The organism is Massilia sp. UYP34, assembly GCF_056279385.1.
In genome coordinates this window covers 1-57,453 of the sequence record NZ_JBWBRF010000022.1, presented here as the reverse complement: position 1 = coordinate 57,453, position 57,453 = coordinate 1, and the positions used below count along the sequence as shown (strand labels likewise).

General features: G+C 45.6%; 62 protein-coding genes (1 of these 62 only partly in view). 46 read left to right on the top strand and 16 right to left on the bottom strand.

The genetic code is table 11. The features are described 5' to 3' along the window. The 6 genes from ACZ9AQ_RS21575 to ACZ9AQ_RS21550 form a co-directional block, all read left to right on the top strand. Positions 1–512: the 3' end of a fimbria/pilus outer membrane usher protein gene (locus ACZ9AQ_RS21575; protein WP_429206724.1), read on the top strand. It extends 1,684 nt beyond the left edge of the window; only the last 512 of its 2,196 coding nucleotides appear in the window; its start codon lies beyond the left edge, outside the window; its stop codon occupies positions 510–512. Between the two features lie 12 nt (positions 513–524). Next, on the top strand, positions 525–1,340 hold the full coding sequence (locus tag ACZ9AQ_RS21570; protein ID WP_429206723.1) for a hypothetical protein: 816 nt from the start codon (positions 525–527) through the stop codon (positions 1,338–1,340). A gap of 101 nt (positions 1,341–1,441) precedes the next feature. After that, positions 1,442–1,912 carry a hypothetical protein gene (locus ACZ9AQ_RS21565; protein ID WP_429206722.1) on the top strand — a complete coding sequence of 157 codons (471 nt, stop codon included), beginning with the start codon at positions 1,442–1,444 and terminating at the stop codon, positions 1,910–1,912. Positions 1,913–2,034: 122 nt separating this feature from the next. After that, a complete protein-coding gene (locus ACZ9AQ_RS21560) occupies positions 2,035–2,424 on the top strand; it encodes a hypothetical protein (protein ID WP_429206721.1) in 390 nt (129 codons plus the stop codon). A gap of 446 nt (positions 2,425–2,870) precedes the next feature. Then, positions 2,871–3,893 (top strand): hypothetical protein, encoded by a 1,023-nt coding sequence (locus ACZ9AQ_RS21555; RefSeq protein ID WP_429206719.1) that lies wholly within the window; start codon positions 2,871–2,873, stop codon positions 3,891–3,893. Positions 3,894–4,002: 109 nt separating this feature from the next. Next, positions 4,003–4,893 carry a GIY-YIG nuclease family protein gene (locus tag ACZ9AQ_RS21550; protein ID WP_429206718.1) on the top strand — a complete coding sequence of 297 codons (891 nt, stop codon included), beginning with the start codon at positions 4,003–4,005 and terminating at the stop codon, positions 4,891–4,893. Positions 4,894–4,956: 63 nt separating this feature from the next. On the opposite strand, the gene ACZ9AQ_RS21545 is transcribed toward ACZ9AQ_RS21550, so the two are convergent. Next, entirely contained in the window at positions 4,957–5,613 is a 657-nt protein-coding gene (locus ACZ9AQ_RS21545; protein ID WP_429206717.1) for a hypothetical protein, read from the bottom strand. A gap of 143 nt (positions 5,614–5,756) precedes the next feature. Between ACZ9AQ_RS21545 and ACZ9AQ_RS21540 the strand changes: the two genes are divergently transcribed. From ACZ9AQ_RS21540 to ACZ9AQ_RS21455, 18 genes are all read left to right on the top strand, one after another. Beyond that, positions 5,757–7,526, top strand: a complete 1,770-nt coding sequence (locus ACZ9AQ_RS21540; protein WP_429206716.1) for a hypothetical protein — start codon at positions 5,757–5,759, stop codon at positions 7,524–7,526. A 124-nt stretch (positions 7,527–7,650) separates the two neighbouring features. Beyond that, entirely contained in the window at positions 7,651–7,944 is a 294-nt protein-coding gene (locus tag ACZ9AQ_RS21535) for a hypothetical protein (RefSeq protein WP_429206715.1), read from the top strand. A 51-nt stretch (positions 7,945–7,995) separates the two neighbouring features. Continuing rightward, positions 7,996–8,358 (top strand): hypothetical protein, encoded by a 363-nt coding sequence (locus ACZ9AQ_RS21530; RefSeq protein WP_429206714.1) that lies wholly within the window; start codon positions 7,996–7,998, stop codon positions 8,356–8,358. Positions 8,359–8,382: 24 nt separating this feature from the next. Beyond that, the gene (locus ACZ9AQ_RS21525) at positions 8,383–8,796 is read left to right on the top strand and encodes a hypothetical protein (protein WP_429206713.1); all 414 of its coding nucleotides are present in this window, start codon (positions 8,383–8,385) and stop codon (positions 8,794–8,796) included. A gap of 16 nt (positions 8,797–8,812) precedes the next feature. Beyond that, positions 8,813–9,238, top strand: a complete 426-nt coding sequence (locus ACZ9AQ_RS21520; RefSeq protein ID WP_429206712.1) for a hypothetical protein — start codon at positions 8,813–8,815, stop codon at positions 9,236–9,238. A 56-nt stretch (positions 9,239–9,294) separates the two neighbouring features. Further along, entirely contained in the window at positions 9,295–10,878 is a 1,584-nt protein-coding gene (locus ACZ9AQ_RS21515) for an AAA family ATPase (RefSeq protein ID WP_429206711.1), read from the top strand. A 251-nt stretch (positions 10,879–11,129) separates the two neighbouring features. Then, positions 11,130–12,029, top strand: coding sequence for a hypothetical protein (locus tag ACZ9AQ_RS21510; RefSeq protein WP_429206710.1), 900 nt, complete (start codon positions 11,130–11,132; stop codon positions 12,027–12,029). After that, a complete protein-coding gene (locus ACZ9AQ_RS21505; protein WP_429206709.1) occupies positions 12,026–12,418 on the top strand; it encodes a hypothetical protein in 393 nt (130 codons plus the stop codon). Before ACZ9AQ_RS21510 ends, ACZ9AQ_RS21505 begins: the two co-directional genes overlap by 4 nt. 123 nt (positions 12,419–12,541) lie before the next feature. Next, positions 12,542–12,781: a hypothetical protein gene (locus tag ACZ9AQ_RS21500; RefSeq protein ID WP_429206708.1), complete on the top strand. Its 240-nt coding sequence runs from the start codon at positions 12,542–12,544 to the stop codon at positions 12,779–12,781. A 56-nt stretch (positions 12,782–12,837) separates the two neighbouring features. Then, a complete protein-coding gene (locus tag ACZ9AQ_RS21495) occupies positions 12,838–13,080 on the top strand; it encodes a hypothetical protein (protein ID WP_429206707.1) in 243 nt (80 codons plus the stop codon). A 152-nt stretch (positions 13,081–13,232) separates the two neighbouring features. Next, complete coding sequence (locus ACZ9AQ_RS21490) at positions 13,233–13,547, top strand: hypothetical protein (RefSeq protein WP_429206706.1); 315 nt, start codon at positions 13,233–13,235, stop codon at positions 13,545–13,547. A gap of 73 nt (positions 13,548–13,620) precedes the next feature. Then, on the top strand, positions 13,621–13,809 hold the full coding sequence (locus ACZ9AQ_RS21485) for a hypothetical protein (RefSeq protein WP_429206705.1): 189 nt from the start codon (positions 13,621–13,623) through the stop codon (positions 13,807–13,809). Between the two features lie 133 nt (positions 13,810–13,942). Continuing rightward, positions 13,943–14,476, top strand: coding sequence for a 3'-5' exonuclease (locus ACZ9AQ_RS21480; protein WP_429206704.1), 534 nt, complete (start codon positions 13,943–13,945; stop codon positions 14,474–14,476). Positions 14,477–14,541: 65 nt separating this feature from the next. Next, entirely contained in the window at positions 14,542–15,036 is a 495-nt protein-coding gene (locus ACZ9AQ_RS21475; protein ID WP_429206703.1) for a hypothetical protein, read from the top strand. 57 nt (positions 15,037–15,093) lie between these two features. Continuing rightward, positions 15,094–16,104: a hypothetical protein gene (locus ACZ9AQ_RS21470; protein ID WP_429206702.1), complete on the top strand. Its 1,011-nt coding sequence runs from the start codon at positions 15,094–15,096 to the stop codon at positions 16,102–16,104. A 91-nt stretch (positions 16,105–16,195) separates the two neighbouring features. Beyond that, positions 16,196–16,957: an HNH endonuclease gene (locus ACZ9AQ_RS21465; RefSeq protein WP_429206701.1), complete on the top strand. Its 762-nt coding sequence runs from the start codon at positions 16,196–16,198 to the stop codon at positions 16,955–16,957. A 116-nt stretch (positions 16,958–17,073) separates the two neighbouring features. Then, positions 17,074–17,289, top strand: coding sequence for a hypothetical protein (locus tag ACZ9AQ_RS21460; RefSeq protein ID WP_429206700.1), 216 nt, complete (start codon positions 17,074–17,076; stop codon positions 17,287–17,289). A gap of 150 nt (positions 17,290–17,439) precedes the next feature. Further along, positions 17,440–17,808, top strand: coding sequence for a hypothetical protein (locus ACZ9AQ_RS21455; RefSeq protein ID WP_429206699.1), 369 nt, complete (start codon positions 17,440–17,442; stop codon positions 17,806–17,808). 42 nt (positions 17,809–17,850) lie between these two features. Here ACZ9AQ_RS21455 and ACZ9AQ_RS21450 read toward each other — a convergent pair whose 3' ends face one another. After that, complete coding sequence (locus tag ACZ9AQ_RS21450; protein ID WP_429206698.1) at positions 17,851–18,528, bottom strand: DUF5677 domain-containing protein; 678 nt, start codon at positions 18,526–18,528, stop codon at positions 17,851–17,853. A 131-nt stretch (positions 18,529–18,659) separates the two neighbouring features. On the opposite strand from ACZ9AQ_RS21450, the gene ACZ9AQ_RS21445 reads away from it, so the two are divergent. Next, positions 18,660–18,836 carry a DUF3606 domain-containing protein gene (locus ACZ9AQ_RS21445; protein WP_429206697.1) on the top strand — a complete coding sequence of 59 codons (177 nt, stop codon included), beginning with the start codon at positions 18,660–18,662 and terminating at the stop codon, positions 18,834–18,836. Positions 18,837–19,241: 405 nt separating this feature from the next. On the opposite strand, the gene ACZ9AQ_RS21440 is transcribed toward ACZ9AQ_RS21445, so the two are convergent. The 7 genes from ACZ9AQ_RS21440 to ACZ9AQ_RS21410 form a co-directional block, all read right to left on the bottom strand. Continuing rightward, the gene (locus ACZ9AQ_RS21440) at positions 19,242–19,682 is read right to left on the bottom strand and encodes a chemotaxis protein CheW (RefSeq protein ID WP_429206696.1); all 441 of its coding nucleotides are present in this window, start codon (positions 19,680–19,682) and stop codon (positions 19,242–19,244) included. 68 nt (positions 19,683–19,750) lie between these two features. Further along, positions 19,751–21,019 (bottom strand): HD-GYP domain-containing protein, encoded by a 1,269-nt coding sequence (locus ACZ9AQ_RS21435; RefSeq protein WP_429206695.1) that lies wholly within the window; start codon positions 21,017–21,019, stop codon positions 19,751–19,753. Next, positions 20,988–22,781: a methyl-accepting chemotaxis protein gene (locus tag ACZ9AQ_RS21430; protein ID WP_429206694.1), complete on the bottom strand. Its 1,794-nt coding sequence runs from the start codon at positions 22,779–22,781 to the stop codon at positions 20,988–20,990. Before ACZ9AQ_RS21430 ends, ACZ9AQ_RS21435 begins: the two co-directional genes overlap by 32 nt. Positions 22,782–22,844: 63 nt before the next feature. Then, positions 22,845–25,226, bottom strand: a complete 2,382-nt coding sequence (locus tag ACZ9AQ_RS21425) for a hybrid sensor histidine kinase/response regulator (protein WP_429206693.1) — start codon at positions 25,224–25,226, stop codon at positions 22,845–22,847. 50 nt (positions 25,227–25,276) lie between these two features. Further along, entirely contained in the window at positions 25,277–25,966 is a 690-nt protein-coding gene (locus ACZ9AQ_RS21420) for a PAS domain-containing protein (protein WP_429206692.1), read from the bottom strand. 179 nt (positions 25,967–26,145) lie between these two features. After that, complete coding sequence (locus tag ACZ9AQ_RS21415) at positions 26,146–26,478, bottom strand: response regulator (RefSeq protein ID WP_429206691.1); 333 nt, start codon at positions 26,476–26,478, stop codon at positions 26,146–26,148. A gap of 431 nt (positions 26,479–26,909) precedes the next feature. After that, positions 26,910–30,155: a PAS domain-containing hybrid sensor histidine kinase/response regulator gene (locus ACZ9AQ_RS21410; protein WP_429206690.1), complete on the bottom strand. Its 3,246-nt coding sequence runs from the start codon at positions 30,153–30,155 to the stop codon at positions 26,910–26,912. A 209-nt stretch (positions 30,156–30,364) separates the two neighbouring features. Between ACZ9AQ_RS21410 and ACZ9AQ_RS21405 the strand changes: the two genes are divergently transcribed. Then, positions 30,365–30,859, top strand: coding sequence for a GNAT family N-acetyltransferase (locus ACZ9AQ_RS21405; RefSeq protein WP_429206733.1), 495 nt, complete (start codon positions 30,365–30,367; stop codon positions 30,857–30,859). Between the two features lie 454 nt (positions 30,860–31,313). Here the strand turns inward: ACZ9AQ_RS21405 and ACZ9AQ_RS21400 are convergent, their stop codons facing one another. From ACZ9AQ_RS21400 to ACZ9AQ_RS21385, 4 genes are all read right to left on the bottom strand, one after another. After that, positions 31,314–32,054 carry a GAF domain-containing protein gene (locus ACZ9AQ_RS21400; RefSeq protein WP_429206689.1) on the bottom strand — a complete coding sequence of 247 codons (741 nt, stop codon included), beginning with the start codon at positions 32,052–32,054 and terminating at the stop codon, positions 31,314–31,316. Positions 32,055–32,249: 195 nt separating this feature from the next. Next, positions 32,250–32,717: a chemotaxis protein CheW gene (locus tag ACZ9AQ_RS21395; protein WP_429206688.1), complete on the bottom strand. Its 468-nt coding sequence runs from the start codon at positions 32,715–32,717 to the stop codon at positions 32,250–32,252. A 45-nt stretch (positions 32,718–32,762) separates the two neighbouring features. Then, positions 32,763–34,382 carry a methyl-accepting chemotaxis protein gene (locus ACZ9AQ_RS21390; protein ID WP_429206687.1) on the bottom strand — a complete coding sequence of 540 codons (1,620 nt, stop codon included), beginning with the start codon at positions 34,380–34,382 and terminating at the stop codon, positions 32,763–32,765. Positions 34,383–35,387: 1,005 nt separating this feature from the next. Continuing rightward, positions 35,388–38,069 (bottom strand): UvrD-helicase domain-containing protein, encoded by a 2,682-nt coding sequence (locus tag ACZ9AQ_RS21385; RefSeq protein ID WP_429206686.1) that lies wholly within the window; start codon positions 38,067–38,069, stop codon positions 35,388–35,390. 480 nt (positions 38,070–38,549) lie between these two features. Between ACZ9AQ_RS21385 and kaiC the strand changes: the two genes are divergently transcribed. The 11 genes from kaiC (at position 38,550) to ACZ9AQ_RS21330 (ending at position 47,184) form a co-directional block, all read left to right on the top strand. Beyond that, positions 38,550–40,217 (top strand): circadian clock protein KaiC, encoded by a 1,668-nt coding sequence (kaiC, locus tag ACZ9AQ_RS21380; protein WP_429206685.1) that lies wholly within the window; start codon positions 38,550–38,552, stop codon positions 40,215–40,217. A gap of 9 nt (positions 40,218–40,226) precedes the next feature. Next, complete coding sequence (locus ACZ9AQ_RS21375) at positions 40,227–40,559, top strand: circadian clock KaiB family protein (protein ID WP_429206684.1); 333 nt, start codon at positions 40,227–40,229, stop codon at positions 40,557–40,559. Then, positions 40,556–40,888: a circadian clock KaiB family protein gene (locus ACZ9AQ_RS21370; RefSeq protein WP_429206683.1), complete on the top strand. Its 333-nt coding sequence runs from the start codon at positions 40,556–40,558 to the stop codon at positions 40,886–40,888. Before ACZ9AQ_RS21375 ends, ACZ9AQ_RS21370 begins: the two co-directional genes overlap by 4 nt. 4 nt (positions 40,889–40,892) lie before the next feature. Next, the gene (locus tag ACZ9AQ_RS21365) at positions 40,893–42,581 is read left to right on the top strand and encodes a response regulator (RefSeq protein WP_429206682.1); all 1,689 of its coding nucleotides are present in this window, start codon (positions 40,893–40,895) and stop codon (positions 42,579–42,581) included. Between the two features lie 171 nt (positions 42,582–42,752). Then, positions 42,753–43,298 carry a hypothetical protein gene (locus ACZ9AQ_RS21360; RefSeq protein WP_429206681.1) on the top strand — a complete coding sequence of 182 codons (546 nt, stop codon included), beginning with the start codon at positions 42,753–42,755 and terminating at the stop codon, positions 43,296–43,298. Positions 43,299–43,879: 581 nt separating this feature from the next. Further along, the gene (locus ACZ9AQ_RS21355; RefSeq protein ID WP_429206732.1) at positions 43,880–44,194 is read left to right on the top strand and encodes an EAL domain-containing protein; all 315 of its coding nucleotides are present in this window, start codon (positions 43,880–43,882) and stop codon (positions 44,192–44,194) included. A 102-nt stretch (positions 44,195–44,296) separates the two neighbouring features. Beyond that, positions 44,297–44,452 carry a DUF4113 domain-containing protein gene (locus tag ACZ9AQ_RS21350; RefSeq protein ID WP_429206680.1) on the top strand — a complete coding sequence of 52 codons (156 nt, stop codon included), beginning with the start codon at positions 44,297–44,299 and terminating at the stop codon, positions 44,450–44,452. 20 nt (positions 44,453–44,472) lie between these two features. Continuing rightward, positions 44,473–44,664 carry a hypothetical protein gene (locus tag ACZ9AQ_RS21345; RefSeq protein ID WP_429206679.1) on the top strand — a complete coding sequence of 64 codons (192 nt, stop codon included), beginning with the start codon at positions 44,473–44,475 and terminating at the stop codon, positions 44,662–44,664. 1,233 nt (positions 44,665–45,897) lie between these two features. Beyond that, a complete protein-coding gene (locus ACZ9AQ_RS21340; protein ID WP_429206677.1) occupies positions 45,898–46,080 on the top strand; it encodes a hypothetical protein in 183 nt (60 codons plus the stop codon). A gap of 90 nt (positions 46,081–46,170) precedes the next feature. Next, positions 46,171–46,332: a hypothetical protein gene (locus tag ACZ9AQ_RS21335; protein ID WP_429206676.1), complete on the top strand. Its 162-nt coding sequence runs from the start codon at positions 46,171–46,173 to the stop codon at positions 46,330–46,332. A 42-nt stretch (positions 46,333–46,374) separates the two neighbouring features. Beyond that, positions 46,375–47,184 carry a hypothetical protein gene (locus ACZ9AQ_RS21330; RefSeq protein ID WP_429206675.1) on the top strand — a complete coding sequence of 270 codons (810 nt, stop codon included), beginning with the start codon at positions 46,375–46,377 and terminating at the stop codon, positions 47,182–47,184. Between the two features lie 50 nt (positions 47,185–47,234). Here ACZ9AQ_RS21330 and ACZ9AQ_RS21325 read toward each other — a convergent pair whose 3' ends face one another. The 3 genes from ACZ9AQ_RS21325 to ACZ9AQ_RS21315 are packed head-to-tail and all read right to left on the bottom strand — an operon-like array spanning position 47,235 to position 48,536. Then, complete coding sequence (locus ACZ9AQ_RS21325; RefSeq protein ID WP_429206674.1) at positions 47,235–47,510, bottom strand: hypothetical protein; 276 nt, start codon at positions 47,508–47,510, stop codon at positions 47,235–47,237. Positions 47,511–47,521: 11 nt separating this feature from the next. Continuing rightward, the gene (locus ACZ9AQ_RS21320; protein ID WP_429206673.1) at positions 47,522–48,259 is read right to left on the bottom strand and encodes a hypothetical protein; all 738 of its coding nucleotides are present in this window, start codon (positions 48,257–48,259) and stop codon (positions 47,522–47,524) included. Beyond that, positions 48,252–48,536, bottom strand: a complete 285-nt coding sequence (locus tag ACZ9AQ_RS21315; RefSeq protein WP_429206672.1) for a hypothetical protein — start codon at positions 48,534–48,536, stop codon at positions 48,252–48,254. The genes ACZ9AQ_RS21320 and ACZ9AQ_RS21315 overlap by 8 nt, the downstream gene beginning before the upstream one ends. Positions 48,537–48,902: 366 nt before the next feature. On the opposite strand from ACZ9AQ_RS21315, the gene ACZ9AQ_RS21310 reads away from it, so the two are divergent. From ACZ9AQ_RS21310 to ACZ9AQ_RS21270, 9 genes are all read left to right on the top strand, one after another. After that, positions 48,903–49,511 carry a hypothetical protein gene (locus ACZ9AQ_RS21310; protein ID WP_429206671.1) on the top strand — a complete coding sequence of 203 codons (609 nt, stop codon included), beginning with the start codon at positions 48,903–48,905 and terminating at the stop codon, positions 49,509–49,511. A gap of 2 nt (positions 49,512–49,513) precedes the next feature. Further along, positions 49,514–49,819, top strand: a complete 306-nt coding sequence (locus ACZ9AQ_RS21305) for a hypothetical protein (protein ID WP_429206670.1) — start codon at positions 49,514–49,516, stop codon at positions 49,817–49,819. Further along, on the top strand, positions 49,819–50,088 hold the full coding sequence (locus ACZ9AQ_RS21300; RefSeq protein WP_429206669.1) for a hypothetical protein: 270 nt from the start codon (positions 49,819–49,821) through the stop codon (positions 50,086–50,088). The genes ACZ9AQ_RS21305 and ACZ9AQ_RS21300 overlap by 1 nt, the downstream gene beginning before the upstream one ends. Before the next feature lie 15 nt (positions 50,089–50,103). Beyond that, a complete protein-coding gene (locus ACZ9AQ_RS21295; RefSeq protein ID WP_429206668.1) occupies positions 50,104–53,616 on the top strand; it encodes an AAA family ATPase in 3,513 nt (1,170 codons plus the stop codon). Between the two features lie 100 nt (positions 53,617–53,716). Next, positions 53,717–54,691 carry a hypothetical protein gene (locus tag ACZ9AQ_RS21290; protein WP_429206667.1) on the top strand — a complete coding sequence of 325 codons (975 nt, stop codon included), beginning with the start codon at positions 53,717–53,719 and terminating at the stop codon, positions 54,689–54,691. A 135-nt stretch (positions 54,692–54,826) separates the two neighbouring features. Beyond that, complete coding sequence (locus ACZ9AQ_RS21285) at positions 54,827–55,147, top strand: hypothetical protein (RefSeq protein ID WP_429206666.1); 321 nt, start codon at positions 54,827–54,829, stop codon at positions 55,145–55,147. 34 nt (positions 55,148–55,181) lie between these two features. Continuing rightward, positions 55,182–55,544, top strand: a complete 363-nt coding sequence (locus ACZ9AQ_RS21280) for a hypothetical protein (RefSeq protein ID WP_429206665.1) — start codon at positions 55,182–55,184, stop codon at positions 55,542–55,544. A 34-nt stretch (positions 55,545–55,578) separates the two neighbouring features. Beyond that, positions 55,579–56,016 carry a hypothetical protein gene (locus tag ACZ9AQ_RS21275; protein ID WP_429206664.1) on the top strand — a complete coding sequence of 146 codons (438 nt, stop codon included), beginning with the start codon at positions 55,579–55,581 and terminating at the stop codon, positions 56,014–56,016. A 4-nt stretch (positions 56,017–56,020) separates the two neighbouring features. Next, positions 56,021–57,415 (top strand): type IV secretion system DNA-binding domain-containing protein, encoded by a 1,395-nt coding sequence (locus ACZ9AQ_RS21270; RefSeq protein WP_429206663.1) that lies wholly within the window; start codon positions 56,021–56,023, stop codon positions 57,413–57,415. Positions 57,416–57,453 lie beyond the last annotated feature (38 nt).

The following is a 57,453-nucleotide window of genomic DNA, read 5'->3' as shown; positions in this document are numbered from 1 at the left end:
GAGTGGAAGGCTCACTTGTATTTGACAAGGGAATTCATGCGAGCCGTCAGATCTTCCAAGGCTACACAGTCGTAGAGACTGGCACACCGGGTCTTCCTGTTGCCTTGAACAACATGAGAGTTGCGACCACAGGAAGCGACGGCATAGCGATTGTGCCAAACACGAGCACGACTACAGACAACCTTGTGAGTCTACCTGCGGATCTACTACCCGTTGAAATTCAGGTTGACGACTCTGTAGCGAAGGTCTCATCCCAAAAATTCTTCAAGTCCAGTGTTGTCTTCAAGGTCAAGAAGAGTCCAGTTGTCTTGCAGCCAGAAGTGGCAACCAAGGGCTTGAAGGAAGTTGAGATTGACGGCAAGAAGTTTGCAGTCATCCCCCAAGGCATCTTCTTTGACGACTATGAGCCTGGTAGAGCCTACGAGCTTCAGATCAAGACTTGCAAGATGAGATTTACCGTGAAGCACGATCCTTCACTAAACGAACAGATACCGCTTCATTGCGAAAAATAAAAAGGAAAATCTATGAAGACACTACTTACCGTATTACTTTTTTTTGTGACCATCAATGCTTGGGCTGTTGGTTCAAAAAACAACATTGGCTTCACACAATCAAGGTTCTACGACAGTCCAACATTTAGCTACCCAAACCCTTACAGTAGTGCAATTGGTATTAGCTTCACTCTTCCATCAGCGAACCCGACAAGTAAGCTCTTTATTAGAGAAGACATCATAGTAGCGAACGAAGATCCTAACCAGCTTGTACGGCTTTACGTTGACTCTGCCCTAACAATCCCATTGGCTTCTCAACCGATTGATGTCTCCAGCTTCGGTGACGAGCAAACTCGCACTGTTGAAGTCTATGCAAAATACTACAGCACGAGCGGAAATGCAGTCAGTCGCGCAGGTTCGTACAGCTTTCAAATTCCAATCTACGTGACCGACGCAACAGAAGAGTACGCGGCAACTATCGAGTTCTACCCTACCGTTGAAGGATCATGTGGCTTCTCTCAAGCGAGCTACAACGTGAGCACCAATGTTGGAATGAGTCAGGTTGCCAAGACTTCTACCAATGTCATCTATAACTGTTCTCCTGGACTTACACCGTCAATGACTTCAGACAGTGCAAGCTTCACTTCCGCTGAAGATAACGATATGACTATGCAGATTTTTAGCGACAACAGCTACAGCCGAAACATAGCAAACGAACCCTTGGAGCTACAAGCAGACGGCACAAACAAAAGCCAAACTTTGTACTTGCAACACTTTGAGAATGGAAGCCCGATTATTAGTAAAGCTGGAACATACAACTTTGCATCTGCAATCATCATCAACTTCTAAACAAAAATATTAATTATCAGCCGTTGACTTTACGAATTGTTTTTGTATTATTAGATAGAGTATGCGGTAAAGCATATGACAACCACAACAAAAGGAAAACTATGAATTTCAAAAAATTAAAAATCGCAGCTTTAGTTTCAAGCTTAGCTCTGTGCTCTTCATTCGCACAAGCAGGAACTGCTTATTCCACTATCAATGCAACAATGAATGTAGCAGGTACATGTTCATTCAATCAGCCAACCTACACATTGACTGTAAATGCAACAACTGGACAGAAGCCAACTGGCAATGTCCAAGTCTTTGTTCAATGCTCTACAGGACTAACAGCAACTCTTCAGCAAGGCTATGCTAGAGCTTACTCAGGTAGCGGACAAGTTGGAGAAATCGAAGCCGTAGCATACAGAGATTCAGGTAACACTCAACCTCTTAGCGGTAGCTCAATAAGTTTGACAGCAGACAACAACATGAATCCTTACACTATCTATTACATGTTCAGAGATTACCAATCCGAGGGGCCAATACAGAAGACAGGAACATTTGAAATTTCAATGCCAATGCAAGTTAATTTCTAATTACCTAGTGAAATATAAGAAGCTCGCCATGTGCGAGCTTTTATTTTATCTAAACAATGTAGAAACCTTGACTTTCTATATATTTTCAATATAACTAGATATATATACAAAGGAAAATAATCATGACAAAGATAGAAAACAAAAAAGAAAAGAATTGGACAATGATCGGTTGCGCAGGATTAGCAATCTGTGTAGTTGCCTACTCTTTAGCTTCCATGAAAGTTGCGGATATAACTGAAGACTACAGAAACGAACAAATCGCTCAATATGCTGAGATTAATTCTAAGCTACAAAAAAATGAATGTGACAGACCAATTGCAGCGTACTTAAACGAACTTAAACGAAGTGGAATTTCCGCAGACTTCAGAAACGAAATTGACATGGTAGATACAGCAACACGTGAACGTTGCTTAAAGGCTCAAACCACTATCAGTGAAAACAAGGACAAAATGAAGAATGCGGTTCATCTTAAGCCGTCATTCTCATACATCACACAACATTTTTTTGGATAACAAAACTATGGACTCATTACTATCAATTCTACTAAGCCGTTGGGTTCTAGCTGGAAGCGCTTTAGCATTCATGGCACCAGTCGTTCAACCTTTTGCAAAGCTAAGCATTCCTGAGAATGTTTCAGTCGTAGCATACATGACAAAGGACACTTCATTTAGAAGTGCAATGGCTGAGAGCCGTGAAGAGTCCAACAAGCTATTTATAAAGGCAAAAACGCATGCAGGTTCTGCACTTACAAAAACATTAAACAGTATTTAAAGGAGGCTATTACGAAACTACAACTTAAATTTAAAGAAAACGAACATGGGAAGTGGCAATACGAAGTCAAAGAGAATGGAAAACGAGTTCTAATATCGGGCAAGTTCGACAATCTCTCAGCAGCAAGACAAACTTACTTTAGACATCATAGTAGAAAGCCAGTTGAAAATGAAATTGAATACGTACCGTGCATCAAAAACAAACCAACTTATCAACTCTATCAAGGAAAAATATGATAAAACAAAAACAGATCTACACAGCAGTTGCAGCATTATTTTTAGCTAGTTCAGCATACGCACAGCAAATCAATATCGGCACAAGCCCAACAGATTTGCCAGTTGCTGGTGGCACAAGCACTATCGCTATCGGTGACTCAACCACAGTAGCTACAACACACCCTATTCCAGCTTCCATCGTTGGCACTTCAGGTGCAATCGCTATCGGTATGGATAAGACTAACGGAGCAGTAACAAAAGCTTCAAACGGCGGCGTAGCAATCGGCTTAGGCACAAAGGCAACAGGCATGCAAAGCTCAGTGGCAGTCGGAACTTATGCAGATGCCACAGGAAATTATGCAATAGCTATCGGTTCAAATGCTGAGGCTGGTGGATACTTAGGTACAGCTATCGGCCCTGGTGCGAAGGCCAACTTCTCAGAGAGCGTCGCACTAGGTGGATCATCTACCGCAGGCAGAGATAGAGAAGTGAGCGTGGGCGCACCTGGCTTCACCCGCTATGTGTCCAATGTCACAGCAGGAACAAAGGCGACTGACGCAACCAACCTTGCTCAAGTTCGTGGTATCGCATACGAGACTTTAGATTCAGCGAACCTTTACACTGACGAGAGCCTTGCAAACTACGATGTCCAGCAGAAGGCATATGTGAGCAGCGCAGTAGCGAGCGGAGTACAGCAAGCGAACGGCTACACGGATACACAGTTCGGCAGAGCAAAGAGCTACACAGACAGCAAATTTGAGCAGTCCAAGAGCCTAGCTTATGCAGGCGCCGCAATGGGAATGGCATCTTCAGCTTTGGTCTTTGACCCTACCAAGTCCAGACAGATAGCGGTAGGAGCAGCAACCGTTCATGGCAAGTCTTCAATCGCAGCAGGGGTAGCTTGGAAGGCAGGAAGAAGCTTGATCAACGTGAGAGCAGCCACAGGAAACAACGGCATGTCTGGTGTAGCTGGTGGAGCTTCCTGGTCCTGGTAACACCTCACCTGGTAGCACAATTGAGAGCCCCTTCATGGGGCTTTTTGCTTGCCCTTCAGCATTGAAGAACGAAGTACAATCGGTTGAATGATCATTGTCAGGAACGAACATGCATAGGCTTTATGAAATTGGATTTCAAAGAGCAGGACGATGGTTGCTCAAGGGTGACGACTTGGCTTTGGAGCTACTTAGTCTCATGGATCGTCAGAACGTCCTTTATGCCTTTGTCAGTGGGAAGACCGTCAAGTATGTAGGCAAGACGACACAGACCCTACAGCGTCGCATGTTTGGCTACCAGAAGCCCAACCAAGACCAGCGAACCAACTGGCGCAACCGCCTGGCGATTGTGGATCTTCTCAAGAGGGGCGAACCTGTAGAAATTCTTGCCCTGGCAGACAATGGCCTACTGCGCTACGGAAGCTTTCACCTGAACCTTGCAGCAGGACTGGAAGACAGCATCATCCAGACCTTGAAGCCCGAATGGAATGGTGGCCGCACGAGTACCGTGATCGAGACCCCGAGTGAGGCGAACCCACCAGACAGCAGCCTTGAAGCCAAGCTTGAGGCGCAAGTACAGGAAGTCGTCCAACATGCGAGCGAGCCAGTGCAGAGCGTAGAGAAGCCCTTCCCTACGATTGAGACCCGTGCGAAAGTAAGTCCGACGACGATGGCCAGCGAACCTAAGCCTGTGCTAAAGGAGCTTAGTGCGGCGCCGCACTTCATCCTGACCTTGCAGGACACCTATCACCGCAGGGGCTTTTTCAACGTGCCTGTCAACTGTGACAAGTACTTTGGCCGCGACGAACAGAGCATCACGATCTATTGTGGCCGCGAGAAGCTTGAGGTAATTGGAAAAATCAACAGGACTGCGAACACGAATGGAACCCCAAGGATCATGGGAGCAGTCCCACTGCGGGAGTGGTTCCAGAAGCGCCGTGTCATGAGCCCTCTCAAAATATCAATCGTTGACCCTACGACGATTCACATACACGAGAACTAGCCCTACCTGGTAGCGAGCCACACAAGCCCCTTCATGGGGCTTTTTACATTTCAAAACTCAACCTTAGATCTTCATCGCTTCTTCGTAGAGGTCAAAAATCTTGGGTACCAAGTTGTTGCTCACTCTCATCATCAATGCATTGACATCGTGTTCAACTTTTGACGATTCTTGAACCTCATCGAAGTCACGCATTAGCAAGAAAATCACCCCGTTCCTCCACAAGAATTCAATGATGTACCTGTGCTTTGACAGGTTCATTATTTTCTTCAGTGTCTGGAAATCCTCGTCTTTCTCAAAATCTCTCATCTTCTCAAGAAGCTGACCCGTAGAAGGCACGGCCTCAACCCCCTTCATGAAGTCTTTGCTCCATGCGCAATCCTGGTCGCGTAGAGGTTTGCCACCCTTCTGTAACGTATCCAAAATTGACGACTTCAAAGCAAAGGGAAACTGATCACAAATGATATGGATGTTGTGAAGGAAGCCCATGATATTAGCTTCGCATTTTACCCTATCACTGAAGCCGTTCTCATCCTTGTTAATCGACCAGCCGAGATACTTCTTACGCTGAGAAGTCGCCAAATACTGATTCCAGAAATATCCAGAATAAGTTTCTGCCCTGTTTAAAGAATTGACTACCAGACGAAGCTTTTGACTATGAATCTCCGAATGCTTCACCTTGTCCAATAACGGCCTCAAATCTAGACTTTGTTCTTCACTCACCGGCTACTCCCTCATATGTGATTGCCTGAATTCTAGCATGCCTAAATATGAAAGCATGAAGATATCCAATTCTCTCCAACACCTTGCTCAGCCGTTGACTCTTGAAGATTTTTCACTATGGTAAGTACACCACAGGAGTAATTATGAATAATAAAAACAAGACAGGACTTACAAGAAGCGAAAACGGAACCCGCTACTTTGCAATGAAGAAGGAAGCTGAAAAGAGTATTGACACATTGTTCAACCGAGAAAAGGAAGATCAGAGTGCGCTTGTGAAACGACATCTCAGACTTGGAACAGTTCGCATATCAATCTACAACAAGGTAACAAAGCAGGAAGTTGACGAGGTAGACATCACTACACCTTTCATTATCAACGCAAAGGTGTATGACTCAACAACCGGAAAATTTGTCCCCAACAATCATGTAGCAAGGTATATCCGCAACACCATGCCTACAAGCGACCAGACGCATTTAGACAAGCTTAAAGAACTTTGTGATTTATCAGGACTACATAATGAATACAAATTTTTTGAGACTCAATTTCTTCAATATAGAGACAACTCAACAGATTGGCATAGTGAATCCGAATGGAATTTAATCAGCAGAGGCGCACAACATAAGGAGATTAAACAAACATTCTTCAGCAAGATGGAAGCGAGATACGAAGCTTTGACCAGAACGAAGTTCAAGCTTAATGCCCACGTATTGTGTTACCTATCTATTTTTGAAGTCTATTCAAATGGGCAAAGAAAATACTGCACAGACGACTATAGATTGACTTCTGAACATATTCTTAACCAGGCTCTTAATTACTCTGGAACCTACCCTAAATTGTTCATCCGTTCAGTCGTCAAGCAGTCAGCATTAAAGAGAATTTTTGGGAAACAAGCTAAGTGGTCTGGATATACCGTAGACCTTTCTCAAACGTCGATCAACCAATACGAAGACGACGACTACAAAGAAGAAGATTTAAACGAATTACTTAACTACACCATCCTTCCTCGTATCCACACAGACTATTCCTGGTTGAACTCAATCCACCTTGAAAGCATTCCTTGCGCACTTTGGGTAGAACTCTTCAAGCTAAACAATGGCATTCCACCATTCCTCGTGCCTGACGATACCATTGATGACTTCACCGATGAGCAATTGAAGGAGATCGTCAAACACGCGCCAAGAATAATTCTTGCGTGGAACAAGCCCGAACTCTTCAACTTAGATGTAAAGCTACCGATTACTGAGGTGTATCCAGTTCTTTCACTTAAGCAGAAGTGCGACCAGCTTACACTAGTACACCTCGGCTTTGAAAACCGTCACCTTATTCCTGAGTCATTGACCTGTATTTCTTCGTTGGAAAAAGCAGTTGAATCCAGCACAGCGAATCTTTCCGAGATCTACCATTTATTAAGTGAAGAGCTTAGGATTAAACACTGGAAAGGATTCGCATGTCCCTATAATCTAGCCTTCATTCCTGACCACCGTTTAGTTGCGGCAGACTTTGAACATTTAGTCGTAAAAACGCTCTTTGAGTATGCCGTTTGGACTGATACAGAAATTCCTAAGTTGCGATTTGAGGAATTGCATCCGATTCTACGAAGAGATCCTGAGAAATTATTTAACACTATCGTTCACTTGTGCGAAATAGGATTTGACCCACAGCAGACCGTTGAGCCTCACTTCTACTGGAAAGACAGAATCGAGCAGATAGTTTTAGAAGAGTACGAAGACTTTAGAAATAAGTTAAGTTCTGAGGTACAAAATGCTATTGCTGATTGCGGTATGGTAGAAGGTTGCGTAATTAACATCAACCCTAAGCTTGCAGCAGAATTTAGAAAAATTCTCCACTACCATAAACTTCAAGCAAAGATTCCTCTAAAGACTGACATACCCAAGAAGAAGAACAAGATCTAACAACAAGCCCCTTCATGGGGCTTTTTCTTTATCTGATATCCACTTTATTAAAAACAATGACTTAACCTTGTTTTTACATTTTGTTTTGCTATAGTAATCTTATAACAACAAGAAAAGGTAAATCATGAAAACTCAAAAGGAATTGGCGATGGAAAAGTTTGGAGACTCTGAATACACAAGAAGGAAAATCTCAGAGAAGGATTTAGAAAGAGCTTGGATACTTATCACTGATGGAACCGACCCTGACTTGAAATATTGCTGCGACTGGAACTACAAAAATAGGGAGTATACATTTTATAAAGGCGACTTCAATTGCCCTAATTACCAAGTTTGCTTCAAGAAGAAAGGTGAAGCGTACTGGTTCTTGTTGAATACCTATGGATCAGCACATTCGACGAAAGAATTATCACCCGTTTAAAACGCCTGGACTAGCCCACCTTACGGGCTACACTTTTTATAAGGAAAATATATGCGCGAAATTAAAAACGATGTAGCAACCACCAGCCCTAAGAGCTTTGACCCCTGGAAGATCACAGCAATCATATGTGTCTTGCTTTCAGCTTACCTAATCATTTCACCACGCACGCCGGCCCCAAATTCACATCCCTCCAACTCTGTTGAAGTAGCTAAAGCTCACAGTCCAGACGAAGCGACCATGCAGGAAGCTAAGGCGACATACAAGCCCAAGAGCATTCGTGAGAACTTGGCACGAGCGAAAGAAATAGCTAAGGGCTTCAAAGAGCAACCTGGTGAAGAGCATATGGATCGCATGAAGCGTTTTAATGATTACGTTTTAGAAGAAACCAAGGAAGATGTAAAGGTTAAAAAATAATAACAGCAACCCACGGAGACAATTATGACAAAGAATGAAAAGGCAACAAATATCGGATACACACAACCTATTGCTACTGGCAAGACATTAACCTTACTTATGCCTGACCACAGCACACTCAATGATGAGGAGATAGACGACATCAAAGAATTCTTCAATCTCATTATGCGAAAAATGGATAGGCAGAGAGAGCGAAACAAGCCAGCAGAATGTGTTTTTAAGACTGTTTTCGATCCTAATATTTTGAATTCTGTAGAGACTGATACCCCAGAACAAGCACAGCTTAAAGAAAATCTTATGCACTTGTTCTACCAATACGAATATCAAAAAAAACATCTAGGACAAGAGCACATGCCATTTGCGAGTGACGAATATCAGCAGGTTATAACCGTAGATAACAGCGGCAGTCGTGGTGAGCAAGATGGACATACTAAGTAAAAGAAACGGAGAGTATATGGATAATGAAGAATGGGAAAAGAATGCAGCAAAATTGTTTGTAGCAAACTACGCAAAAAATATTTCAGAAAGACAGAAAAATGGTGGTAGCTATACAGCTAATGGAGCATCGCAATCTGAAGAAATTCTAGACAATTCGTTGACTAAAGACTTTTTGATTATCCTATTTCAAATTTCCGCAATTGTTTCTTCTTGCTTTTTCTTGACTCTAGAACAATCCGCTACGGCAACACTCATGATACTAGCTTCACTTCTTATTATGGCTTTCTTTAAGGTCAAGATTGAAAGCAAGGCTGTTTTAAACCTAATGGGATTACTGATCTTGCATGCTGTAGTTTTGTCTGTGGTTGGATGCGTACAAAGTAGTTCGGGAATGAATAAACCTGATACAAGGCAAGAATCAATGCAGTCAGCAGGAGTGTAATGAAAAGGATTTGCTCACCTCACGAGCACATAACAATAAAAATAACGGAGCACCACATGAATAATAATAAGAACAGATTTGCAGAGGATTGGGAAGATGGTTGGACAGGCACACACAAAGACATAGAAGAACTTCTTGGTATTTCTGATAAAGACGACTACGAGCCAACTATAGAGGAAACGAAATCAGAAGACGACGAATACCTATCCGAGATTCGTTCACTCTATCAAGATGATCACGGCTTATCCTATGCAGTCGTCTATGCCCAGCTTTTTCTTATTGAGCAGGAAGAAGCGATTGCTCCAGCAAGTGACAATTGGAGGTTTTCTTTCAATGCCCTTATATCTTCAGATACCATAATAAAGTTCTACAAAACAAGACGTGATTCACCAGAGTTTGTTAGAGCAAGAATCCGCGCTGTACTAGACTCAATCGGCTGGAACGAAACTGAATTCAAGCAGAGCGAAGAAGTTCTATACAAATATCTTTCGCTAGAATTGGCTTGCAGAAGATTCATTGCTAGTCTTCACAGCAAAAAGCTACTTGCCAGATTCGTTGAGGAATGCAAAGCAAACTATGACAATCTATCAAAACTTACCAAAGACCTAGACAGGGACACGATAGCAAAAGGGATCACAGCCGACATTTTCACAGGGGTAGTTGAAGAGAAATACGTTGAGTCACCACTTGGCGCCGCTAACAGAACACAAACAATCCAATGGGTAGCGAGCGAAATTCAAGACTGCGCGAAAGGTAAGGACAACAGCAGGTTCCTTGACAGGCTCTACAGCAACCGCTTCAAGGAGCGTCTTGAGGTTGACGAGGAAATCTATGCCCACTTGGAAGACCGCTTCCCTCACTTCTCGGAAGTCATCAGCTACTACAAGGCTCAGTTCAGGTTGAACTTGCTCACTGGCCGCGACTACATCCCACCTGTCCTTCTACTTGGCGCACCTGGTATCGGCAAGACCATTTTTGCCAAGGAGTTAGCCCATGCTCTACAGACCGGCTACACCTTCATTGACATGGCCTCCGCATCGGCAAGCTGGACACTTTCAGGACTAAGCTCTTCCTGGAACGGAGCCAAGGCTGGCAAGCTCGCGACCACCATGTTAGACAGCCCTACCGCCTCACCAGTCGTCGTCCTGGACGAGGTTGAGAAGTCAGGATCTAGCGCCCACGGCCAAGACTCAAGAACACCTCTTTACCAGCTACTTGAAGAAAACACGGCCAAAGCCTTCACAGACGAGTTTGTGGACTTTCCGGTCGATCTCTCAAGGATTATCTACATAGCGTGTGCGAACAGCACTGAGGGGCTTACAGAGCCGTTGCTAACCCGTTTCAAAATCATGGAGATTCGTGACCCTTCCGACCTTGAGCACGACATGATTGTGGACAGCATCTACCAGACACAGCTTGCAGGATCTAAAGCCTTTCCTTCCACCCTACCTGGTGAGATCAAAACTCTACTAAGGGGTATGTCATTGCGTGAAGCCAAGGTAATGATCAGTGACGCTATCGCCACTGCCCTACTTGAATTGACATTGAAAGAAGTGAAGGATCGAAGAATACTTTCAATCACGCTTCACCCTCACCACTTCAAGAAGAAGGCAGTTCAGAAGAAAAAAATAGGGTTCTAACTCGCAAATAAGAAACGCCCATGCGGGCTTTTTTTCTTACCTCATCAAAACCAAAACCTACTTTGAAGGCTTTCTCCCTCTTCGTCCTTTAGGACATCTAAACTTCGTGACAATAAAATTTCAACAAGTAAAAAAGCACGACGCCCTACGGGGCTTATTCCTTATTTATAAATATTGCAAAAAACCTTGCTTTAACCTTGCTTTTATCTTTTTTTCTATTATATTAATTCTACAACAAGAGAAAGAAAAATATGCAACTATCAAAACCTTTTGATTACATTAGCGACTATGCCCTAACAAATCGTTCAAAGCGTGAATTCGTCACTGACAAGAAAACAGGTTGTGTCTATCACGTGGCTTATCGATCAAAGAACCATGAAAAAAGAGTTCCTGGTAAAAGCCATCAGCCAAACACCGAGTACATGCGCTTAGAGATCGATCCCAACCTTTCCCCTAATTTCAGCATTGAAGAACTTGACCTAGTTTCAGGCCGAAGTATCACCTGCAACCTCACCGGCTTAGAACAGCCAAGCCGAGGCACTACGAAGCTAATCATGTCTGTCTTCTATATAGACGAGACTCAAAGCCTTCAGGAGAGCGTCAGGACCTTCTACATGGATAGTATCGGCGGCACTATCACAAAGCGCCTGGATCTTGCTTTAGACACCTTCAGGAAGGAAGCCAAGGCGACCATAGACGAGATCAACGGCAAGGGCTTCAGCAACAAGCGAACTGAGAAGGCGAGCTATTACGCTAGCTACTTTGCTTTGAGAGGTAAAAGCTTGGACTCCCGCAGGGACAAATGGGCACCAAAAATTTTGCATGACGTTTGGAGTAATTACGATGCGACGAGCTTGAACATCATGCTTTACCTCTTCTCAATGTTGAAGGGAGATTTCTTGGACACAGGCGGCAAGTTCATGTACGTCAGCGACCACTTTATTGAAGTGAGGCGCTACAACTGGCATCCGACGAAGCACCTCTACACAGAGCAGGAAATGGCTGAGCTTGATGCAGTAATGGAATACTACAGATTGAACAGAGAATACATACAAAACCTAGTGAACGATTGCAGTAAAGGTTCATACTTCGATCAGGATAAATTCAAAGCAAATGTAAAAATATCATTCTGTGAAGAGGTAGCTCAATGACCCGCGATGAGTACAAGGAAGGCTTTACACACTTTGCTGAGACAATGATTCGTATGTGGAAGAAAGGAGGCGATAGGGATAATCAAATTCTTCTTGCAATGACTCATGAGAACTTCCCTGAATATTTTGAGACCTACAAGCACATGTTCATCATGGGCTTCTCTACCCTGGACAACTTCTTGATTGCCCTACTTCGCAACTACATCATGGTTGAGATTGCATGTATCTCTCACGACGCTCCTAACGACAGGCGACATGAAGTAAGCGACATCTTCAATGAAATAATCACGGAGAACTTAGAGAAGTACAAGGGAATTCTCATGACACTACATGCTCCAACATATCGACAGATTGAAGAGCTACATAATAAACAGCTACGGTTCAACTAAGCTCCTTCGGGGGCTTTTTTTACGACAGAGAAGATATCGACTTTAAAATAAACCTTGCTTTAACCTTGTGTTTTAATTTCCTTTTGTTATCGTAATTTTATAACAACAAGAAAAGGAAGATATATGAGAACAGCAATTGCATACGTATCATTCACAAACGACGCAGAATTCTTTGAGCTAAGTCTTGAAGGATCATTGGAGCATCCATTTGACGATGGTTCAGCTTATATTAAAGCGAAGCTCGTTCGCATGGAGAAGGAATTTAAAGATGGTGAAGAGCCAAGCTTCATATATGTAGGTGACAAGACAGTTCACTTATCTAAGGCGCACATCGTCAGTATGGAGATTTGGCAAGAATCATAATAGGACTGGCCCACCTTGCGGGCTACAACAAAAACATCCCAACCTAAGGAGAATATATGACAATTCAAAGAATGACACAGAAACACAGCTTAGCCGAGCATGTACACTTTCAGGCTTACCTTTTCTTAGCAATCAACAATGCGGTTGAACGGCTGAACCAATCATTGCCCGATCCGATAGAAAATTTAGAACACAATATTGCGACCTGCAACCACCTTCAAGCACTGACCAATGCCCTGGTTGAGTCAAGCGAGTATGTGAAGAGCATCATCGAATCAATCACGAGCGAATCTGACTAATTCTCTTACAGTCACACAAATAGATTACCCCTCTTAAGGGGTATTCTTTCGCCTCAAGATAATGATATCCACTTGCAAAAACCTTGCTTTAACCTTGTGTTTTATTTTTCTTTTGTTATAGTAATTTTATAACGAGTAAAAAGGAATCAATCATGTACAAAAACTCCATTGCTGAAATACATTTTAATCATACAAAAAACGCAATCAATAATCTTGAGAGTGCTTTAGCAAGCATTGAACACTACAAGCAACAAATTTCATTAAGTCTTGCAATACTTAGAGATTTCAAAGTTGGCGATTCTGTTACAGATGTGCTTTCTGCAAAAGACTCCGAATTTCTTTATCATGCCAACTCGATAGGCAACGATTTCACTGAAGATGAAGAAGATAACGGAAATATTACACTTTCAACACTAGATCCGTTAGAAGACTTGGTTAATGAGTATAACAAAGCTGAATCCAACTGATATTGACAGCGACGATAAAGGCTTTACCCACCTTACGGGCTACACAACAACATCCCAACCAAAGGAGATCATTATGGAAGTTAAAAATAAAGAACAAAAAGTGAGCAATGTCGCGCATTCAAAGTACCACTTTGAAAATTTTGAAGACGCAATTAAGTCGCCTAAGTATACTTTCAAGATTCCTGACTGCGATGAGAATGGGGAAATTGACATGCATTTTGAATTAATTGAGGACGACACAGACAAGAATGAGAAAGATTAATCATAAGCCCCTGGAGGGCTTTTTTTTCGCCTCAACACAATGATATCCACTTTCACAAATAACCTTGCTCTAACCTTGTGTTTTGATTTCATTTTGTTATAGTAACTTTATAACAACAAGAAAAGGAATGTGCATGGAATCATTCATACTTTTAGATACAGAAACCACAGGGTTAGACGACACAGCAGAGATAGTGGAAATATCTATCATCGATCACTTGGGACATGTCTTACTTGACACCCTGGTTAAACCTACTAAGCCTATCCCCTCTTCCGCTACTGCCATTCATGGAATCACTGATGACATGGTAGCCAATGCACCAAGCTACGCCGACATACACAGCAAAGTTTTAGCTCTACTTGAGCAAGGCACCTGCTACATCTATAACAGCAGCTACGACACAAGAGTCATTAGGCAAACCGCAGCACTTCATGGACTGTCTTTTGACTCTTCAAAATATTCGTTCTGGTGCGTAATGGAGGACTATGCCCACGAGTTCAATCAAGGCTACTGGGAGAAGCTAGTCTATGCCTACAGTCATGCCCTGGATGTGACTAAGAACGAGCGAATCAGTTTGAAGGCTCATAGATCACTTGCAGACTGCTACATGACCCTTGAAGTAGTACATCTATTACAGAGTCACACCGAAACGTCTCCAAAGAGATAGGAAAATAATTTTTTGGACTTGCCCACCTTACGGGCCTCAACAATAAAAACAATAAAGAGGAACTTATGGAATATAGAAAAATTAGTGATTACGACACCAACATGTCAGGGTCGGAAGGCAACAGATATGAGTTGATAGGGTGCGAGATTTTGGCGCCAATAGATCAGGATGATCTTGCTAGTCTGATTTTAGAGCATCACGGCTACGATACCTTTGAAAGCTATCAAAGCAACGACTATGGCAGAGAATTTGAGTCCGAATACAATTCTTGGCCTGAAGTCTACAACGCAATTTTACAGGGAGACGCCGTGGATACGACTCAGCATATCCATGATGAAATTTTCTTGGCTCTTCATGCGAAAGGCGTAATTTCAAATTGTTGGGTATCTGATCTTAGATATTACCAATCAAAGTATGGCGACTATTACATAAGCAATGAGGCTCCGGTACGCCTGGTTGACGATGGAAAAAAATCGTATACAAAAAACGACCTGATACAAGAGCTTATGCGACAGGGAAAAATAGTAAAAATGGCAGAGAATTTTTACACAAAAACCTGAGTCATATAGGACTTGCCCACCTTACGGGCCTCAACAATAAAAACAATAAGGAATACCATGAACAACACGTTTAACACAGAGAACATCAAGAATGAGATAACAAGATGGGCGACAGTTAAGACACCTGCTCTCTATGACCACTTCTCTACTTACTTAGGAATACCAAGCAAGGAGATCAGGAAGCTTTTCATCGAAAGCCAAGAAATACAGGATCACATCAACCAGTATTTCCAGGAAGAAAAAATTCAGGAAAAGCTTGAGCGCGAGGAAAACCTTAAGAAGGACCTAGCCACCCTAGAAGCCCTTTTTAAAACAGCGGTCGAGAAAAAAAAGATTTTCCTCGTTAAGGCATTAGTGAAATCCACAGGGATTCCACGTTGCAATATTAAGACCTTTTCTAAGGAAAATTCTGAATTATGGGAGATGGTAGTTGGCCCTACAGCAATAGCCGAGCGAAAACGTATAAAGACCGAGAGAAAAGCCGCTATTGAAGCACGGCATGCCGAAAATAGACGCTTGAAGGCACTACGCAAAGCCGAACTGGATGCACTTGTAAAAGCTAGGAAGGAACAGAAGGAAGCAAAGGCAGCTTATCTACTTGTTGTGGCTGAACGAAAAGCACAGCTTGAAGAGCTTCAAGCACAAAAGAAAGCCGAACGAGAGATCATCCGTTTAGAGAAAATTCAGCAGCGTTATGAGACTTTTGGATCATACATTGGCAACGAGCTAAGATATGAGAAAGGTCGTTTAGTAAAGAAACTGGAGTTTTTCATATCGAACCTTGATTTGGTCAAGATTGGTTTTACTGGACATATAAACTTCATATTTGGCGATGACAATTGTTGCGGCATTTATGTTCAACACGAGGCTGATCACCTTGGAACGTTCCCTACCCGTATCAACAAAGACTTCCACAAATTTGAAATTACCTGGAACAAGCGAATTTGCGATGAGCCAGCCGAGCATACAAGGGCACCACTTCACCTTCATCTTGTAGAGACACCTCACAATAACGGTTTCTACTTTAAGATACCCGAGCGATTCTTCTTAGGCTACATACCTGATTGATTGAAGCCCCGAAAGGGGTTTTTCTTTCTCTAGCGCCGTTGACATTCATCTTAATTTTGCTATGTTTATTCAAACAACATAGAAGAGAAGAATGAATAGAAATACACTATATAAAAATATTGAACTAGGAATAGCAACTAACGGACTTGTTAAACCTAAAGCAAATTTAAAAGTATGCAAAGGACACCTTGCGAATTTCTTGAGCTTTGCTTGTTACAAGAAGAAGATGCTCAAAACAAAGGTGAAAACCTACTTTGCTGATTATGGTTATCCAGAAGAGTTCCTTCATGACTCACCGTCCGCTAATTGCCAGCAGTGCAGAGACAAATTAAATTTGCAAAGAAGTAGACGAAGGCAAAATGTTGAGAAATCAATTCGTCTACTTCAACAAACAAACAAAATTTTGAGTGAGGTTGAGAACGGAACCTTCAGGCGGCATGGCGGTAACAAGCTTGAAATCCGTTGGAAGCAACTAGCCGCAACATACATTAGAAGAGTTGGATTGCCAGCAGACACTCCGTTCATGGAGCGAATGAGGGCTTATTGTGATTACCGCGAGCAGAGAGTTGATGATAATTTTTATGGCTCAAGCAAATGGGTAAATCTTAGAACCCTCATCATCAGTGCCTACGGTTGCACATGCATGAAGTGTAAGCGCCCTGGTCTAGTCGGCTCCGAACTACACTGCGATCATATCCTTCCACGTTCCCTCTTCCCCGAACATGAGCTTGATGCAGACAACATGCAGATTCTTTGCCGTTCATGTAATAGCTCAAAATCTAACAGAAGACTTGTAGACTACAGACCTTCGGATTGGTGCTCAATATTAGAAAAGGTTCTTGTGGAAAAATAGTATCTTTTCTCATTCTTCATTATATAGATATCCATCTTAATAAAAACCTTGCTTTAACCTTGCTATTATGAAACCATGATGCTAATATAATATTATATAAACAAATGGAGATAATTATGATGACATATACACAGACATTAGAAAAGATAACTACAGACGAAAGATTTGCGAGCTTTCAGAACTTTGACCCTGAACTTCTTTACACTCTTGAGTATTTTAATGAAATTCCTGAAGATGTTATAAAGTATTGTTTTAAGTGGAGTGAAGATCAGACCGAGCCATACTTTGAAGATGTTCGTACCTATGTGGAAATCATGTCGTTGATACAATAAATAAAATGTAGTGCAAAGAGAAGCCCTTGAGGGCTTTTTCCTTTTGTACTCTCTCTTTCAGATATCCAATTACTTGAAAACCTTGTCTTGCCCTTGCATTCCTTAAGATAACTGTTATGATGATTTTATAACAGCCCTACAGGAGAAATCATGAACCAACAAGAATTTTTAGCAGCAGTGCCAGCACCGCAAGAGGACGAAAAAACAGTAATGATTGAAGGTGAACCCTATCACATCGTCAGCTTTGAAGACGAAGCTAATAGAGACAGCTTCATCAGCGACATAAAAGAGAAGATGGGATTGATTGCACGTCCTGTTGACAAAGAAATTACGCAGGACTATCAATTTTTTGCAGCAGTTCCAGCACCAGAAGAAACCGAAGACACAAGAGATATTGACGGCTCACCGTTTTATGTCTTTGGCTTTCATAATGAAGACGACATGCACAACTTCATTGAAGATGTGAAAGAGAAGCAGGACGTGGAAGCTCATATACTTGAACGAGTCGCCTCACATTGATTGTCACCTACTGAACTGGCTTGAAGACACCGGCCAGTTTTTTTACCCTCCGATACCCAACACTTCGCGCAGCGCTTCATTGTCTGTTCGCACCCGGCCGAGCAACCACTTCACACCCACATGGCCCACAGCCCGACTCATGGCGCCAATGCCTTGCAGGTCAACGATCAACACGGCTTCTGGATCTTCTTCGTCACCAAGCATGTCGTGCCCATGCGTCGCTAATGACATGAACCTGTAGAACACCTGGTAGAGGTCATCCACTCCGGCTTCAGTCGCCAGTTCAATGACCTTCTTCTGTTTAGGCAGCTTCTTGAACCTGTCCTTCTGCAAAAACTCGGCAGTTGCATCGCCTCCGCTTTCACGGTCTCGGATCTTCAGGTTGCCGTTTTGCATGTTGATTCTCGCCGCCTTGGTGAACTCGGCCAACCCCGCCTGGCTCTGGTGAATCGCGTTCTCTTCTGACACACACACCCACAGAATGAGAATTAGGCTCTCAACCATAGTGCGACCGATCACACCTACGGCTACCTGGTTGTTCTGCGCACCAAGAGCCGACGCACCGCGGACCAGCTCAGCACAGCGACCCGCAATCTTCCTGACCTCTACATCTCGAGCGCACGCTTCGCCCTTCCCTTCCCAACTTGCGACCACGGCCAGCCGCTTCGCATGCTCTGCCAGTCCATCGGCATAGTCTTGAACAGTCGCTATTTTTGTCATGGTCGTGTGCTTTTACTTAGGTTGCGATGAAGACAAGGATACCCGAGGGCTACCCTGGCAGGACAGTGACTCATCGAACTGAACCCTACACCGGAACGGGCTACTTTGAGCTTTTACACAAGGGAGGCACTATGTCTGACGACCTGAACAATCGCGGCCAGCAGGACCGCATCCGTATCAATGTCAATGAAGAGCATGAGGTTCGCTACTGGACCCAAGAGCTTGGAGTCACCCGCGAAGAACTTGAGCAAGCTGTCAAGACTGTTGGCGTCATGGTAGACGACGTGCGCAAACACCTGGAAACGTAACCTTCCAACACTTGTTCGCAAAAAGCAGCGACTGGAGCTTTTTAATATTTTAGAAAATATTTCTTCAATGAGTAGACACCTCGAACTCAACGCAGAAGCTAAAATCTCTGCAAAGCGGTTCGCAGCACCTGTTTACAGCCATGTTATAACAGAAACTTTGGCGAGCCAGAAATATGACTGCGGAACAGTTTATTGTAGCGGTTCCAGCACCCTGTATGAGTATGGATGCAGAGCTCATTGAAGGAGCACCCTACTATATTTTCACATTTAACACAGAAGATGAGCGAAGATGCTTTATGGATGACGTTAAATTCGAAACTGGGCTCAGCGCTGTGATGGTGACGCAAAAGCTTTTGAGATATAACATCGTATATACTTGATTCAGGTAGAATCTGTTTTCGCTGGCTATTTAAGTAAATGCTCCTTTATGATGGGCCCCATCATTAAATCGAGATCTACGACGAATATGCGCACCCCATCGCGCCATACACATTGTTTCATCCATGCGAAAGCATGGTATTTCAACTCAAAAGTGTTCTGATTCTCTGAGTAGGAAAATTGCAATTTGTCTCCGCATTCATCAACTAAAAGTACAAAGTTCCTGGTGAGGACTGTTGCAACAATTGCAGTTGCCCCTTCGAATGATTCGTTTGACGCAATTGCACGACAATCAACGACGGGAATGATTTGATTACGGTATGTCATCAGCAATCCTCGATTACAAGGGATTACTAAATGGTTATTTTCAATCTTAAGTATTTCCTTGATTTTGCTTTTTTCTATCGCGATAGCTCTGCCGAATGCAGAGAGCCTTAGTAACGAAACAGGCGAAAAAATTTTGGTCATGGCGGGCCATCTTTTGAATAAAAGCAACGCGTTCGACTTTACTGAATTATCACCCAGTGGTCGTCGAATCACATAAAGCGCTTAACGTCAATACCCCATGCTTCGGGCTTTTCAAAAGAAACGATCTTATCGCCCCCCCCAAACCCCACCGGACGCGAAAGATCTACGGTAGCTGGCGGCATGTACGCTCGAGTTTTAGAATTGAAAAAAACACGTACTTTTGGGGTTAGCAGATTGCTTTCATGGGACTCAATAACTATGCCTAATCGCCCCGACTCCAATAGCACTAATGTTCTAACTGGATAGATTCCCACGCAACGCATGAACTCCTGCGTCAGAATTGGATTGAAGTGAAACTCGCTCCATTGATAGATCTTACGGAGCGCTTCTGCTGCACAAATTCCCTTGTGATACGACCGATCCGACGTAATCGCGTCGTACACATCAACTATCGCAGCCATTTGCGCAAGCTCTGAGATGTCGTCTTCTCTTTGCTTGCACGGATATCCTGTTCCATCACGTCGCTCATGATGGTGCAAGGTAATGTCTAGAACAATCTCGCCGATGTCCGGCGAATTTTTTAAAATGTGATATCCGTCGCGCGGATGGCATTTAACGATCTCGAATTCCTCATCGGTGAGTCGTCCTCCTTTATTCAAAATATTGTCAGGCACTAAAGCTTTCCCAGTGTCGTGAAGAAGCCCTCCAATTCCAGCCTGGACAATCACATCATCTGCCAAGCCACGCGATCGGCAAAAGGCTACCATTAGAGTGCAAACGCTTACGGAGTGGAGAAAAGTGTAGTTGTCTTTATTCTTTATTCGTAGCAGCCCTAACAGGGCTCCTTGATTGCGAAAAACCGAATCAGTAATACGCTGTACTGCGAATTCTACGTTATCAATTTCGATTGCGCGACCGAGACGAGCATCCTTCATGACTGTACGAACTACCTCAATGGCCTGACGTTTTACGTGCACGGCTCGCCCTTGCTCGTCCGTTAGAGAACATTGAGATGGACGTAGCTGCTGATTTTCCTCAGCAACTCTCTGTAATTGTGTCTCCGTCTTCGCCAAAGTGACAGCTAACGGAGGTGCATACGATACGTCAATACCACGTTCGCAATCGATAACAACACCTCGGATTCCGGCTCTTCGTATTTTTTTAATTTCCTCATCACTGCGAATAACAAAACGACTGCGAATAAATGGATGTTCCATCCATCCGCAGTCCAAATCATGGATAGCCATGCCAAGTTTAAGCTCACTGGCATCAATCGTTTTCAACATTTCAACACCGAATAAATATCTATTGCGACAGAGCGAGACGATACGGCTCACGAGATTGCTGGCTTGAAATTTTCCCAGACCTATGAGATCTTGTACTGGCGCTAACAAGCTTAAAAGAATCGACCAGTTCCGCGAGATGCTCAGCTTGGTCACGCAACTCTGCGGTCCCATTCGCCGCCTCTTCGACAACTCCTGCATTCTTCTGAGTGTCTGCATCCATTGCCGAAACCGCTACGAACATTTGCGCTAAACTGGCACTTTGTTCACGACTCGCAACCGCGATAGCCGACATTAGCTCCGCAGCTTTTTCAACTCCAGAAACGATACGTGTCATCGTCCCGCCTGCGTGGTCAGCGAGAGCCGTTCCCGCTTCGACACGGGCGACAGAGTCTTTAATTAGAGCGCTAATCTCTTTGGCAGCCGCAGCGGAGCGCTGTGCCAGCGCGCGTACCTCGGAAGCAACCACAGCAAATCCACGCCCTTGCTCGCCAGCGCGCGCTGCTTCTACTGCTGCATTCAAAGCAAGAATGTTAGTCTGGAAGGCAATCCCATCGATCACTGCAATAATGTCGACAATCCGCTGCGAGCTTTCCCGAATGGTTGCCATTGTCTGAACAACTTGAGCAACATCAGCGCCGCCTTCTACCGCTGTCGTTTTCGCTGAACTGATCAGCGCATTAACTTCGCTCGCTAGATCGGCGTTGTTCTGAACGGTGCTGGTCAGCTCTTCCATCGAAGATGTCGTCTCTTCTAGAGTACTCGCTTGAGTTTCGATTCGTGCTGATAGCGCAGCGGAGCCCCCTGCTATTGAATCTGATTCGTCCCGCACGACTTCCGTCGACTCCTTGATTTGTCCAACAAGAAGTTTCACATTTGTTTGCAAAACACGGAGACCCTGCATTAAATCTGCAAGTTCATTAGCGCCACGTGCGTTAATCCGACCACTTAGATCGCCAGCACTCATGGTTTCGATATCGTACTTCGCCCGCGTAAGCGGATCAATAAGCGTATTAAGCAACACAGCGCGGTAGCCGAAAAGAAAGAGCAATCCTGTCGCTGCAAATCCTAAGCGAATTGTCGAATTCAAAAAAGGGCCTGGTAATGCAAGAACTACTAGCAGGCAGCTGAGAAAGAGCGTCGATGATAAAATCTTTGCCCGATAAGACATTCTTTGCCAAAACAAAAGCTTCTTGAGCGGAATTGCGCTCACGACAGCGCCTTCTTTTATCAAAAGTCCGCTGTTCCCAGATCGTATAGCTTTGTATGCAGCCTCTGCGTTTGAGACTTGATCACGGGTCGGCTTCACCCTTACCGAAGTGTAACCAACAATTTTCCCGTCTTGAATTAGCGGGGCCGCGTTCGCTTCGACCCAGTAATGGTCTCCATTCTTGCATCGGTTTTTTACAAGACCGGTCCAAGCCTTACCCGCCTGGATAGTCTCCCAAAAATCTTTAAACGCCTCTGATGGCATGTCTGGATGCCGAACAATGCTCTGCGGCGAACCGATCAGTTCATCTTCAGAGAATCCACTAATCTCAATGAAATCTCTGTTGACATACGTGATATTTCCACGCAGATCTGTTTTAGACACGACAGTCTGATTGTCCTTTAAAACGTATTCTTTACCACTAACTGGACCATTTTCTCTCATCTTCTCCTCCGAAATTTGACGTCGCTGATGACGACGAAACATTTCCAGGAGTAAATGTATCATGATTTGAGGAATTTGAGCACGGTTTTCGTGTTTCGCAACAGATGTTACGAATATGCAACGAAAATCTTGAAGAAGTGGCGGACCGCACGTGATGTTCAAGGACAACGACAGAACTGTCTAACTGGACCAGTGCGCTCAGAGAAGCAGAGGCCTTTCGACCAGCTACGTCGGGTCTTGTTCATGTCGTATGTGCGGCATAATGGCGAGATACAGTGCTTCAAGATTTACAGGTTTAAGGAGGTGGTCATTGAACCCTGCAGCATGACTGCGGTCCCGATCTCCTGGTTGTCCGTAGCCGGACAGGGCAATGAGCACCGCATTGTTAGTAGTCGAGGTGGAACGGAGAAGCTGAGCCACCTCCCAGCCGTTGAGCTTTGGCAGCCCGAGATCGAGCAGTACCACGCTTGGATGAAACTGGAGGGCGGCCGTAATTGCTGCCTCTCCATCGTAAGCACGCGCTACAGAATGTCCATCAGCCTCAAGAAGCATGCCTAATGTGTTTAGACCGTCAACATTGTCATCGACGATCAAAAATTTTGTCGGCGCGAGTCTCTTGCTTGTGCTGTCTAAGGTATCGACATTGTTGCGATCTTGCGCTCCTCTTGGAAGACGTACGCTGAAACATGCTCCGCGTCCAAAATCACGGTTTCGGGCCAAGACCTCACCTCCGTGGAGCTCAACAAGCCGCTTTACCAAGGACAATCCAAGTCCGAGCCCACCACGGGACCGGTCGAGCGTTGCCGTTGCCTGTGAAAATAAATCAAAGATGCAAGGCAACAGACCTGGATCGATCCCAGGTCCATTGTCAGCAACGCTAATCTCCACCCATTGGTCATCGTTTGTGGAGATGCGGGATTCTACATTTATGCAACCGCCAACTTGCGTGTACTTAACTGCATTCTGCAAGAGGTTCGTCACGATTTGTATAATTCGGGCTGGATCAGCTACCAGCTCAATATCAGGTGGCAAGCTGTGTTTAATTGTCTGACCTCGCTCTTTAGCGAGTGGAAAAACAGATTCCAGGGCGGGATAAATCGCTGAGGATAGAACGACCTTTTCTTTGCGAAGTTCAATTTGGCCATGGACAACACGCGATACCTCCAAGAGATCGTCAACTAATCGTGCCATGTGCTTGGCTTGGCGCCGAATAATCTGAACCGAATGAGTTCTTTTCTCCTTGTCCTCTCCAGTTAGCTCGAGAAGTGCAACAGCGTTGGCGATCGGAGCTAAAGGATTCCGGAGTTCGTGGCCGAGCATAGCTAGGAATTCGTTGCGCCGTCGGTCGGCATCGTGCAAAACATGCTCGGATTCCTTGCGCTCAGTGATATCTACATTAACACCGGTCACTCTTTCTGCCTTTCCATCTCTACCGTAACTGACACGACCACGCCCCAGCAACCATCTCGCATTCCCATCATCCAGCACGATCCTCATCTCAGCCTCGTAGTCAGTGCCTTCACTCAGACAACGGGCTAAAGAACGTTCTACGATAGCGGTATCTTCGGGATGCACCTTCGCCATGAAACTAGCGATGTTGGATTTCCCATCAAGCGCAGGAGGAAGGCCCAACAGCTCAAACATTTGTCGACTCCAAGTAGCTTCGCCTGTAGCAACCGACCACTCCCAGACACCCATACGACTCGCTGCAAGTGCCATTTCAAGGCGGAGCTGTGTACTGCAAAGCTCCTCGGTGCGTTGTTGCAGTGCTTCCTCTGCAGCTTTGCGTTCAGTGATGTTCACCGACGAGCCAATTAGACCTATTACTTCACTGCTCTCGTTGTACAGCGGTGCCTTTGTCGATAGCCACATAGTACGGCGGCCATCTGGGAAGCTAACTTCTTCCTCGACGACTTCTGCACGACCGCTATCCATTATCCGTCGATCAGTAGCCATAATTACAGTAGCTTGTTCAGAATTTTCCAAAAATTCTACATCCGTCTTGCCTAGAATCATCTCCAAAGGCTTACCAACAAGCTCTGACACACCTTGATTACCCACCGTCATGCGGCCGTTGTAGTCTTTGGCATAAACGACTCCGGGAACGGCCTCAATGAATGAACGAAGCAGATGCATTGCGCGATCTCTTTCGATCTCGACGGCGCGCCGCTGCTCGATGTCGAGCAATACACCAGGGAATCGCAACGGTAGCCCAGACTCCGAATGGTCAACGCGCCCGTTCGCCTGTATCCACCGATAGATACCGTCCCGACCGCGCACACGGTATTCATGACTATATGGGCCGCCGCAACGGATCGCTTTAGCGATGGCGGCATGCAGTTCAGAGAGGTCCTCAGGATGTACGGTCGCGATTACTTGCTCGAGGCTCAGGCCGGATCTTCCTAATTCAACATCAATCCCAAAATATTCAGCGAACGTCTCATCAACGGCGAACCGATCACTAATCAAATCCCAGTCCCAAGTTCCTGCGATTGCACCGGCTGCCAACGCTAGCTGAACACGTTCAGCCGCCGCCTGCGACTCCTCATAAATTTTCGTCAACGCCATTTGCGCTTGACGTTGTTCTGTTACATCAAGCTCGGCCACGACTCCTGCGATTATATGACCGTTAGCATCGAGCACAGGCGCAGCATTATTCAGATAAAACGTCGCGGTCCATTATTGAAGGGTTGACACTCGACCAGTTCGCCGTGCACGATTTCGCGCTTGAATAACGCGCGCGACATTGCCCATTCATCTGGCGCAATACGCTTACCGGTGTTTGGCCAGTACCCCTCCCATTCCCCATATTGTTCCCAGCTAGTGGTTTGGGGTGGTACGCCCCAAATCTTTCTATTCGCGGCGTTGTCACGTAATACGCGGCCATCAGGATCTGCAATAACTAATCCAACAGGCAACGAATCGATCACTGCGGACAGTGTAGCCTCGCTTTTGCGAAGCTGCGCTTCGAGTTCGCGTGACGCAGTAACGTCAGTGACGACATGCACAAATGCCGAGGATTCCCCCTCAGTATCTGAAACAAGAGTGGTCTTGATACACGTCGTAACTGGACTTCCACAGCGCTTGACTTGCCGAACGTCTCCAATCCACTCGCCGTTGCACCGAAGCTCTCTCTCAAGCTCTCGCAACGGTATAGGTAGTACAGTGCTGAGCATATCATCAGCGTTGCGACCAACTACTTCGCTCGCAGTCCATCCATAAAGATGGGCGCAGCCTTCCGACCAATACAAAATGGTGCCGTCAAAGCTACACACAAACGTGGTAGTAAGTTCAAGCACAATTGAAGGGTCAAAGTGGTAATGTTCAGTTTTAGAAAACGTTAGCATGCAGGTAGGAAGATCAGTGAATCACGCTATGCCATTGCCAGATAGCGATAAAATGTGAGGAAAAGTGGATAAATTACTTTCGCTATGGGAGACGTTGAGCAATTGGTCATCAACAGTACCTTGATAAGCAGACACGCAAGGCCAGTGGCGACACTCGCTTTCTACAAACCTTCAACAGATCATGTATGTCCCGACGTTTTACCAGCCGATCGTTGCGCATTTGAAAGCAATTCGATAAGCGAATCGATTGCAAGCGGTTTGACTACGTGATAGTCAAACCTGGCTTTAGTCAATAAATAGAAATCAGATGGTTGACCGTATCCTGACAACGCCACAAATATTGTGTTACCTGATTGTGTCAAACTTTTATTATTTTCAGAAGGGTCAGAACTGGGTATAGTTTTTTTCAACATAGGACCGAGCTTGTATCTAACGATCGCTGCGGTAGCAACACCCATCAGTGAGAACACGTAAGTCGACAGATCTGCTTCAAAAGTGTAATTTTTTCCCATGCTGTTCCCAGAGATAGCGCATCCGAGCCGAGTGTTATTAAAAATAGTTCTCCAGTTCAATCAAGCTGAGACAGCCAGTCGCGACCACGAGGCGTTATTTGCCAAGAATCGGACTCGCGGAGCTGAATCATAAACTGATGCTTTAGTAGCCAAGCGATGACAGGATCAGAGGCGTTAGGATTACTACCACGTTGCAAAGCCTTAAGAAAACCCTCGCATTGGCATTGAAACATGAATTGCTTGCCTTTTTCTGTGAGTATAATTTTATCCTCCCAGATTTTGACAAGCCCTCTATCGATTAGATTCTTGTTCTCGCCGCTCAAGTAGCGAGCTGCTGTGCCAGCTCCCCGGTTTATCTGGCTCAACGACCTAAATATATGAGATTTACGTTCCATCGTGTCAAAACTTATAAAAACATGGCCTCTTATCGCTCATCTGGGCGGACGTGTGATTTTTTGCAAATTGAGTAATGAAGCTACATCAGTTAACCAAGCATTCAATTCAGAAGTGTCCAGCGGCTTTACGAAATGGGCGTCGAAACCTGCCTCTGCTGTAGCCTGACGTTCCTGTAATTGCCCGTATCCTGTAACAGCAGCGATTTGAATCTGCTGAAAAGGATGGATTTTACGGATACGCGCTGCAAGCTCTTTGCCGTCAATATCTGGAAGTCCAATGTCTAACAAGCAGACATCTGGATTAATTTCTCTAATACGTTCCAATGCCGTACTACCACGATATTCTGAGTATGCATCGTGTCCCAGAACGTTCAGATACATTGCGAGAGTCTGGGCAGCGTCCTCGTTGTCGTCAACAACTAAAATTCTTAGCGAAATTGTACCACGCTCAATAGTATCGTCACTCAACTGCATAGCGTTGATTTTGTCATTTGATTTAACGCGCGGCAAAGTAACTGTTAATTCCGAGCCATGTCCTGGGCCTTCGCTAAAGGCCGCAATTGATCCACCGTGCAGCTGTACCAAACTCCGAACCAACGCTAGGCCAATTCCTAATCCGCCTTGGGCCCTATCAGGCGTGCGCTGCCCCTGTGCAAACAAATCAAATGCATGCACCAATAGATCCGCAGACATCCCTATTCCATTATCCCTAACTGAAATCTGGATTTGCTTATCGCTAGGGATTAGCGAGATTCCTATTTCACCTCCCGGCAACGTATATTTTGCAGCATTGTTAAGGAGATTCGATACCACTTGGACAAGACGTTTTCGATCACCAAGAACAAAGTAGTCATCATCTGGCATTGTGGTCTTTAGCTGGTGAGAACGAGCGTCGATTAATGGCTTAGCTTGCTCAACTGCCTCGGCCAACACGGTTTTGACAGAAATTTCCTCATTATGAAGCGTGATCAAACCTCGGGTAACTCGCGAGACATCCAGCAGATCGTCAATTAAGCTTGTCATGTGAGACGCTTGCCGTGAAATTACACTACTGATCTGTTTAAGACGATTCGAATCTGGCTGAGTTACTGTGAGGAGGTTCGCTGCTGTTGTGATTGGCGCAAGCGGATTTCGAAGCTCGTGTGCGAGCATTGCCAAGAACTCGTCTTTGCGCCTATCCATTTGACGTAAAGATTCAGCAGCGTCGCGCTGTTCCGTCACGTCCGTATTGGTGCCTAACCAGCGGGTAATTGCGCCGTCTGCGTTATATATTGGTACCGCTCGCGACAAGAACCATCGGTAGGTCCCGTCGTGCCTTTTCATTGGAAATGTGTCCTCCCAAACCTTACCTGCACGAATATGCTCGCTATATTTCTTTTTAACTGCATCAACATATTCAGGGTGATGGATATTTTTGGACCCGAATTCTTCCATTACATTAGCGGCTGTCCCAGTGTAATCGTACCAGCGGTTGTTATACCAAAAAATCACGCCGTTTACATCCGCCATCCAGGCAAGCTGCGGGATGTTTTCGGCCAACGCTCTGAAGCGTTCTTCTTTCTCTTGTAAAGTTACTTGTGCGAGCTTTTGATCATGGATATCAGTGCACGTGCCCATCCATCGGACTATCTTACCTTCTTCATTTTGAACCGGAAACGCTCTACCAAGAACCCAACGATATGTTCCAGAATGATGCCGCAATCTATATTCGATTTCATAAATCCCGCCCGTTGAGAGGCAGGAACTCCATTGCTCCCATGCCCGTTTCTGGTCTTCAGGATGGAACATATCGTTCCACCCTTCGCCATCTGTAGTTCCGAGAGGAGCTCCAGTAAACTCATACCATTGCCGGTTGTAGTAGTCGTGGTAGCCGTCAGCAAGGGTCGACCAGACCATCTGTGGCATTGCGTCTGTGATGGTCCGAAATCTCTGTTCACTTTCTCGTAAAGCCAGCTCGCTACGAACTCGGTCAGTAATGTCCGTCTGGGCAACGACAGCGCTAATAATCTTTCCTTGACTGTTTCGTACTGGGGCTGCACGAAGTAAGAGTGTGCGACGGGTTCCGGGCATCCCGAATGGTTCGATTTCAATTACGTCGCTAATTGCATCTTCTCCGCGAAGCGCGCGGGCAAGGCCCCACTCCGCAGGCTTTATGGGCATGCCATGACGGGAAGACCTATCGGCCCACCAGCCTTTCCATTCTAGATATTCGTCAACTTGCTCCGACATAGGGTGGTCCCCCCAGATACGCCGATTTTCAGCGTTCACCATTGTGAGGCGCCCACTAGGATCTGCGAATCCGATGCCAACGGGAGCCGCCTCTAGCAACGCCATGAGCCGGCTTCGTTCCTCTTGTTGTAACTGCGTCGCGTTTCGTGCAATTTGCTCGCTATGGCGTGCGTTTTCTTGGGCGAGCACGTGCTCTGTTACATCATAACCTTCAACAAAAATACCGGTGATTTTGCCGGAGCCATCGAGTGTAGGTTGAAGAAGAAAGTCAACATAACGCGTTTCCAGAACGCCATCGCCTTTCCTATCCAGCGCCACAGGTAGGTTTCTCCCAATGAAAGGCTCACTACTGCCATAGACTTGTGCGAATAAGTTGAGGTAACCTTGATCGCCAATCTCAGGAAATACTTCGCTAACTGATTTCCCAATAAGATCGCGCTGTCCCACAAAATTTAGATATGCTGCGTTCGCAAGGGAGTACTTAAGCTGTGGACCTTCGAGTACCGCCATAAAGCTCGGAGAGCGCTCAAACAAGCTATATACTCGATCAGTCTCGCTTTGCCGCTTCTGGCGCATGAGAACTTGGTCGGTTGTCTCGGTCAGAATGCAATAAAAGCCGTGGACAGACCCGTCCAGGTCCCGTAATGGTGTATATGAAAATGAAAACCATGAGCCGACCTCTTTGCCGTCGCGTTGTAAGACAAAGTGTGCATCTTCGAACCGGCATGCCTCGCCAGCTATAACGCGCTTTACCAGAGGCTCAATGTCAGGCCACACATCAGGCCACACCAGTTGCAAAGGCTCGCCTAGGGCTTGCGGGTGCCGGTCCCCCAACACCTCCGCGTAGGCATCGTTGTACAAAAGTCGCAACTCTGGTCCCCAAGCTATAAAAATCGCATTTTTTGAGTCTAAGAGGAACCTTACAGCGTACTGTAAGGGCTTGGACCACAAAGCAGGTTCTAGGAGGGGTGATGTTGACCAATCATGTTCTCGCAATAAGTTCTCGACCTTACCGTTGCCAGAGAAGAATGATGAGATGATTTGTGGAAACATAAATGACCCAATTGTCCCGGATGGATTTGCCGGCTGCAGCTTTATTGAGCCGACGAGCCTGCTTGCTTTTTGTTGCTTACGTGCCTGCGACCCTTCATCAAGCGTTTCGACCTAGAGATGTTGCATCTAAAGGTGTAAATCTTAACACTTCTTGTAAATAATGACGAATCCAACGAAATTACTTGTTTGAAATATTTCTCTATGGCACTATGATTTTCGCGAGGACTTTACGCTTTAAAACTGTGAATATGACTATGATTTTCCAAACCGATCGGGACGCAAAGCCTGGCAACCAGGTGCCAGCTCAGTCTGATAGCATGCAGTCAGCCATCCCCTACCTACTGTATGTTAAAAATGCACAGAGGCAAGTAATTGCAAGGCTCATCGCTTTAAGCTTCAACGGCGTAATAAGAATCGAGTCGCTTTGGTTCGCCGACCCATACAGAGCTAAGGAGCTCGCTACCTCCTTGCTACAGAACTTAGAAGCTGAAGCGCTAACGCGGAGGTGCAGCTATTGTTTTGCTGATGAGCCCGATGATGAGCTAGTCAACGTCTACAAAGAATTGGGTTACAGTGCACGAGATGTTTCTATTGGGCGCGCGACCAAAGTGTCCGGACTGGCAAAGGAGCTTACTCCCAGTGAGGAGACGACTCTCCCAGTCTCTCGTGTAGTTTTGACCAACATCACACAGCTACAGTTGTAGAAGTACAACAAGGATACTCTTCCTTAGGCGTACTGTCGAGTGATTGTTCACTGAACCCTAGTCAAAAGGCTTAGCAGAGCCAACGGTAGGATGGGCGGTCAATGGCAGCGATCAGGAGAGCATGCGCCCGTTTATCGAACGGGGCGGTGTGTGTGCGCGTATCCGACTACTTGTTTTTCCGATGCCTGAACCGCCAAGTAAGACCGCAAATCATTGCAAAGCTTAAAACTCTTTTTGACTGGGCCGAGACTAAAGCACACCGTAAGCGAATATGACGTTCCGAAAGATCACGCTGGCATTAGATCGATCGAACTAATTAGAATTGTTATGTTACCGTGACTTCTTACTCGGTTCACCAAATTGTCCATTAAACCGCTTTACATCCATGATGCTAACAGCTAAACGTCTGGAATCTAGAAGAGTGAACGTAAATTTCAAAAAGATAATTCGTCCGTCACCGACCTTTTAGAGTGTCACATGCTATCGCACCAAGATCGGTAAAAGCTTGAAGTTCGACCAAACGCAACTTGCGCGGCTCCCTATCGAATACACATAGCGTACCGACAGCCAGGCCACGCTCATCGCGCAAGGGCACGCCTGCGTAAAAACGTATGCAAGGATCTTGATTTACAAAGGGGTTGCCATTGAAACGTTCATCCAGCTTCGCATCAGCAATCGTTAGCAGTTCGTTTTGCGCAATTGTATAGTTACAAAAACTCCACTCTCGCGGAAACTCGCGTATCTCAAGTCCTACTGCCGCCTTAACCCATTGAGTCCTCGGTGTGAAAAATGAGATTGCGGCAATTGATGTTCGTGTTGCGATCGCCGAAAGACGCACGATGCGATCAAAACGTTCATCTTCTCCAATATGGTGCAAATCAAGCAGGGCAAGTGAGGCAAGTCGCTGCCCCTCAGTTTCCGAAACGAGGAATGGAGGATTCGAAATAGGTAGGAATTCAGGGTCTGTCGGCAATGGCAAACGACGCACATCTGTAATACAAAGATCGTCTACCTTACCGTCTAAAAGAGCCTGAATCGCACTGGCGTAAGTCCTACGGTGTCCGCCAGGAGTTTTCCACGACAAAATGGAGCCGTTTTCCATCCAGTTCTGCATTGTACTGACGGCCACACCGAGCATGCGAGCAGCTTTACTTGTCGTTATTACTGCGTCGTCCGCACGTTTTTCTTCATCCATTACTTTCCTTGATTTTGCTTCTTTAGACAACTTTTTACGCTTCAAAATTTCGAGTTATCACTCATCCGTACATCACTGTCTACAGTTTTATATTGCTATCAGCGTAACACTCCGAAACGCGGGATCAATTTCGTCAGAAAAAGTCTATGAGCGGACCATTTTAATTTTCTACGGCGACATTACCTGATCGCTTGATCAGGCTGCCATCAGCGGTTCGAATCTATGTATTTCATCTGATTCGACGAGCTGAACAATGTCAACAATAATCAGCATCCGTTCCTCGAGGATTCCAAGCCCGACAATATAGTTGGCGTCATTGGGGCGACCAACATCAGGAGCAGCTCGAATTTGTTCTGGTGTTAATCTCGTGACGTCCGAAACACTGTCAACGACGATTCCGACGGTGCTTTTACCAAGGTTGAGCACGATCACTACGGTCGTGCTGTCATAGGTTGGGTCAGAATGTCCGAATTTGATCCGAATATCAATAATCGGTACGATTACCCCACGCAAATTCGCTACGCCTTTGATAAAACTCGGAGCATTCGCGATTCGTGTTACGCCCTCGTATCCACGTATTTCTTGGACGTTTAGGATTTCAATCCCATACTCCTCTTTGCCTATTTTAAATGACAGTAACTCTCTATGTATTTCTTGGCTCATATTTGGTTAATTTCAATGGGTTTTATATCTCTGCGTAGGCAAATCTTAATTACTAAGTGCCAATCGGTTTTTCTGCATTAAATTTTTGGAACCAACGGTATCAAGACGAAAAACGCTTACCACTGCAGCAAGCCGCTCGGCTTCGGCTTCGAGGGAGGCGGCTGCTCCGGTCGCCTCATGGACCAGAATTGCATTCTGACGAGTTGCATCATCCATTTGGCTGACTGCTTCATTTACCTGACTAATTCCTGTGCTCTGCTCCGAACTCGCGTGAGTAATTTCCCCCATGATGTCGGTAACACGTCTAACGGACGTGACGATTTCTTTCATCGTTGAGCCAGCCTCACTGACGAGCCTCGCGCCAGCATCAATACGCTCTACCGAACTCCCAATTAACTCCTTAATCTCTTTAGCTGCTGCCGCAGAGCGTTGAGCCAGGTTGCGCACTTCAGTAGCAACAACTGCAAAGCCGCGACCCTGCTCGCCAGCTCGAGCCGCCTCTACCGCAGCATTCAACGCAAGGATGTTGGTCTGGAAGGCAATACCATCGATAACGCTGATGATATCAACAATCTTCTTGGACGACTCGTTGATAGAATCCATTGTCTCAACAACTTGTGCTACAACGGTTCCGCCGCGCAACGCAACCTCCGAGGCCGATACAGCCAGGGTGTTGGCCTGGGTGGCATTATGTGCGTTTTCTCTTACCGTTCCAGTAAGTTGCTCCACCGATGCAGCCGTTGCCTCAAGCGTTCTAGCCTGCTGCTCAGTTCTTCCAGAGAGGTTCCTATTGCCATTTGCAATTTCATTTGAAACATTGGCAATACTTGTGGTTCCGCTGCGAACTTGCTCTACAATAGTGACCAAGTTATCTCGCATAGCCTTCATGGCAAATAGTAGACTAGCGCTATCGCTTCCTCTAGTTTCAATTTCAACGCGCAAGTCACCGGCCGCAATTGCTTTAACAATTGTGGTAGCATATTCGGGCTCACCTCCTAGCTGGTTAATTAAGCTGCGTGCGATGTACCATGCACCCACGGCCCCTGTTGCGATCGCGCCTGCGGATAAAAAAATCATCCATCCCAAGAAGCCCGACGCTAATTCCCGTGCGCTTAGGGCTTCGCTGTTGTTTAATCTTTCTTGCATGTCAATAAACTTATTTATACTGGCTAGCCACCCAACAAAAGCTGGCGCAGCATGGTCTTGTAGCAATAGCGATGCCTCTTCAAGTTGCCCCGCAGCGCGCAGCGAAATAACCTTTTCGATTAATGGCTTGGTCCGATTTTCTTGACCCTTGATGTCTGCCAATGCTTCTTTTTCATCTTGAAGTATTCCGTCAATAGATTGAAAGAGCTTGTCCATTGATACTGCTGCACTGGCGTAGTTGGCGTCCAGGGTTTTTATCAGTGAGATTGGAGTCTCAGCTTTTGCCTGGTCCTGTGCCAAGACCACATCGCGCAAAGCAATTGCTCGGTCGTGAACGCTACCGCGGAAATTGATAGCGTACCTTTGTTTGACGTTAGTCACGTCATTTATGTGAGTTAGCGTGCTATCGATCTGACTAACCCTGTAAGTCGCTAAGGCGGTAAGAACTGCCATCAAAACGAATACGGTACCGTACCCGATGGTAAGACGCGCACCTATACTGCTAAGCTTTTTCTTCATGTCATTTTTCTATGTTTACGATGGAAGATGAGGTTTCTCGGTGGAAACTTTTTCAACTATAACACGACTTGAAGCGAATCCGTCAAATTTATCGCTTGACACTTGCGATTGTTGCGTTCTGGCAATGGAATGACGCCGAGCTGGGGAAAATTTAGGCTTATTGTGCAGACAGTCAAGAGGTAAGGGGGTAAAATATGAGCATATTGATGACACATATGTGTCAAGTTTAGTTGAATCCGTAGGCTTTTTTTCCACATGACCCCCGAAATCTTGTTTGAAATACAAAACCCTTCCTCTGGTCAGCAGAGGTCCGGGGAGCCTCTGCATAGTTGCGCTTTCACACCTGTGCCGTTGATTATCTACGCGAAAGACTGCTACGGATGGGTCGTTGGAAGCTTAGTTAGTGCAACTTATAAAGGCGTTGCCCGGATCGATTCGATTTGGCTGGAAAAAAGCTGATTCCATGCTTTTGGTTGGCATTGAACTGATTAGTTAAATGGAGATCGAGGCGCTTGACCGGGGATGTGACTTCGTTTTCGCCGAAGAAACTACGAACGAGTCGAGATTTCTGTTTCTGGAGAATATGTACATTGAAAAAGCACTTGGTGGCACATTTATAACGGAATTCAGAGGCTTTGTAAAAAGACTATCTCGTGTCGGCTTCCGCTCGCGCACTATATAAAGAGTCATCAGTTGACGTTGTATTAGTTCGATATCCTGACGTTGCAGTCAATACCGTGATTGTTTGAGCTGTGCAATTACGGCAACACCTCGGCTAATCGCTTCTAAATTTCATGAATTATTCAGAAATCCGGAATTTTTAAAATGTGAGGTTCCATTAACACGAAGGACTAGTATAGCGACAGTGTATCAATATTGATTTCGCCCGATTGGAGAGCGCCGCCAAGCTCCGCGACCGTCTTAAGAATACGTGAAAATGGCAGTAAAGTTACACACACTATTGCATACGAATGAGCATGATCGGCCGAATCGCTCGCGAAAAATTTACTTCGCTACGTGAGGTTTAGGGACGATCTTCTCTGAGTGCCTGCACTTCGGGAACCTGTTGCAACCCCAAAATTCAGAGTACGGCCCTTTTCGTTTAACGAGAACACCAGTCTTGCAATCGGGCGCTGGACACATCCTCGTTTTCGTCTTCTCTCCGTCAATTCGTTCCAACTCAAGATTCGTGTCTTTCATAAGTTCCACGACAAAGGGCGATATGTTGCCGTCGACGGTGAAGAGAACTACTGACCTGCGGGCGCGAGTCAAGGCCACGTAGAACAGTCGTCGCTCTTCGCTAAACTGGAAGCTGTCGCCTGACGGCATTGCCAACTGAAGAACAGGATCATCTGTCTGCATGCTCGGGAATGAAGACCGAGTGTTGACAACGCGGGGCAGGATCACATAGTCCGCTTCCAGCCCCTTGGACCCATGAACGCTAGAGAACTTCACTTCTAGGTACCGACCGAACTTCGCTTGCCAGTCCTCAGGAATGAGTTGGACATCTCTGTTGTAGCGACCAAGCACGAAGACAGACAACTTTCCATTCTTCCCCGGCGCCACCGCGCCCGATGCAACCTTGCTGCACAGGTTCGCCATCCAAATGCTTATCGCTGTCTGAAGCTTGCCGTCATGATCAACTTGGAAGCCTTGGACGGACGGCGCATGCTCAGGCTGACTAGATCTCACTACCTTAGGAAGCTGCACTGGATTCTTCAGCACGAACTTGCTGGACACGTCGCAAATGGACTGAGGACAGCGGAAGGTTCGCTCGAGCTTAAGAGTGACGCTTTTCCCGAACCACTCTTCAAAACCTGTCATGACGGAGAGATCGGCGCCGGCGAAGCGGTTGATACTTTGCCAATCGTCGCCCACGGCAAACAGAAAACGGTTCGGTTTGCTAACCAGCGCACGCGTGAGCCTGGCCCTGGCACGCGAAGCGTCTTGGAACTCATCAACCATGACAAGGGTGTAAGGCGATTCCCATCTTCCCGACTCAAGATGGTCGGCGGCGATGTTCAGCATGTCTTCAAAATCAATACTGCCACTGGCACGTAAGCTCTTCTCCCATGCGTTGCGAATGTCTTCAAACAGGTCAAGAAACATTTCATGACGGTAGATGAACGAGCCCGCGTTACTGTCCTTGAGCCGCTTCCTCAGATCCGCATCAGTAAGGTCATTGCTCTTCGCATGCGTCAGGAAGGTGCGGAACAACCTCACCAACTCTTCATGTTCAATCGCTTTGCGTCCCGTTGTTTCACGATCAGGATTAGGATCGAGCGCGATGCCCCTCGCTGTCAGTTCCTTCTCTAAAATCTGGAAGGCTGCACCAGTGCGAAGCTGAGCAGAAGTCGTTTCAATAAGTGCAGTTCGATGTCGCTTGTGTAAGCCTCTCTTCCACTCTATCCCTTGCATGTAGTCCTTGAACTCAGCTGGGGGTTGACCATACGCATCCAGTGCGAAGTGTTCGTGGTAGAGGTTGATACCTGAATAGAAGAAGTCCGGCTGATATTGACGGTGGGCCGCGTCTGCGGTTTGGTGAACGTAGTCAGGCTCGTACTGATAATCCACCCCGTTGTAGAAAAGCCAATCAGCAATCATGCGTTCGCCGTGGCTCTTCACAACCTCATCACGAAGAGTCCTAAAACCATATTTTTTGGTGTTGCGATCACGGTCTTCGGCACCGTCAAATTCCTTGCCGAACTTGGGAAGGTCACGGCTGAGCACTACACGGAACAGATCCCACCGGGTGCGGAACAAGGGGTTGCTATCCTTCAGGCCATCAATCAGAGTTGAGAGGTGTTCAAGGTCTCGGCCTCCTTCAAGCCAACTAGCCAAGCTCGGCTTCTTGCCTGTCGCATGCCCAATTACATCGAGGCCGAACTTGTGGAAGGTGCGGGCGACAATGCCTTCACTTGTGAACCCGAGAGGACTTAGACGCTCATCGACCCGAACTTGGAGCTCTTTGGCAGCTTCTTTGTTAAAAGCCAGCAGCAAAATGCGTTCGGGTGGCACCACGTTACGGTGCAGTGCATACCCTGCCTTCGCAACCATAGTTGAAGTCTTGCCCGACCCGGCCGACGCGACAACTAGCACCCGATTATCAAAGCAGACCACCGACTTCGCCTGCTCAACCGTCAACGGCGACTTTTCAATCTTGTCAAAAAAATCCTTACACTCAATAAGTTCCCTCTTCAGGTGCGCTTCATTGAGCGAAGCAACATGCGAGGGGAAATCCTTCTTGCGCCACGCAAGAGCCGTCTGCACCTCTTTGCCTTGAGCCTTCAAGTGTTTGCTGACATCAGAATCCACCAGCAGGCTCTCCAGTTCGGCCCCGTTGCCAACGGCCTGCCCCTTCATGCTGAGCCACTTTTGAAGCACCTCATCAGGTATCCACCACCTGGCCTTGTCATGGGCATGAATGGCAGCAACGATCTTCCTGTACCACTCAACGAGTAAAGCGACGAGCGTGTCAAAGCGTTCGCATTTGCGCCTAGCTTCAATGATGGCTAGTTGCCTGCTGCGCTCAGCTTGCACCTTGCCGAACATGTCCTTTGCACTGGCATTGGGAATACCGTCAAGATGTATGGCCTGCTGACCAGTCGGGCAGAAAATCACTGAGGACCAGAAGGCACCCGTCTCAATGGACAATGGCTTTGGATTGATGACGACCGCGATAGACATCTGCCCATCCTTCACGAGGACGACCTCCTCTCCTTTGAGCGAAATAGTCCATCCTGGGCACTTCGTGAAGAATTCCCCTACCCGCGTTGAAGCCCACTGCGCCACGATCCGTCCTTGTAGTTACCCTGCTGGAATGTCATGGTATCACCTGAAGAAACGGTCAACCCTCTCGAACCTCTGCTTCTCGCAAATTCTTCTTGTTTGATACGCTACTAAGGTAGATGCAGAAACTATTTCCTCCGTAGCTCAGTAGGCAAACACGCTTGACTTGCAACGGACACGTCGAAGACTGTCAATACTAATTAACCGCTTGCATCCACCCGTTAGGCATGCCAACTACTCATCCCCTGCCGGAGAGCAGGTTCGTACAACCTTTCGAAGGATGGGTAGAACGAAAAAATGCGCCGACACTAAATTGTCTGCAAGCTACCTAACTCTCCTATAATGTGAAGAAAATCCTCGGAAATAGACAGAAAACTCATGACAAATCAATCACTACCTAAGACCCTGACTGGTATCGTCGGGTTCGACGACATCACCAATGGTGGACTGCCTTTGGGACGGCCAACCTTGATATGCGGCTCGGCGGGGAGTGGAAAAACTCTTTTCGCAATGACTTTTTTGGTCAGCGGCGCGACTGCGTCGAATGAGCACGGCGTGTTCATGTCATTCGAGGAGCCCTCATCAGATCTTGCCGCTAACGTTGCGTCCTTAGGCTATGACCTGCCCCAGCTGATCAGTGACGGCAAGCTGTACATCGATCATGTTCGGATCGATCCTACCGAAATTGTGGAAACGGGCGAATACGACTTGGAGGGCTTGTTTGTTCGGCTAGGACATGCCATTGACACCATCGGTGCGAAGCGTGTCGTCCTGGACACTATCGAAGCCCTGTTCTCCGGATTTAGCGACACTACACTGCTGCGCGCAGAGTTTCGCCGGCTGTTCGAATGGCTGAAGGCTCGTAACGTCACTGTAGTCATCACAGGTGAGCGTGGTGATGGTCAATTGACAAGATTCGGCATTGAGGAATATGTATCGGATTGCGTAATCCTGTTGGACAATCGTGTTCTTGATCAAGTTGCAACCCGCCGCCTGCGCATTGTCAAGTATCGCGGATCTGCACATGGCACCAATGAGTACCCATTTCTCATTGATGAGAACGGTATTAGCGTTTTGCCGGTTACATCAGCACGACTAAATCACGGTACTTCTAGCGAAATAGTTTCGTCTGGCGTACCACAGTTGGATGCAATGTTTGAACGGCATGGCTACTATCGTACTTCAAGTATCTTGATGTCGGGTCTAGCCGGAACCGGCAAATCGACATTCGCAGCGATGTTCGCGGATGCATGTTGTCGTGCTGGCAATCGATGTCTATTCTTCGCTTTTGAAGAGTCGCCTGATCAGATCGTGCGCAACATGCAGTCGGTGGGGCTAGACTTGGCGCAACACATTGATACTGATCAATTACGTTTTGAAGCGAGCAGACCCACACTCTATGGCCTAGAGATGCACTTAGCAAAAATGCATCGTGATGTCCTGGAATTTGACCCAAGCGTAGTCATCATCGATCCAATATCGGCTTTTCGCGGCCCAGCTTCTGAAGTCCACTCAGCCCTGTTACGCTTAGTAGATCTTCTAAAGTCACGTGGTATCACAGCACTCTATACCAGTTTATCTACAGCAGACTCGTCGATGAGCGAAGTCGAACGCAGTATTTCGTCCCTCATGGACACATGGATATCGCTGTCACATACCGAAGCAAATGGCGAGCGTAACCGCCTCCTCTACGTATTAAAGTCCCGGGGTATGGGCCATTCAAATCAGTTGCGAGAGTACCAAATTCTTGACTCGGGAATTAGTATTATCCCGGCGTACATTGGCGCCGCTGGTGTCTTGACTGGTTCGGCACGAGCTGCGCAGGAGGCATCCGAGCGTGCAGAAGCCCTGCGCGCTTCACAGCAAATTGAACGGCAAGCTCGCGAACTTGAGCGCAAGAGACATGATACTGAACGTCAAATTGCGGAGCTACGTGCGTCACTGGCAGCAGAAGAGTCTGAATCCGAAGCCATCACTGCTCAGTTAATGCAGCAACAGGAAACGACAGAAACAGATCGTCTCGCCATGGCAACGCGGCGCGGCTAAGGAGGCGTTATGAATATTACTGTCGATGGCAAAGAGAGTGCATCAGCTGAAAGCCTGATCCACCACACTTTACGCTTATACGTTGCAGGGCAAACACCTAAATCGCTCGCTGCAATTCGTAATTTAAAAGCCATCTGTGAACAGCATTTGGTCGGTCGATATACGATTGAAATCATTGACCTGCGTTCTACTCCACAATTAGCAGCCGGCGACCAAATTCTCGCCTTACCTACATTGGTGCGTCGCCTACCCGAGCCATTAACAAGAATCATTGGCGACTTGTCTAACACCGAAAAAGTCCTCGTTGGCCTAGATATTCGATCTGCTCAGGATTACACATGAGCGATCCGATACCATATAAGACGGTTGCTTGTGATGATATTCCTAGCAGACCCGGCGTTGAATATATTTTAGAGCTTTATGTCTCTGGCACCACTTCGAAGTCAATGCAAGCGATTGTGAATATCGAACGAGTCTGCAAGCAATATTTAGCAGGGCGAGTCAATCTGTCGGTTATCGATATCTATCAAAACCCTCAGCGTGCCCGTGACGCCCAAATCATCGCGGTACCAACACTTGTTCGAATAGCTCCACTTCCCACTCGTAGGGCAGTCGGCGCAATGTCGGACGATGCTAAGGTACTACTCATGCTCGATCTGTATGGGGACTGAAGGAATGAATACTAGGTACGATAAGATTGAAGAACAACTCCTTATCGCAGATCTACGACAGCAATTGCAAGAAGCTCATGAAACCCTTGATGCTATCCGCAATGGTGAAGTAGATGCATTATTAGTCGGCAGACACGATGATGCTAAAGTATATACACTACATAATGCAGACCGCCCATATCGCTTTTTGATTGAGCAAATGAGCGAAGGTGCCATGACCTTGGCAGACGATGGCATCATCGTTTACGGCAACAGCCGTATAGCGAGCATATTCGGCATGTCGTTGGAAGAGATAGTCGGATCTTCGTTGCAAAAATATCTTTCGGCTAATGATTACGAAGCAGTAATTACTGCAATCCGAGGTTCAGCCAGGGATGTACCACGGCTGGAAATGTTGGTATTGCGAAAGGACGGCTCCCATCCGTTTATAGCCATGTCAATTGCTGAGATCACTTCTGACACGCCAAATCTACGACTGTTTGGCGTCGTTGTAACGGACTTAACCGAATCACGGAAGGTCGAGGAGCGGCTGAGGCACGCTCAGAAAATGGAAGCAGTTGGACAGCTGACCGGTGGCTTAGCGCACGACTTTAATAACTTGTTACAGGCGGTTTGCGGCAATCTACAACTTATTAAATTTAAAGCTGACGATCCTGCTCGAATTTCAGCCTTAGCCCAGCGAGGCTTGGACGCTGCGATGCGAGGCGCTAAACTTACTGCGCAACTGCTGGCCTTCTCGCGCCTAGAACAAGTCAATCTGCAACCAGTCGATATTACAGCTCTCATTTCTGGAATGGGAGACCTTTTCCAGCATACGCTGGGCCCATCGGTTAGTGTGGTTTATCAACTCGATCAACATAGCAATTACGCAATAGTAGACAAAACTCAGCTAGAACTGGCACTTTTGAATCTAGCAATCAATGCACGTGACGCAATGTCAAATTTTGGAACCTTAACTATTCGTCAAACCTCCGCCGAAGATGAGTCGAATACTAGCTTGGAAAAATGGCTCACGATCATAGTTTCCGATACAGGTTCTGGCATGTCCCCTGACGTCGTATCACGCGCATTCGATCCATTTTTCACGACTAAAGCTGTTGGACAGGGTACCGGCTTAGGTCTAGCGCAAGTTTATGGCATTGTTAGACAGGCAGGTGGGACCGTGACTATTGACAGCGCCGAAGGAATCGGGACAAATGTTCGCATAATGCTTCGGCGTACCGTATCGCCGCAACCTGAGATTTTGCTAAATAAAAATTCGCTAAATGGACCCTACGCAAACCGAACAAAGCGTGTGATTGTCGTAGATGACGATGACGACGTTCGCAGTTTTCTCGTGGAAAGTCTTAATTTGCTCGGTTATTCAGTGTCAGCTGCAACAGACGGTCTGAATGGCTTGGAACTAATAAAAATGGACCCGCCTGACCTCGCAGTGGTTGACTATGCAATGCCCCGCTTGAGCGGATCTGAAATGATCAAGGCCACTCGCCAAGCTGGCATCGATATTCCAGTTATTTTTGTCACTGGTTATTCCAATCAGTCGGAAATAGCAAAGCTGATTGATAGAAAAACCGCTATTCTGACCAAACCGTTTTCTTTAGCAATTTTACAGGAAGTTTTAGAGCGACTTCTTGATGAGAGTAAGCCGTGCCAAGTCAGCAATTACAGTAGCACAGAAAATGAACGGCCATAAGCAACCAAAGGTCCTCAAGAAAACATAGGTAGGTATTTTCATTAAGTTGGAAAGCGAGCCCCATGCACACTTGTCTGAAAGCATGCCTTGTCCAAAAAATCCGCTGAGATGAATCGTGCGTATTGTTCTGTCATTCCGTTATACGATGACGAACAACGAACCGGAGGAGTTATGGAAAAATTTATTCCACTAGACACGGATACGGCAGGGGGTGTCTCTACAGCATTGATGGGTGTAGTGGCTGGCGCAGTGGCTGTGTGGGCACTTGACCGTGTCGACTGGTTTATGTGGAACCGAGAGGATCCATTAGCGCGCGCACAGACGATAGGTGTCCGGCCTGGAGGGGAACCGCCTTCACACGTGCTGGTCAGCAAAGTCGAACAGCTTACTGGGTTGAATCTGACTGACCGCCAGCATGACGTTGCTGGAAACTTAACTCATTACTCGATTGGTATTACGCCAGCGGCGGGGTACGCATTGATGCGAGAGAAGATACCTGGTCATGGAGTATCGCGTGGAGCGCTATTCGGTCTCAGTCTTTTCTTGGTACAGGACGAAGCCTTGAATTCGTTAAGCGGGCTTGGCGCAAAACCGGGTTCGTATCCTTGGCAAGCGCATGCACGCGGCTTGATTGCGCATGTTGTATACGGAGTCACTACTGAATTCGTATTGAACATCTTGGATCGTAATCGAAATCGGAAAAATGGCCGCGATTGAATTAAACTTGTTGCAGCACCGCATTTTCCAGAAACTAATGGCCTGCTAATCCAGATCAGACCACCTATGTATCGAAGGGCGAATTTTTTTGGCGCTAGTACTTTCACGCTGCAAGTGAATCGGAGGCGCGACAATCGCGAGACCTTGATCTGAGCACCCGCATGATCAATAGTAACCGCCAAAAATGAAAAAGGCTGTCCGGCTAGCATTGCCACCTATGGGGGAGACTACTTAGAGCACGTCGGGCCATCATATTCGCACTTCGCAAGGTCAGGAAGTCAAGTATTAAAATGGAGATACTAGTCCACAAAAGGACCGATTTTCCCAGTCGTGCGCACATTTCTGATCCGTTAGCGTTTCCTTCTGTGCACACTGTGACCTTACGATACAGGTCACGTATGATTTCCCTCCAGTCAATTCCGCATTCGGATATCCACGGCTGCGACAAGTGTCATCAGAGCAAAAAACTTGACTTTGAGCTACGCTTTTCCTACTAGCCGATTGTTGACGTTAGCCACCGCAGTATCGTCGCTTACTAGGCTTTAGTACGCGGTCCGAATGGCGAAGGTGCCGCTGAGGTTCTGCGCCGCGTTACTGCCGACAATCTATACCAGTTTGACCAAAGGTGCCGCGTCGGGGCTATACATAGCGCGGCCTGCCTGGGTAGCCGCGAACGGCTTTCAATCAATTTTTTGCCGAATGCTGTCAATTATCCGGCGACCTGTATTCAGTCGATCTTGGCAGCAGCCCGCGAGCATGATTTCTCAGTCGAAAACATTATTTTCGAAGTGACCGAAGGTGAACGCGTGCAAGACCGCTCACATCTCGTGCGGATCATCCGAGCTTATGACAAACTCGGTTTCCGCACTGCCATTGATGACTTCAGCGCTGGCTAAGCGGGTTTTGAATTGTTGTCCGACTACCAGCCTCTCACCTAATCCCGTAGATTGGCTTCAAGGTTTAAGGTTTATGAAACTAAACAGAAGAGTAAGAAAATCATGGAAGCGCTAGACAGCCTCAACAACCTTTATGGCCGTGATACAGTCAGGCTTGGATCTGCTGGCACAACCGCCACCTGGTCTATGAAGGCAGAAAACAAGACACCTTGCTACACGACAAGATGGGACGAACTACCAGTAGCAAGAGCCAACTGAACACTCTAAGGGGAGTCACAATGCCTTATGTGAGTTATGCAAAACAAAGAAAAGCCGATAAAGATTTTAAGATCACGAATCATCCTCACAAGTCCCAAGCTGAAAAGGACGAAGCGAAAAAACGGATAGATGAACGTGAACGTAAAGCTTTGGAACGCGAGGCTAAGCGAGCCGCTGAAGCAGGATTAAACAACCTCCAGCAAGCACTGTAAAAATCTACACTCCAATCCAAGCCCACAACTATGTGGGCTTTTCTCTTACCTCATCAAAACCTCACCCCTACCTGAAGGCTTTCGCCCTTCCCTGTCCTGACGGACTTCCAGCTTCGCCCTGGTCCTAAACGATACAATCTAGGTGTACAGATGTACGCATCCAACCGTGGCGCCGCCGAAAGCTCTCTCCGCAAGGTCCCCATTCCAAGGTTTTACCGTCAAATCTAGCTTGCTACTATCGAGTTGCGCGCCACGAGTTAGCTGAGAGAGCAAATGAGAGATAGAAATACGACTCAGGCGAAATAACATCTCCATGTGCGGAAGACCGAATGACTCAACACCGCTCTGATCAACCTGAAGTACGAAGTTATCGGTTTCCGGATGATCAAGAAGACGTACCTTTATCTCTACGCTTCCATCATCCTTTTCTGTTGTGTGAACAACTCCACGTCCGAGACGTGAAGTTACAAAATGACGTTGCATAGATTTCATTTGATCCGTGTGGTCTAACTTTAACTGGACTTGTTAACGCTAGATTTTACTACAGTAAGCCTTAAGAGTGCAAAGTTGCCAACTTTACCAAACTGCCGATGGTCAAATCGTGATCGCACGAGGGCCGTGACTTCCTTGCAGACTGTGCGTGAAAATACGATACTAATAGTCTCTACCTGAAGGCTTTCGCCCTTCCCTGTCCTTGCAGGACTTCCAGCTTCGCCCTGGTATCAATCCACCCCGCTATCTAGTCGCTCAACCCGCAGGGCCCTCCGTTTACGCTGCGCTTGGCTCGTATGGTTTTCTCTTTTTTTGAACACCCTACCGCTTTGCTGAAATTCGTTTAGAAGCCCTACAAGCGTTTTTTCATACACCTGGCACATTCGTACCAACTACACTGCGAAAGCCCAACCTGAGCCTTCTCACGAGGTCGTTTTCTTCCACTGATATCCATTTTTGCCGTTTATCTGTGTTTCTTACCGTTTGTCGGAAAACCTTGCCTTAACCTTGCTTTTGTATATCAATAATATATCATAGGATTATAACAACAAAAACAAAGGGGAATTAAAATGGCGATACTTTTCTTAATAATCGGCATACTTGGAATGGCCTTCTTCAAAGACACAATTGGCTCAATGATTTGGAACGTAGTGGGCTATGTTTGGGTAAAGCTTGACAGCATGATTGATGCAGTCACAGGTAAGTAAAAATAAAAACTAAAACGATAAAATTGGAGCAAACATGAGAACATTAGAATTATTATCAGCATCAAACCCGGTAGCACAGATGTACAATACAAACACAGTTCGTTATGCAGAAGTACAAATTGAAGCAGACGACTACGATTTCATAACAGAACATGAAGCAATCTACTTAGCCAACCCTACAAATGAAAATTTCATGAATTGGTTAGCTTCAATTTAAAAATATAAGAGCCTTTAGAGGCTCTTCCATGTTGACTCCAGAATATATATTTGCTATATACTTTATATATACATAAGAAAAGGAGAATACATGGATACACAAAAAGAAAAATATTGCTACTTACTGAAATTGCCATTACGAGTTGCATTGAAAGCGAAGGAGCTTACAAAGGATCAGGAACGAACTATGGCGAAATACATTCAGATAGCAGTTCAAGAGAAGATTGATAGAGATACACCAAAAGCAAAATAAGAAACCGAGCGGCACACAAAAAAATAACAACAGGAGATTTATATGAGTATCAGAGAATTAAGAGAAGCAGTCAAAACAGCAGAGCGCAACAAGAAGGTAATCAACATCATCAGCAACGAAGGAAGCGTAGGTAAAACTATCCTAAGTTTGTTAGTTGCTGGTGTATGCAAGAATCTTGGAGTTCGTTTAGCAAAGTTCACTTTAGACAAACACCACCAAGAGCTTTTAACTGTTCATGGACAGTACAGTAAAGGTCAATTACTAGATATTAGTAAGCAAGATCCTATTGAGGGGGTTGCCCACTTTGACGTTAGAGAAGACGGTAGAAAGTCTATTGATATTCTTGGCGTAGCAGAAATCAAAGAAGTTGATATTTTGTTAGACAATCCAGCGGACGGCATTGACGAGCAAAACAAGCTTCCATCACAAGAAGCATATGTGAAGATACATAAGTTAATGAAACGCGACATTCTTGAGATCGTACCTATCGCTACCCCTGACAAGTCTATTGCATCAGCCGAAGCGATGATCAGCACTTTTGACGGTATAGACATTGAGAACATTCATTTCTTATTTGTTTTCAATGAAGGACTAATGGGGAAGAACAAGAAAGAAGTTCACCAAGCGTTTGCGAACAGTAAGATTATTCAGGACATGATCACACAAGGGCAAGCAAGCACAATCACTATCAGAACGAAGTTGGAACCTACAGCAGTTTCACTAATTAAGTCCAAGTCTTTTGAACAGTTGAGAAAGATGAACGACGAGGGGAAAATGGATCTATTTGATTGGGTAGTTTTGGACGAGTTGATTAACGATTTTGAGCGCGACTTCTTACCTTACCTTGCATAAAAATAGCCCCGTTAGGGGCTTTCTCTTTTGTCTAGCATACTTGTGAAATGCTAGCTTCTTTTTCTCAATAAATCTAACCGCTTTACAATCTCACCAATAGAAGCTTCATAGCCATTAAGTTCAAGGATGTAAGCAATCCAGAACTCTCTTCCATAATCACAACTCGCAAATCTATCACTTAGGAAAATTCTATAGTTAGTCTGGAAAACTTCATCAAGTGTCATTCCTGGCTTGACGAGTATAGAAGCTCTGTGTCCTTCCTCAATGGCTTCATATGTTAGCCGCCTCACCTCTGCACTTATTCTTTCAAAATCATCGTCTTTCATACTTTCTCCTTTTAAATTTTTCTTTGCACTACCACCTTCCTCTTCAATAGATCGAACACGTTTTTCTGTTGTTCGGTTCCAAGCTCATTCTTAAATTTAGTGTGGTTGCCCGACACAGTCCACTTTGGATTGTTGTACCTGTTGTATTCGTTAATTTTCTCAAGGAACCCCAACCACACATATTCATCAACACCCGTCCATTCAGCTACCCACCCTTCTTGTGCTTCCCTCTTCCACCTGTCTTCTTCTTCACGCAAATCTTCAAAATCTACAGCAGGAGTTAGCGAAGTCTTGGCAAAGACATGTGCATGTTCCTGATCGATAGCCGGTTTAGGAGGCGTGTGACGGACAGCTTGTATCTGGTGCGGAAGAACTTGTGTCTCAACCGCTTCCACTGGCGCCACCTGGTGCGACACGGCTACTGGACTAGGTACGACGTCGACGGAGCGAGTTTGTGTGAGGGAAGAAGCAATAGATGCTTTCTGACCAGTTAGCCCCTTCTTCTTCCTTATGCGAGAAAAGTACTTTTGAATCATTGCTTCGTTAGCATTAGTGTTGCCATTCTTATGCAACATCTCAACGATTGACCGATACCACGGCTTACCATTTCTACGAAGCAACGGTATCAATTCATTTTCCCAAACATCGAAGTTCTCAACACAAATTTGTAGAACATTAGTCGCCTTACCGTTTCTTCTCTCTTCGTCTAATAATTCTTTAGTCCATTGAGCGAAATTATCATCAATCATTTTTCGCCCCTTTTCTCTTCCCATATACCTCAGCACGAGTTCTAGAAAGATATGCCCCAACCTGGTCTACCGAGCATTCATATCCCGCCCTGGTAAGTAAGTCAGCTAAGTACTGATATTGATTCTTACGCTGTATCTTAAGCAACGGCAAAAGCTCATAGTCCCATAAGCGAATGTTCTTGCGAAACACATCCGCAAGTGAGTCGCGCACTTCATGCACAAGCAAATTATCCTCTTCATCTCTAATCGCCTGCCTAGTCATTTCTAAAATATTCATCGATTCGCCATAATTTCATTTTAATTAATCATAATCGATGAAAAAGAAAAGTCAACAACCCAAACTATCAGTTTGAGTCTGTTCAGTAACATTTTATGTCTTGATTTATCTGCGAACGTCTTTGTATGTCTTCCAAAATCAGTATGTGTCTTTTTTAGTGTTGTCGATGTAATTTTTTCGCCGTTGTTCTTAAAAAGTAATTCATAAGCACTCATCACATTGAAATGTATAGTTTGCGAAAATTTCATTTTCCCGTTGAGCCTCTAGGCTCATGGACGATTTTCACAAATATATAAGGTATGACCCGTTGACTCCTTATTTTTTATAGCTATATTAATGCTATAAACCAATAAAAAAGGATCAACTATGAACATAACTAATAAAATAAACATGTGGAATGAAGTGCTATTGAAAGCTGACACTAAAGTAAAACAAGTAGTGGACCCAACTACCGGAGCCTTCTATTTTGAAGTAGCGAAGTACAGGAACGACAACTCATTAGCATGCCGCGCTATTAATAAGATCAGAGAGAAGTCAGGCGTAGATTTGAGATTCAGCTTCATCAACATGGGAAAAGTTCTTTTCACTACCAAGCATGAAGCGAACCTTGAAGAGTTCATTAAGAGCTACCGCTTTGACATCAACACTGAGAACTTCGCTTACTCAAACGTGACCGTTAAAGAGTTTGATGCTATCAAGAGAAGTAATGCTTTAGATAAAGTGATGGCGAAGGAGTTGCCAATACAAATGGCTGAACTAGTTGGATCAACCAGCCAAGGCTATACAGACATAAATAAAATGATGAAGAGTGAACTTAGTGAAAAGATTCCACCAGTATTGGTTGACACACCAAAGAGTGAGTACAAAGTTGAGCTTGACGACTTCGCAAAGGAATTAATCACCGAGTTCTCAAAGCCTGAACACAAAAACACTGTCAAGATCGTTAAGTCAAAGTCTCTAGGGAGAGGTAGATAATTATGAGCGGATCACCATTTGACAAAGAAATTATGGAGCAGTTAAGCCAGCTAATAGGAAAAGGCTTTCTAGTCATTCCAATTGATCCAGAGTTGAAGGCGAAGTACTACGACACTTGCACCAAGCACAACCGTAATCCGCATGAGCAGTTGAGAAAGGATATGTCTCACCGAATCAAAATATTGATGGATAGGGAGCGTAAGGCGAAAGAACAGGAAGGAAAAGAGCAGGCTGAAAAGCAGAGCTTTCTTCAACAAGCAGCTTTGAAAATGCGAACCAATGAACCAACCAAGGGAAAGGATAAATAATGAAAAACCACTTACGAGTAGATTCAGTGAAGGTGTTTGAGGAAGATGCATTGAAGCTTGAGCTACTTCAAAAAGCACATGGCATTAAGGGTAAGGGCGAGGCATACAGGAAGGCCGTTGATTTCATGCTTAGGTATCACGAGCTTTATGTTCAGAACACAATGGCTTTGAAAGAATTAACAAAAGCTGTAAATGATGGCAATGCCAAGACCGATGAACGCCTGGAAGACCTATATTTCAAAATCAATACAATCAACGCACACAAATAACAAGAGACACAGCCCATGCTTATAGATTTTAAAAAGATGAACAACTTGGACTACCACAAGAAGCAGTTGAAGTACAACATGACTGCTTTGCTTGCCGAGATCAAGAAAGCATATCCAGACGAAGTAAATCCAAACCTCAACGACCCGAAGTTTAAAGCCATCATTGAGAGTATGCCCTTCAACCCTATGATTGCGGGTGGTATCGCAAAAGAGCTAGGGTTGACTGATCAAGTGATGACTTTAGACCTTTGGGAAGATTTTTGTAATGGCTATGCGCCTGCTGCAAAAATACCTGCTGACTCTCCTCTACAAGATTTAGTCATTGATACACCACGCGGCAAAATGGTTCAATTCACCAAAGCGGCTTCACAGATTAATAGCAAGGGTGACTATGTTCTTGAGCCTGCTACTAACACGAAGCAGAAGCGTCTTGGTGTTGAGTTTATTTTTGGCTTAGCTGGCAATGTGTCATCTGCTGTTGCTAGGCTTGCAACTGAAGATCCAAGTGTTGAGAACAAGGTTAAAGACATGTTCAACAGAGTGATGAAAGAGCATGTTCTTCCAGCTATGTTAGAAGATGCATTAATAAGAACTGGTAAGGACGGTGTAGATCTTCACTATGTGAAAGAAATCTTATGGGTGAACTTCATGCACTCGGAGAATCGCAGCGAACTTCCTTTCTATCATATACATGGGGACCTTTTGAATGTAGCTCTAGGATATGACGACAAGCTGTATTCATTAAACACTGATCAGGTTGTGCAGAACAAAGATCACTACAACGCCATCTTTCAAGCTGCAATGAAGCACATGATGGAGCAAGAGCTTGGCTTTGTCTTCAAACCTGTCTACTTGGACGACGACTTGAACAATGAATTCCTTGCCGACCATGAAAAGAATATTTGTGCTTACGATCTAACTGACGACTTCGTACCTCAAAACGTCCAGGACTTCGCAGGCGCACGCCAGAAGGAGATCGAAGATGCAGTGAAGAAGAAGGGTAAGCCTATGAGCTTCCTGGAAATGGAACATGCTCGCCTTGAGACTCGTGACGAGAAGACTGACCTCTCCCCTTCTGAGCTTAGAGCACAGTGGAAAGTCCAATACGACCAACTAGGCTTCACCGCGGACCACGTGAAGAAGGCTATGAGGTTCAACCAAGTCATGCCGAACACTGCCAAGCTCGATGACGAGCAGTTGCTTACCAACTACCAGAGGAAGGTGAACGCTCAAGCGGTTCGTAACGGCCAAAGCACCAAGTTCAACTACCAAGTGCCAGCAGGTTTGTACAAGCAGGGTAATCTCCCGGCCGCTAAGCGTCGCTCCGTCCAAATGGTAGAGACAACATACGAAAGCGATGCAGCAGCCGACGAACGATTGATTCAGGGCTTCATCCGCAAGCACCGTGAAGTGAGCTTTACTGAGCACCAGTTCAAAGCACACATGGTCAAGCAGCTTCTCGAGACTCACGACAAGGAAGGGGCTTTCCGCAAGGCTGAGCAGCTCTTTAACGATAACTGCCTACACATGATGGACAAGACCAAGCTGGACTACTTCAAAGAGTTCATGGAGAACAAGGCTATGGAGCCGTTTGAAAGACAGCAGAAGATGATTCAATGGTCGAAAAATATGCAATTTACTACCAAGGGCATACGGGATATGGAGATGCGTATCTTTGACACCTTGAATGCTCGCAAGGACGAGTCGCACCTTTCCTACTCTGAACAGGAAGTATCAGAATTTATTATCAGTTGGGAAGATATGAAGAGTACTCAGTTCGGTAAGCCTGTGAAGATGGCCAAGGGACAACGTGACGCGGTTATAGCTGCAATCTGTAGCAAGGGCGGAATTGTAAATATAGCTGGACGTGCAGGGAGTGGGAAAAGCTTTTTACTTGAATGTGTGAAGGACTTCTACGAAACCAAGGGCGTGACTATGATGGGAACTTCAACATCAGCAGCCGCGACAATTGAGTTAGAAAAGTCTACAAACATGAAAGCTGGACAGTCATTCAATACAGCTAAACTCTTACAGCTATTAAAGACCGACAAGAAAAAAATCACTAAGGACACCGTTATTGTGATTGATGAGGCAGGCATGATGGATCTTGAACCAATGCATGACTTAGTTATGCATGCGAACAAGGTAGGAGCCCGACTGGTTCTATCTGGAGAGGTACAGCAATTGCAAAATGTCGGGCTTGGAAGCGTACTGAGAACCTTGAGCGATGAGTTCGGATTCACGCCTGTTACAGAGATCAATCGTCAAAGCGATTCCTGGCAACGTGAGATGGTCAACGACTTCGCATCAGGGAGGTCAGCAAAGGCCGTTAGAAGCCTTTACGACCACGGCAGAGTGATTATCACCAAGACCGAAGACGAGCGCATTGCAGCGGCCGTACAAGCCTACATGACTGCAACCCATATGGAAGAGAAGACAGTCAAGGTTGCCGGCCCCAACGGCTTCGTGTCCAAGACTGAGAAGGTGGAGGTTGCGACTTCGTTTGAACAGAAGGTAATGATTGCAGCGACTAACTTTGAGGTGGAGCGCCTGAACAACGAGGTACGTGCGGCATTGAAGAAGGAAGGCAAACTGCCAGAAGTGGATCAGGCAACAATCACATGCGCTGATAAGGTTGAGAGAGGGTTCTCCGAGGGCGACCGCGTTATTTTCACCAAGAGCAGTAAAAGTAGCGATGCAGATCCGCTTGAAGTTGCGAACTCACAGACTGGCACAGTCATTGGCTTCAAGATGGACAAGCTGACCAAGAAGCCGATTGCTCTTCAAATTCGCCTGGACACTGGCAAGGAAGTCTTCATGGACTGTAAGAAGAAGAAGCCTGCTATCCGTTCAGCGTACTGCATCACAACACACAAGAGCCAAGGGCAAACAAAAATGTCGGCTATGTATGTGCCTTCTCAAAATAGTAACAGTTTGCACCAGGCGTACGTGGCTTGCTCTAGACATAAAAAAAATGTGACCATGTTTCTGAGTGACCAGATGGCGGATAAGCTTGCCGAAAAAGCTGAAGACAAGGAACCGACCGCAAGGATGGTAGAGGTTGCACGCCTGGTAGCGAAGAGCCGAGGTGTAGAGCTTCCGCTTGAAGTCACTCAGTCATTTGGAGAGGCACGAGCATTCTTGAACGAGAACTACGAGAAGATGGCCGAGGTAGGGATAGTGCAACATAGGGTTGACGATTTTACCAATATTATTTCTGCGATGGCGAAGGAAAGCTATAAGAAGAGCACATTGGACTATCAGCTACTAGACGGCGAGCACGTAAATGCCTACAAGGAAGCGAAGCAGTTGAGGAAGGACTTGGCCGCAGGTATAGCCGAGCCAGTCATGAAGGCCAAGGCGGTGAAGAAGGAAGAGGAATTCATCCCTGAACACGCTCGCAAGAGTAAGCCGATCATGTTGAACCAGCTTCCTACCATCAAGCCTGTAGTGCCAGAGTCAGCGGCGCCGGCCCTTGCTGCGAAGAAGACGAAGGCCAAGAAGAAGGAGTTGGGCTTGACCAGATAACATACGAAAAACCGCCCTCCTCATCAGTAAGTCGTTGCAATGGACGACTTATTTCCGCTATCCTGAAGCCGTAGCATTCAGTCATCATTAGGGAGAACCGATGAGCAGGGCAATTTTGTATGATCTAGAACGTAAACGGAAAGCTGCATATAGGGCTGAACGAAAAGTCAAATCGCAGTCTCTTGAAATTCAAATCCAGAACTACAACGATAACAATAAATATTGTCAGTACAAGTTTCCCCAAGCAGATAAACTAATCAACGACACCTTCATCTCTAATGAGGTAATCACTAGAAGCACGAAACCTACAGACGACAGTGCCTTTGAAGAAATTGACGATAAGATTGATTTCTGCAAGACTTATGTTGAAAAGTTATTGGATGTCGATCTCTCAGAGGTTAGGGTTCTTCGCGTCAACGGCTTGAACCATTTATCTGAAGGAAGAGCACTCTCGTGCGCCGAGAACGAACATGCTGTTTTGCTTCCACCTAAAGGAAATGGCTTCGTATCTGTTGATCTGCTTCTTCATGAGCTAGGGCATACCGTCGAGTTCATGTTGAGAAGGCCAATTGCCGACAACGATTACTTCACCAATTTCGGAATCTTGAGCGAAGCTATAGCTCACTTCGTTCAATTTAGGTACTTAAGAGAACACGGAACCGAGGATCAAAAACTATCAGCTATCCAATCAGTTATTCCTGGATACATTGCAATGAGAGTAGTGGAAGCTGTACTTGCAGATCCACGTGGAGCCAAGATCATTGTTCCTGAAGATGTATTTGACCGTCCTGAAGTTTTAGAAGTAAGACATGCGATGGGTGACGGAAACTTCAAATATTTCCTTGAGTTCTATCGAAACCTAGATGTTCGCAAGGTTTATGACCACAAAGTTGTAGAACGCATGGGTGCGATTATTGCACTCCATTTATTAGACGAACCCGAGACTGTACGCAAGTTTTGCACGATCAAAGCTCTAAACAGCTTGGAAGAAACACTATCATCGAACGACATAGACACTGAACGTGTCCTGGACTTTACTAAAGCTGACGAACTCATCAAAGCTTTTCTGAACTAACCTTCCCTTCTCTATCCATCAAAAGCCCCTTCATGGGGCTTTTTCTTTTTCCAAATAATGCTTTTGACTTAAGCCTAGCTATTGCTTTTCCTTTTGTTTTATATATAACTAATATATACACTAAGGAGATACGAAATGATGACTAACACCCGATTATTCAAAACAGTAGAAGAAAATATAAAGCCCAAAGCTGAAGAAAAACTAGTTTGCGACGGTTGCCCAAACGCTCTAGCTTTTGCACTAAAAGATGAAGTTCGCTTCTACTGCAAGATCATGCACACAATCACTTGGACTTCTAATGAACGAACAGCAATCGTAGTTTGCACAGACAACATAGCGCCTCTTGAAAGTGCGATAGTTCCTCAACAAACAACCCATCAGCCAGCGACACTTGAAGAATTTCCAGATTTGGGAGAGTTCGATCCCGATACAAAACCCTTCATACACTCCACCTGATATTTTTAAACACATATGATATCCAATTCAGGGTATGACCCTTTACTTTGGAAATCATTTTGCTATAACTATATTAACAACAAAAATAAAACAGGAGTTTAACATGAAGGTAAGAACAAGAGAATTCAACAAAGCACATGCAGAATACGAAGCAATAATTCTATCTGACGACGACACTAAGATTGACCCAGTCCTAATGGAAGGTTACATAGACAATTTTGACGAAAATTGCAGAGCATTGAAAGAGAGAACCGACATCGAAAAGAAGAAGGATGCACGCAAGACCGTAATTGTTGATTTGAAAACTCATGCAATCTTCTTTGCCTCATTCGCCGCAACAGTATTTGTTGGGTACAAAGTTGGCGCAATCTACGAATGGCTAAGTGTGTTGATCTAAGCCAACCATACAAACAAATTACAGGAGAATAAAAATGAATCAAAACAGCAACAATGAAGGAAACAACGGGAAGGTATTTTTCGCCTTATTAGGAACAGTGGTTCTTGGAGCATTAGCTTTTACAGGAATTCTACGTGCAAACAACTTGGAAGAGATTTTCATAGTTAAAGAAGAGAACCGTCTTTTTGCAGCTAAAGATGCTATCTACAAAACAGAGTGTCAGGAGCCACGCCGCGAGCAAGAAAGACTTTCTTCACAAATTGAAGAGCAAGCTGGAGCAGCAGCATTTCGTATGAAGACCATTTATCAAGACGGCTTAAAAGCACATGAATTGTATAGCCCTGGCGAAAAGATTGTGGAAGGCGAGAAGTATGTTGAACAAAAATGTCAGGAAGCACTGAAACGCGCAGGCGAACTTAATCGCGGAAGCTCAAGAGAATTCGTCATAGCCAATTTCTTCGGGAGAAAATGATTAGATGAAAGATGAAAAACCCATAGTTTTACTACCGGGGGATAAACGTGTCTTAGATGGATATACACCAGTGATTCACGCAGGGACAGCTATTACACTAGCTGTTCTTGGCTTTGTAGCTACGGCAAGTCTTGTCCTATTTTTGACCTGGTTCAACTTCCCCTTCCTCCCTGTGCCTGAGTCTAACTACAGCAAACTCGGACACATATTTCACTACTTCAATCACTGGTTCATAAGCAGGCTTGTCAAGCTACCGTCTTACTATAGCTATGGTGGCTGGATGAATCATGTTGTTGAAAATGGGCAGGTTCATCTGATAGCGATCAGACACTTCCTTGCAACAGTTTTCGGTGGCTATGTAGGCTACAAGTTCTTTATGTATTCCTGGAAGCCTGTAGACAACCAGCGTCAGATCCGAGGCAAGACCCTACTAAAGGGACAAGAAGCTTTCAACGATTTAAAGCGCACATGGGATGCGCAAATCAAAGCGACAGTGAGCGAAAAATTCCCGCATGGTAGAAGAGCTTTGATCATTGCGAGCGACAAGGGATTTAAACCAAATGTAGCAGAGACTTTTGACAAGAAAGCTAAAGTCATACGAATGCCGGACGATTCCAGAAGGACACATCAGGTCTTTCTTGGAGGCTCACGGCGCGGAAAAGGTGTTGTACTAAAGCAACAGATTATGCAAGTGTATTACCGCATCTTAAATGGTAGCCGTGACAAGCTCATGATTATAGATACCCCAAAAGGGGAATACGGCAACTTGTTCAAAGCAAAATACACAGTTCAGTTTGCGCCTGATGAAAAGCACAGTGTTGAGTACTGGCTTGCAAGGGACTTGGAGTATGACGCCGACTTTAAAGCGTTTTGGGCAGGACGAATTCCGACCAATGAGAAAGAGCCGTACTGGTCTGACTCAGCAAGGGCTATCGGTGTAGCTATCATGGTCTTCCTACGCAATCAATGCGGCGAAGATTGGAACTTCTCACACTTCGCGTATTGGAGAGATCAACCACAAAAAACATTAATAGAGATCGCTCGTGAGCACTATCCAGACGCATTGAAGACTCTTGAAGGGCCTGAAAACACTGTAGGGACTCACATGTCCACTTTATCAGTGAACTCTTCTGACGCTATCGAGCTTGCCAAGATTTGGAATGGCTACCACCACAAAGCTGACATTCATCAAATGAGTGTTGCACTTCTTCAGAAACCTTTCTGGCTTAACTGGTTCATAAACACTGCATACCCTCTTACAAGAACTGTAGGCGAAGACGAAGAGCAAAAAACAGAAGACATTCCAGAGAACTACTTCACTCACTTCATGATGAGTGGTTTGCTTAAGGCCACCTCTAAAAACCTCGGCCGAGACGCCTGCGGCTGGGTAAAATCCTGACATCGAACCAAGCCAGCGAGTGCCGTCATGATGAAACC

Bases quoted from the DNA above. Each gene is read 5' to 3' on its own strand.
- ACZ9AQ_RS21340 (WP_429206677.1), top strand. From the start codon at position 45,898: ATGAGAACATTAGAATTATTATCAGCATCAAACCCGGTAGCACAGATG.
- ACZ9AQ_RS21410 (WP_429206690.1), bottom strand. From the start codon at position 30,155: ATGTTTCCACAAATCATCTCATCATTCTTCTCTGGCAACGGTAAGGTC.
- ACZ9AQ_RS21300 (WP_429206669.1), top strand. From the start codon at position 49,819: ATGAAAAACCACTTACGAGTAGATTCAGTGAAGGTGTTTGAGGAAGAT.
- ACZ9AQ_RS21400 (WP_429206689.1), bottom strand. From the start codon at position 32,054: ATGGATGAAGAAAAACGTGCGGACGACGCAGTAATAACGACAAGTAAA.
- ACZ9AQ_RS21505 (WP_429206709.1), top strand. From the start codon at position 12,026: ATGACCCGCGATGAGTACAAGGAAGGCTTTACACACTTTGCTGAGACA.
- ACZ9AQ_RS21325 (WP_429206674.1), bottom strand. From the start codon at position 47,510: ATGAAAGACGATGATTTTGAAAGAATAAGTGCAGAGGTGAGGCGGCTA.
- ACZ9AQ_RS21320 (WP_429206673.1), bottom strand. From the start codon at position 48,259: ATGATTGATGATAATTTCGCTCAATGGACTAAAGAATTATTAGACGAA.
- ACZ9AQ_RS21465 (WP_429206701.1), top strand. From the start codon at position 16,196: ATGAATAGAAATACACTATATAAAAATATTGAACTAGGAATAGCAACT.
- ACZ9AQ_RS21475 (WP_429206703.1), top strand. From the start codon at position 14,542: ATGGAATATAGAAAAATTAGTGATTACGACACCAACATGTCAGGGTCG.
- ACZ9AQ_RS21530 (WP_429206714.1), top strand. From the start codon at position 7,996: ATGCGCGAAATTAAAAACGATGTAGCAACCACCAGCCCTAAGAGCTTT.
- ACZ9AQ_RS21405 (WP_429206733.1), top strand. From the start codon at position 30,365: ATGATTTTCGCGAGGACTTTACGCTTTAAAACTGTGAATATGACTATG.
- ACZ9AQ_RS21535 (WP_429206715.1), top strand. From the start codon at position 7,651: ATGAAAACTCAAAAGGAATTGGCGATGGAAAAGTTTGGAGACTCTGAA.
- ACZ9AQ_RS21550 (WP_429206718.1), top strand. From the start codon at position 4,003: ATGCATAGGCTTTATGAAATTGGATTTCAAAGAGCAGGACGATGGTTG.
- ACZ9AQ_RS21560 (WP_429206721.1), top strand. From the start codon at position 2,035: ATGACAAAGATAGAAAACAAAAAAGAAAAGAATTGGACAATGATCGGT.
- ACZ9AQ_RS21280 (WP_429206665.1), top strand. From the start codon at position 55,182: ATGACCCTTTACTTTGGAAATCATTTTGCTATAACTATATTAACAACA.
- ACZ9AQ_RS21485 (WP_429206705.1), top strand. From the start codon at position 13,621: ATGGAAGTTAAAAATAAAGAACAAAAAGTGAGCAATGTCGCGCATTCA.
- ACZ9AQ_RS21455 (WP_429206699.1), top strand. From the start codon at position 17,440: ATGAACCAACAAGAATTTTTAGCAGCAGTGCCAGCACCGCAAGAGGAC.
- ACZ9AQ_RS21395 (WP_429206688.1), bottom strand. From the start codon at position 32,717: ATGAGCCAAGAAATACATAGAGAGTTACTGTCATTTAAAATAGGCAAA.
- ACZ9AQ_RS21540 (WP_429206716.1), top strand. From the start codon at position 5,757: ATGAATAATAAAAACAAGACAGGACTTACAAGAAGCGAAAACGGAACC.
- ACZ9AQ_RS21525 (WP_429206713.1), top strand. From the start codon at position 8,383: ATGACAAAGAATGAAAAGGCAACAAATATCGGATACACACAACCTATT.
- ACZ9AQ_RS21330 (WP_429206675.1), top strand. From the start codon at position 46,375: ATGAGTATCAGAGAATTAAGAGAAGCAGTCAAAACAGCAGAGCGCAAC.
- ACZ9AQ_RS21275 (WP_429206664.1), top strand. From the start codon at position 55,579: ATGAATCAAAACAGCAACAATGAAGGAAACAACGGGAAGGTATTTTTC.
- ACZ9AQ_RS21460 (WP_429206700.1), top strand. From the start codon at position 17,074: ATGATGACATATACACAGACATTAGAAAAGATAACTACAGACGAAAGA.
- ACZ9AQ_RS21290 (WP_429206667.1), top strand. From the start codon at position 53,717: ATGAGCAGGGCAATTTTGTATGATCTAGAACGTAAACGGAAAGCTGCA.
- ACZ9AQ_RS21480 (WP_429206704.1), top strand. From the start codon at position 13,943: ATGGAATCATTCATACTTTTAGATACAGAAACCACAGGGTTAGACGAC.
- ACZ9AQ_RS21305 (WP_429206670.1), top strand. From the start codon at position 49,514: ATGAGCGGATCACCATTTGACAAAGAAATTATGGAGCAGTTAAGCCAG.
- ACZ9AQ_RS21420 (WP_429206692.1), bottom strand. From the start codon at position 25,966: ATGCTAACGTTTTCTAAAACTGAACATTACCACTTTGACCCTTCAATT.
- ACZ9AQ_RS21520 (WP_429206712.1), top strand. From the start codon at position 8,813: ATGGATAATGAAGAATGGGAAAAGAATGCAGCAAAATTGTTTGTAGCA.
- ACZ9AQ_RS21365 (WP_429206682.1), top strand. From the start codon at position 40,893: ATGAATACTAGGTACGATAAGATTGAAGAACAACTCCTTATCGCAGAT.
- ACZ9AQ_RS21335 (WP_429206676.1), top strand. From the start codon at position 46,171: ATGGATACACAAAAAGAAAAATATTGCTACTTACTGAAATTGCCATTA.
- ACZ9AQ_RS21495 (WP_429206707.1), top strand. From the start codon at position 12,838: ATGACAATTCAAAGAATGACACAGAAACACAGCTTAGCCGAGCATGTA.
- ACZ9AQ_RS21270 (WP_429206663.1), top strand. From the start codon at position 56,021: ATGAAAGATGAAAAACCCATAGTTTTACTACCGGGGGATAAACGTGTC.
- ACZ9AQ_RS21285 (WP_429206666.1), top strand. From the start codon at position 54,827: ATGATGACTAACACCCGATTATTCAAAACAGTAGAAGAAAATATAAAG.
- ACZ9AQ_RS21360 (WP_429206681.1), top strand. From the start codon at position 42,753: ATGGAAAAATTTATTCCACTAGACACGGATACGGCAGGGGGTGTCTCT.
- ACZ9AQ_RS21315 (WP_429206672.1), bottom strand. From the start codon at position 48,536: ATGAATATTTTAGAAATGACTAGGCAGGCGATTAGAGATGAAGAGGAT.
- ACZ9AQ_RS21500 (WP_429206708.1), top strand. From the start codon at position 12,542: ATGAGAACAGCAATTGCATACGTATCATTCACAAACGACGCAGAATTC.
- ACZ9AQ_RS21515 (WP_429206711.1), top strand. From the start codon at position 9,295: ATGAATAATAATAAGAACAGATTTGCAGAGGATTGGGAAGATGGTTGG.
- ACZ9AQ_RS21345 (WP_429206679.1), top strand. From the start codon at position 44,473: ATGCCTTATGTGAGTTATGCAAAACAAAGAAAAGCCGATAAAGATTTT.
- kaiC (WP_429206685.1), top strand. From the start codon at position 38,550: ATGACAAATCAATCACTACCTAAGACCCTGACTGGTATCGTCGGGTTC.
- ACZ9AQ_RS21565 (WP_429206722.1), top strand. From the start codon at position 1,442: ATGAATTTCAAAAAATTAAAAATCGCAGCTTTAGTTTCAAGCTTAGCT.
- ACZ9AQ_RS21310 (WP_429206671.1), top strand. From the start codon at position 48,903: ATGAACATAACTAATAAAATAAACATGTGGAATGAAGTGCTATTGAAA.
- ACZ9AQ_RS21350 (WP_429206680.1), top strand. From the start codon at position 44,297: ATGGAAGCGCTAGACAGCCTCAACAACCTTTATGGCCGTGATACAGTC.
- ACZ9AQ_RS21415 (WP_429206691.1), bottom strand. From the start codon at position 26,478: ATGGGAAAAAATTACACTTTTGAAGCAGATCTGTCGACTTACGTGTTC.
- ACZ9AQ_RS21390 (WP_429206687.1), bottom strand. From the start codon at position 34,382: ATGAAGAAAAAGCTTAGCAGTATAGGTGCGCGTCTTACCATCGGGTAC.
- ACZ9AQ_RS21510 (WP_429206710.1), top strand. From the start codon at position 11,130: ATGCAACTATCAAAACCTTTTGATTACATTAGCGACTATGCCCTAACA.
- ACZ9AQ_RS21385 (WP_429206686.1), bottom strand. From the start codon at position 38,069: ATGTCTATCGCGGTCGTCATCAATCCAAAGCCATTGTCCATTGAGACG.
- ACZ9AQ_RS21370 (WP_429206683.1), top strand. From the start codon at position 40,556: ATGAGCGATCCGATACCATATAAGACGGTTGCTTGTGATGATATTCCT.
- ACZ9AQ_RS21440 (WP_429206696.1), bottom strand. From the start codon at position 19,682: ATGACCAAAATTTTTTCGCCTGTTTCGTTACTAAGGCTCTCTGCATTC.
- ACZ9AQ_RS21375 (WP_429206684.1), top strand. From the start codon at position 40,227: ATGAATATTACTGTCGATGGCAAAGAGAGTGCATCAGCTGAAAGCCTG.
- ACZ9AQ_RS21445 (WP_429206697.1), top strand. From the start codon at position 18,660: ATGTCTGACGACCTGAACAATCGCGGCCAGCAGGACCGCATCCGTATC.
- ACZ9AQ_RS21450 (WP_429206698.1), bottom strand. From the start codon at position 18,528: ATGACAAAAATAGCGACTGTTCAAGACTATGCCGATGGACTGGCAGAG.
- ACZ9AQ_RS21295 (WP_429206668.1), top strand. From the start codon at position 50,104: ATGCTTATAGATTTTAAAAAGATGAACAACTTGGACTACCACAAGAAG.
- ACZ9AQ_RS21570 (WP_429206723.1), top strand. From the start codon at position 525: ATGAAGACACTACTTACCGTATTACTTTTTTTTGTGACCATCAATGCT.
- ACZ9AQ_RS21470 (WP_429206702.1), top strand. From the start codon at position 15,094: ATGAACAACACGTTTAACACAGAGAACATCAAGAATGAGATAACAAGA.
- ACZ9AQ_RS21490 (WP_429206706.1), top strand. From the start codon at position 13,233: ATGTACAAAAACTCCATTGCTGAAATACATTTTAATCATACAAAAAAC.